This is a genomic window from Streptomyces sp. NPDC039423 (assembly GCF_055598725.1).
On record NZ_JBVKAH010000009.1, the window covers coordinates 114,208 to 169,869 of the forward strand.

General features: G+C 74.5%; 51 protein-coding genes (2 of these 51 cut by a window edge). 30 read left to right on the forward strand and 21 right to left on the reverse strand.

The window, feature by feature from the left end; translation table 11 throughout:
* A protein-coding gene (locus ACZ7LK_RS26420) for a pectinesterase family protein (RefSeq protein ID WP_471143766.1) crosses the window boundary here: on the reverse strand, positions 1–1,034 show its beginning. It extends 1,081 nt beyond the left edge of the window; only the first 1,034 of its 2,115 coding nucleotides appear in the window; it begins with the start codon at positions 1,032–1,034; the stop codon falls past the left edge of the window.
* Positions 1,035–1,135: 101 nt separating this feature from the next.
* Complete coding sequence (locus ACZ7LK_RS26425; RefSeq protein WP_471143767.1) at positions 1,136–2,872, reverse strand: NlpC/P60 family protein; 1,737 nt, start codon at positions 2,870–2,872, stop codon at positions 1,136–1,138.
* Positions 2,873–3,439: 567 nt separating this feature from the next.
* Here ACZ7LK_RS26425 and ACZ7LK_RS26430 point away from each other — a divergent pair.
* The 3 genes from ACZ7LK_RS26430 (at position 3,440) to ACZ7LK_RS26440 (ending at position 5,877) form a co-directional block, all read left to right on the forward strand.
* Positions 3,440–4,054 carry a dihydrofolate reductase family protein gene (locus ACZ7LK_RS26430; RefSeq protein ID WP_471143769.1) on the forward strand — a complete coding sequence of 205 codons (615 nt, stop codon included), beginning with the start codon at positions 3,440–3,442 and terminating at the stop codon, positions 4,052–4,054.
* A 298-nt stretch (positions 4,055–4,352) separates the two neighbouring features.
* Positions 4,353–4,979 carry an RNA 2',3'-cyclic phosphodiesterase gene (gene thpR / locus ACZ7LK_RS26435; protein WP_471143771.1) on the forward strand — a complete coding sequence of 209 codons (627 nt, stop codon included), beginning with the start codon at positions 4,353–4,355 and terminating at the stop codon, positions 4,977–4,979.
* 163 nt (positions 4,980–5,142) lie between these two features.
* A complete protein-coding gene (locus tag ACZ7LK_RS26440; protein WP_469464103.1) occupies positions 5,143–5,877 on the forward strand; it encodes a hypothetical protein in 735 nt (244 codons plus the stop codon).
* A gap of 51 nt (positions 5,878–5,928) precedes the next feature.
* Here ACZ7LK_RS26440 and ACZ7LK_RS26445 read toward each other — a convergent pair whose 3' ends face one another.
* Both ACZ7LK_RS26445 and ACZ7LK_RS26450 read right to left on the reverse strand, forming a co-directional pair.
* On the reverse strand, positions 5,929–7,212 hold the full coding sequence (locus ACZ7LK_RS26445; RefSeq protein ID WP_469464104.1) for a M48 family metallopeptidase: 1,284 nt from the start codon (positions 7,210–7,212) through the stop codon (positions 5,929–5,931).
* Between the two features lie 333 nt (positions 7,213–7,545).
* Positions 7,546–8,193 carry a hypothetical protein gene (locus ACZ7LK_RS26450; RefSeq protein ID WP_471143773.1) on the reverse strand — a complete coding sequence of 216 codons (648 nt, stop codon included), beginning with the start codon at positions 8,191–8,193 and terminating at the stop codon, positions 7,546–7,548.
* Between the two features lie 330 nt (positions 8,194–8,523).
* Here ACZ7LK_RS26450 and ACZ7LK_RS26455 point away from each other — a divergent pair, with 330 nt between their 5' ends.
* Together ACZ7LK_RS26455 and ACZ7LK_RS26460 are read left to right on the forward strand one after the other, a co-directional pair.
* The gene (locus ACZ7LK_RS26455) at positions 8,524–9,279 is read left to right on the forward strand and encodes a hypothetical protein (protein WP_392277124.1); all 756 of its coding nucleotides are present in this window, start codon (positions 8,524–8,526) and stop codon (positions 9,277–9,279) included.
* A gap of 135 nt (positions 9,280–9,414) precedes the next feature.
* Positions 9,415–10,251, forward strand: a complete 837-nt coding sequence (locus tag ACZ7LK_RS26460; protein WP_471143775.1) for a YhjD/YihY/BrkB family envelope integrity protein — start codon at positions 9,415–9,417, stop codon at positions 10,249–10,251.
* A gap of 81 nt (positions 10,252–10,332) precedes the next feature.
* Here the strand turns inward: ACZ7LK_RS26460 and ACZ7LK_RS26465 are convergent, their stop codons facing one another.
* The 3 genes from ACZ7LK_RS26465 to ACZ7LK_RS26475 all read right to left on the reverse strand — a co-directional run bounded on the left by ACZ7LK_RS26465 (position 10,333) and on the right by ACZ7LK_RS26475 (position 12,380).
* Complete coding sequence (locus ACZ7LK_RS26465) at positions 10,333–11,169, reverse strand: alpha/beta fold hydrolase (RefSeq protein ID WP_392277126.1); 837 nt, start codon at positions 11,167–11,169, stop codon at positions 10,333–10,335.
* Entirely contained in the window at positions 11,166–11,759 is a 594-nt protein-coding gene (locus tag ACZ7LK_RS26470) for a TetR/AcrR family transcriptional regulator (protein WP_471143777.1), read from the reverse strand. Before ACZ7LK_RS26470 ends, ACZ7LK_RS26465 begins: the two co-directional genes overlap by 4 nt.
* A gap of 72 nt (positions 11,760–11,831) precedes the next feature.
* Positions 11,832–12,380: a DUF1062 domain-containing protein gene (locus ACZ7LK_RS26475; RefSeq protein WP_471143779.1), complete on the reverse strand. Its 549-nt coding sequence runs from the start codon at positions 12,378–12,380 to the stop codon at positions 11,832–11,834.
* 365 nt (positions 12,381–12,745) lie between these two features.
* On the opposite strand from ACZ7LK_RS26475, the gene ACZ7LK_RS26480 reads away from it, so the two are divergent.
* Positions 12,746–12,919 carry a hypothetical protein gene (locus ACZ7LK_RS26480; protein WP_392277129.1) on the forward strand — a complete coding sequence of 58 codons (174 nt, stop codon included), beginning with the start codon at positions 12,746–12,748 and terminating at the stop codon, positions 12,917–12,919.
* A gap of 199 nt (positions 12,920–13,118) precedes the next feature.
* Here ACZ7LK_RS26480 and ACZ7LK_RS26485 read toward each other — a convergent pair whose 3' ends face one another.
* Entirely contained in the window at positions 13,119–14,090 is a 972-nt protein-coding gene (locus tag ACZ7LK_RS26485; protein WP_471143780.1) for an immunity 49 family protein, read from the reverse strand.
* Between the two features lie 197 nt (positions 14,091–14,287).
* Here ACZ7LK_RS26485 and ACZ7LK_RS26490 point away from each other — a divergent pair, with 197 nt between their 5' ends.
* The 4 genes from ACZ7LK_RS26490 (at position 14,288) to ACZ7LK_RS26505 (ending at position 19,846) form a co-directional block, all read left to right on the forward strand.
* The gene (locus tag ACZ7LK_RS26490) at positions 14,288–16,957 is read left to right on the forward strand and encodes a winged helix-turn-helix domain-containing protein (protein WP_471143782.1); all 2,670 of its coding nucleotides are present in this window, start codon (positions 14,288–14,290) and stop codon (positions 16,955–16,957) included.
* Between the two features lie 315 nt (positions 16,958–17,272).
* The gene (locus ACZ7LK_RS26495; RefSeq protein WP_469464109.1) at positions 17,273–18,958 is read left to right on the forward strand and encodes an MFS transporter; all 1,686 of its coding nucleotides are present in this window, start codon (positions 17,273–17,275) and stop codon (positions 18,956–18,958) included.
* A gap of 18 nt (positions 18,959–18,976) precedes the next feature.
* Positions 18,977–19,498, forward strand: coding sequence for a hypothetical protein (locus ACZ7LK_RS26500; RefSeq protein ID WP_469464110.1), 522 nt, complete (start codon positions 18,977–18,979; stop codon positions 19,496–19,498).
* A gap of 150 nt (positions 19,499–19,648) precedes the next feature.
* Positions 19,649–19,846, forward strand: coding sequence for a hypothetical protein (locus ACZ7LK_RS26505; protein ID WP_392277134.1), 198 nt, complete (start codon positions 19,649–19,651; stop codon positions 19,844–19,846).
* Positions 19,847–19,871: 25 nt separating this feature from the next.
* Here ACZ7LK_RS26505 and ACZ7LK_RS26510 read toward each other — a convergent pair whose 3' ends face one another.
* Both ACZ7LK_RS26510 and ACZ7LK_RS26515 read right to left on the reverse strand, forming a co-directional pair.
* Entirely contained in the window at positions 19,872–21,290 is a 1,419-nt protein-coding gene (locus ACZ7LK_RS26510) for a DUF2252 domain-containing protein (protein ID WP_471143785.1), read from the reverse strand.
* 44 nt (positions 21,291–21,334) lie between these two features.
* Positions 21,335–21,898 carry a potassium channel family protein gene (locus tag ACZ7LK_RS26515; RefSeq protein WP_392277136.1) on the reverse strand — a complete coding sequence of 188 codons (564 nt, stop codon included), beginning with the start codon at positions 21,896–21,898 and terminating at the stop codon, positions 21,335–21,337.
* Between the two features lie 192 nt (positions 21,899–22,090).
* Here ACZ7LK_RS26515 and ACZ7LK_RS26520 point away from each other — a divergent pair, with 192 nt between their 5' ends.
* From ACZ7LK_RS26520 to ACZ7LK_RS26545, 6 genes are all read left to right on the forward strand, one after another.
* Positions 22,091–22,756: an HdeD family acid-resistance protein gene (locus ACZ7LK_RS26520; protein WP_392277137.1), complete on the forward strand. Its 666-nt coding sequence runs from the start codon at positions 22,091–22,093 to the stop codon at positions 22,754–22,756.
* A 30-nt stretch (positions 22,757–22,786) separates the two neighbouring features.
* Positions 22,787–24,154: a hypothetical protein gene (locus tag ACZ7LK_RS26525; RefSeq protein WP_471143787.1), complete on the forward strand. Its 1,368-nt coding sequence runs from the start codon at positions 22,787–22,789 to the stop codon at positions 24,152–24,154.
* 16 nt (positions 24,155–24,170) lie between these two features.
* A complete protein-coding gene (locus ACZ7LK_RS26530; RefSeq protein WP_392277139.1) occupies positions 24,171–25,031 on the forward strand; it encodes a ribonuclease BN in 861 nt (286 codons plus the stop codon).
* Positions 25,032–25,160: 129 nt separating this feature from the next.
* Complete coding sequence (locus ACZ7LK_RS26535) at positions 25,161–25,631, forward strand: SHOCT domain-containing protein (protein ID WP_471143789.1); 471 nt, start codon at positions 25,161–25,163, stop codon at positions 25,629–25,631.
* Positions 25,632–25,695: 64 nt separating this feature from the next.
* On the forward strand, positions 25,696–26,109 hold the full coding sequence (locus ACZ7LK_RS26540) for a DUF7144 family membrane protein (protein WP_392277141.1): 414 nt from the start codon (positions 25,696–25,698) through the stop codon (positions 26,107–26,109).
* A complete protein-coding gene (locus ACZ7LK_RS26545) occupies positions 26,109–27,470 on the forward strand; it encodes a diacylglycerol/lipid kinase family protein (RefSeq protein WP_471143866.1) in 1,362 nt (453 codons plus the stop codon). Before ACZ7LK_RS26540 ends, ACZ7LK_RS26545 begins: the two co-directional genes overlap by 1 nt.
* A 241-nt stretch (positions 27,471–27,711) precedes the next feature.
* Here ACZ7LK_RS26545 and ACZ7LK_RS26550 read toward each other — a convergent pair whose 3' ends face one another.
* Together ACZ7LK_RS26550 and ACZ7LK_RS26555 are read right to left on the reverse strand one after the other, a co-directional pair.
* Positions 27,712–28,545 carry a class II glutamine amidotransferase gene (locus ACZ7LK_RS26550; RefSeq protein WP_392277142.1) on the reverse strand — a complete coding sequence of 278 codons (834 nt, stop codon included), beginning with the start codon at positions 28,543–28,545 and terminating at the stop codon, positions 27,712–27,714.
* A 20-nt stretch (positions 28,546–28,565) separates the two neighbouring features.
* The gene (locus tag ACZ7LK_RS26555) at positions 28,566–28,973 is read right to left on the reverse strand and encodes a DUF7144 family membrane protein (protein WP_392277143.1); all 408 of its coding nucleotides are present in this window, start codon (positions 28,971–28,973) and stop codon (positions 28,566–28,568) included.
* Between the two features lie 345 nt (positions 28,974–29,318).
* Between ACZ7LK_RS26555 and ACZ7LK_RS26560 the strand changes: the two genes are divergently transcribed.
* The 9 genes from ACZ7LK_RS26560 (at position 29,319) to ACZ7LK_RS26600 (ending at position 41,366) form a co-directional block, all read left to right on the forward strand.
* Positions 29,319–29,501, forward strand: coding sequence for a hypothetical protein (locus tag ACZ7LK_RS26560; protein ID WP_471143792.1), 183 nt, complete (start codon positions 29,319–29,321; stop codon positions 29,499–29,501).
* A gap of 168 nt (positions 29,502–29,669) precedes the next feature.
* Entirely contained in the window at positions 29,670–29,951 is a 282-nt protein-coding gene (locus ACZ7LK_RS26565; RefSeq protein WP_392277145.1) for a polyprenyl synthetase, read from the forward strand.
* The gene (locus ACZ7LK_RS26570) at positions 29,941–30,996 is read left to right on the forward strand and encodes a polyprenyl synthetase family protein (protein ID WP_392277146.1); all 1,056 of its coding nucleotides are present in this window, start codon (positions 29,941–29,943) and stop codon (positions 30,994–30,996) included. Before ACZ7LK_RS26565 ends, ACZ7LK_RS26570 begins: the two co-directional genes overlap by 11 nt.
* A gap of 91 nt (positions 30,997–31,087) precedes the next feature.
* The gene (locus ACZ7LK_RS26575; RefSeq protein WP_392277147.1) at positions 31,088–32,248 is read left to right on the forward strand and encodes an oxygenase MpaB family protein; all 1,161 of its coding nucleotides are present in this window, start codon (positions 31,088–31,090) and stop codon (positions 32,246–32,248) included.
* Between the two features lie 185 nt (positions 32,249–32,433).
* Positions 32,434–32,856 carry a CU044_2847 family protein gene (locus tag ACZ7LK_RS26580; RefSeq protein WP_471143794.1) on the forward strand — a complete coding sequence of 141 codons (423 nt, stop codon included), beginning with the start codon at positions 32,434–32,436 and terminating at the stop codon, positions 32,854–32,856.
* 19 nt (positions 32,857–32,875) lie between these two features.
* Complete coding sequence (locus ACZ7LK_RS26585) at positions 32,876–34,942, forward strand: VMAP-C domain-containing protein (protein WP_471143796.1); 2,067 nt, start codon at positions 32,876–32,878, stop codon at positions 34,940–34,942.
* Entirely contained in the window at positions 34,942–36,042 is a 1,101-nt protein-coding gene (locus ACZ7LK_RS26590) for an AAA family ATPase (protein ID WP_471143798.1), read from the forward strand. The genes ACZ7LK_RS26585 and ACZ7LK_RS26590 overlap by 1 nt, the downstream gene beginning before the upstream one ends.
* Before the next feature lie 6 nt (positions 36,043–36,048).
* The gene (locus tag ACZ7LK_RS26595) at positions 36,049–40,443 is read left to right on the forward strand and encodes an SAV_2336 N-terminal domain-related protein (protein WP_471143799.1); all 4,395 of its coding nucleotides are present in this window, start codon (positions 36,049–36,051) and stop codon (positions 40,441–40,443) included.
* A gap of 137 nt (positions 40,444–40,580) precedes the next feature.
* Positions 40,581–41,366, forward strand: coding sequence for an inositol monophosphatase family protein (locus tag ACZ7LK_RS26600; RefSeq protein WP_392277218.1), 786 nt, complete (start codon positions 40,581–40,583; stop codon positions 41,364–41,366).
* A 71-nt stretch (positions 41,367–41,437) separates the two neighbouring features.
* On the opposite strand, the gene ACZ7LK_RS26605 is transcribed toward ACZ7LK_RS26600, so the two are convergent.
* From ACZ7LK_RS26605 to ACZ7LK_RS26625, 5 genes are all read right to left on the reverse strand, one after another.
* Positions 41,438–42,022, reverse strand: coding sequence for a GNAT family N-acetyltransferase (locus tag ACZ7LK_RS26605; protein ID WP_469464121.1), 585 nt, complete (start codon positions 42,020–42,022; stop codon positions 41,438–41,440).
* Positions 42,023–42,116: 94 nt separating this feature from the next.
* Positions 42,117–42,677, reverse strand: a complete 561-nt coding sequence (locus tag ACZ7LK_RS26610) for a GNAT family N-acetyltransferase (RefSeq protein ID WP_469464122.1) — start codon at positions 42,675–42,677, stop codon at positions 42,117–42,119.
* Positions 42,678–42,833: 156 nt separating this feature from the next.
* Complete coding sequence (locus tag ACZ7LK_RS26615; protein ID WP_469464123.1) at positions 42,834–43,550, reverse strand: S1 family peptidase; 717 nt, start codon at positions 43,548–43,550, stop codon at positions 42,834–42,836.
* 463 nt (positions 43,551–44,013) lie between these two features.
* On the reverse strand, positions 44,014–47,592 hold the full coding sequence (locus ACZ7LK_RS26620) for a DUF4132 domain-containing protein (protein WP_471143801.1): 3,579 nt from the start codon (positions 47,590–47,592) through the stop codon (positions 44,014–44,016).
* A 207-nt stretch (positions 47,593–47,799) separates the two neighbouring features.
* Positions 47,800–48,579 (reverse strand): phosphatase PAP2 family protein, encoded by a 780-nt coding sequence (locus ACZ7LK_RS26625; protein WP_471143803.1) that lies wholly within the window; start codon positions 48,577–48,579, stop codon positions 47,800–47,802.
* Positions 48,580–48,829: 250 nt separating this feature from the next.
* Here ACZ7LK_RS26625 and ACZ7LK_RS26630 point away from each other — a divergent pair, with 250 nt between their 5' ends.
* The 4 genes from ACZ7LK_RS26630 (at position 48,830) to ACZ7LK_RS26645 (ending at position 51,650) form a co-directional block, all read left to right on the forward strand.
* Positions 48,830–49,282 carry a PRC-barrel domain-containing protein gene (locus ACZ7LK_RS26630; RefSeq protein ID WP_471143805.1) on the forward strand — a complete coding sequence of 151 codons (453 nt, stop codon included), beginning with the start codon at positions 48,830–48,832 and terminating at the stop codon, positions 49,280–49,282.
* 192 nt (positions 49,283–49,474) lie between these two features.
* Complete coding sequence (locus ACZ7LK_RS26635; protein ID WP_471143807.1) at positions 49,475–50,017, forward strand: hypothetical protein; 543 nt, start codon at positions 49,475–49,477, stop codon at positions 50,015–50,017.
* Positions 50,018–50,046: 29 nt separating this feature from the next.
* Positions 50,047–50,922: a PhzF family phenazine biosynthesis isomerase gene (locus ACZ7LK_RS26640; protein ID WP_471143809.1), complete on the forward strand. Its 876-nt coding sequence runs from the start codon at positions 50,047–50,049 to the stop codon at positions 50,920–50,922.
* A 188-nt stretch (positions 50,923–51,110) separates the two neighbouring features.
* Entirely contained in the window at positions 51,111–51,650 is a 540-nt protein-coding gene (locus ACZ7LK_RS26645) for a hypothetical protein (RefSeq protein WP_471143811.1), read from the forward strand.
* Positions 51,651–51,790: 140 nt separating this feature from the next.
* Here ACZ7LK_RS26645 and ACZ7LK_RS26650 read toward each other — a convergent pair whose 3' ends face one another.
* From ACZ7LK_RS26650 to ACZ7LK_RS26665, 4 genes are all read right to left on the reverse strand, one after another.
* On the reverse strand, positions 51,791–51,994 hold the full coding sequence (locus ACZ7LK_RS26650) for a cold-shock protein (protein WP_392277160.1): 204 nt from the start codon (positions 51,992–51,994) through the stop codon (positions 51,791–51,793).
* Between the two features lie 487 nt (positions 51,995–52,481).
* On the reverse strand, positions 52,482–53,732 hold the full coding sequence (locus ACZ7LK_RS26655) for an MFS transporter (RefSeq protein WP_469464129.1): 1,251 nt from the start codon (positions 53,730–53,732) through the stop codon (positions 52,482–52,484).
* Positions 53,733–53,737: 5 nt separating this feature from the next.
* On the reverse strand, positions 53,738–55,105 hold the full coding sequence (locus ACZ7LK_RS26660) for an NAD(P)-binding domain-containing protein (RefSeq protein ID WP_471143813.1): 1,368 nt from the start codon (positions 55,103–55,105) through the stop codon (positions 53,738–53,740).
* A gap of 183 nt (positions 55,106–55,288) precedes the next feature.
* The gene (locus ACZ7LK_RS26665) at positions 55,289–55,420 is read right to left on the reverse strand and encodes a hypothetical protein (RefSeq protein WP_471143814.1); all 132 of its coding nucleotides are present in this window, start codon (positions 55,418–55,420) and stop codon (positions 55,289–55,291) included.
* A 46-nt stretch (positions 55,421–55,466) separates the two neighbouring features.
* On the opposite strand from ACZ7LK_RS26665, the gene ACZ7LK_RS26670 reads away from it, so the two are divergent.
* On the forward strand, positions 55,467–55,662 hold the 5' portion of the coding sequence (locus ACZ7LK_RS26670) for an ArsR/SmtB family transcription factor (RefSeq protein ID WP_392277164.1). Its footprint extends 170 nt past the window's final position; only the first 196 of its 366 coding nucleotides appear in the window; the start codon lies at positions 55,467–55,469; its stop codon lies beyond the right edge, outside the window.

Sequence of the window (55,662 nt, forward strand, 5' to 3'; positions counted from 1 at the left end):
CGCCCCGGTACGTCGGCGGCGGCGTCCGGGCGGTAGTCGTAGAACCCCTTCGGGTCGAAGGCCGCACCGCCGCCGTTCTCGTTGCGTCCCCTCGTGCCGGTGAAGACGTTGCCGCGCTGCACGAGGACGGCGCCGCTGTCCCTGATGGCGGGGTTGTTCATGCCCTGGAAGACGGAGTTCTCCAGCAGCATGCGTGTCTTCCCGCGCGCGTAGTTGCCGTAGGAGGATGTGATGCGGGTGCCCGGCACGTCCTCCATGAGGTTGTTGTAGAGGTGGGCGTGGGCGGCGTTGTCCGTGGACGGGTTGCGTTGCTCCGTCTCGCGGATCCAGTTGTGGTGGATCGTGATGTCGGTGACGACGTTCGGGGTCCATCCGATGCCGAAGGCCTTGTTGGCGTTGCTCATCCGGTTCCAGGACACCGTCACGTACGTGCTGTCCTTGCGGACGTCGATCAGTCCGTCGGCGGTGTGCCGCAGGTCGTTGTGGTCGATCCAGACGTGATGGGCGCCGTCCATCTGGATGGCGTCGAAGTCGTGCTCCTTGTCGTTCCACACGCCCTGGTAGGAGTCCCTGATCGTCAGGTTCCGGATGATCACGTTGTGCACGCCCCGGCCGAGGAAGAACCCGCCGCCGACGATGTGCCCCAGGGTGCCGGAGCCGATGATCGTCTTGTGGGACGCGACGGCGATCTCCTTGCCGACGGGGGCCATGGTGATCGTGCCGGCGACGACGATGACGTACGGCTCCGGGGCGGTCGCGTACCGCTCGAGGTCGGCGAGGGTCCTGACGGTGACGGTCCTGCCGCCGCGTCCGCCGTACGTACCGTTCTGGCCGAGCGCGTCGACGGAGGCGAACCCGTCGGCGCCGGCGGTCGCCCAGGCCGGAGCGCCCGCTGCGGCGGCCTTCTCCTCGTCGCCCAGTCCGAACACGGACCCGTACGCCAGGACCCCTGAGGCGGCCAGCGCCAGCGGCACGCCGATGGCCAGGACCCTTCGGGGCCTGCGGTGACGGGCGGTGCGGCGGGTCGAACTCATGTGCTTCTTCCGTTCCGTGGAGAGGGGAGGATCGACGTATGGTCGCCACCGGGAACGAAAGGGTTGCCGCCGCACGCCTCGTCGGCGAATCCGTCCGGCCGTCAGAGGCGGTGGACCGCGCGGAGACCGGTGTCGTACGTGCCGCCCCCGCTGAGCAGCGAGGCTCCGGCGACGTCGGCCATGGTGGGGCCGTTGACGGTCTTGCGGCTGGAGACGAAACGTGGCCGGCCCAGCGCGTCGGTACCGACGTGGATGCCGACGTGGTCCACCTCGCCGTCCCCGTCGGCGTCCCAGAACAGCAGATCGCCCGGCTGGAGCAGCGCGACGACTTCCGGCGTGGCCCCGGTGGTGCGCGCCAGGCGGACGCCGGGGGCCCGGGCGGCCATCTGCGCCGAGGTGCGCGGCAGCCGGGCGGGCGAGGTGTCGTCCATCCCGGCCAGCGGCACGCCCATGTGGTAGCCGTACACCATGCGGGTGTAGCCGGAGCAGTCGAGCGACCCCTCGTAGCGGGCCTCCGCCGCCTTGAGCCCGGTGGGGAAGGCCCAGTCGATGCCCATGTACTCGTGGAAGTCGGCTCCCGTGTCGCGCTCTCCGCGGGCGTCGGCGCGGCTGTACGTGGCCTTGCCGAGGACCTTTCTGCCGGCGGCCGGCCCCGCACCGCTGAGCACCTCGGGCGCACCCGGCAGGAACATGGCCGCGTACGCCAGGACGTCCGGGGCGAGGGAGCCGGTCCAGCCGCGTACGGTCTGCTCCAGGGCCGGGGTCCACGTGCCGTCGAAGGGCTGCGGGAGGACGCGCACCCAGGCGTCGTGGGTGACGCTCGGCGGTTCGGCCCATGTGGCGGCGGTGACCTGGAAGCCCGTGACGGTGAGCGTGACGGGCAGACCGGTGCAGCCCTTGTTGGCCAGGGCGCGCAGGCCGATCCGCCCCTTGCCGAGAGGGCTCTCGGTGACGGTGACCGTCCAGTCGGCCGGTTGCGCGGCGGACGCGCGCCACGCCTTGACCCGGACGAGCGTCCCTTCCCGCCGGACCCGCAGGCCCCAGGCGGTGCCGGCGGGGGCACCGGTGGCGAGGGTGACGGCCGGCGCGAGCGGAGTGGCGGTGCCGCCGCTCACCTTCTCGATGCGCAGCTCGACGGCGCCCGTGGTGAGGAAGGAGAGCCGGGCCCGCTGGTGGTCGCCGGGTGCGGTATGGCCGAAGACGATGGCGTACGAGCAGGCATCCCCGGTCGGCACCTTGTCGAACCCCGCGACCGCCGTGACGTCGACGTCGGTGATCCCGCCGTCCTTGAGGGTCGCGTAGCGGCTCGCGTTGTCGGTGGTGAGCCTGATGAGCCCGCGTCCGGGCGTGACGGAGAAGTCGCCGTCGTCGGGGCCTTCAGTGTCCCAGGTGCCGCCGCCGGGCGAGTTGCCCCAGCAGGGGCGGGTGAGGGGGTTCGCGGCCGGGTCGGGCAGCGTCCGGTCGAAGTCCTCGGCGAACGGTTGCTTGTCCTCCCGGAACGTGCGCCGCGGACCGGGCACGATCACGGTGCGGGCGCCGTGGGTGAGGAGCGCGATCCGGCGGCCTCCGGAGGTGACCTCGGTGCGCGCCGGGGCGCCCGGCAGGACGGTGGGGGTGAGCGGGGACGCCAGTGTGACGTGGGTGAACCAGGAAGCGTCCAGGGGCGCCACGGTCACGGACGACGGCGGAGCCCCGAGGCCGGCCGGGGGCAGCGCGGGGGGAGGCGGAGCGGCGGTTGTTCCCCCGGCGGCCCGGGCCGCCGGTGCGGAGGCCAGGGCGGAGACCGGAACGGTGGCGGCGGCGAGGGCCGACAGCAGACTGCGGCGGGACGTCTTCACCTGGACATGATCCACCGGGCGGCCGGACCGGTGGCGGCCGCCCCCGGCGGTCGCGGTGCCACCGAAGTCCCGGGCGTGCGGTGCCGGTTGGCTCGCGGGGCGCCGGTCCGCGTGTCGTCGGCAGCGGCAGCGGGATCGGTACAGGGGTCGATATCGGGGTGCGCGCCGGCACGAGAAGGTGGCACTGTCACCGGCGTGACCCTGATGGACGTACTCGTCGACTTCTCGCGGCCGTGAGGAGCTGATCGCCGCCCTGGACGGCGCGGGCTGCCGCCACGCGGTCAACAGCGACCTCACCTTCGGCGACCAGTCGAGCATCGTGACCCGGCCGGCGGACGTGTGCGCGGTGTTCGGCCTGCCGCGACGGGACGCCGACGTACCGCACCCGGACCGGCACTACCTCGACGTGATGCACAAGCACACGGCCTGACGCCGCTGGTGCCACGCTGGTCAGTGGCACGGGGTGCCGCCGGCGCTACCGCCGGCACCGGCGTGGGGCGTCATCGGCGTACGGACGCGTGCCGACGGGCGCGATGAGTTCGGGCGGCCGGTACGGTCTGCCCTGTTATGACTCGTATCATCGCCGACATCTCGATCTCGCTGGACGGCTTCGTCACCGGTCCCGACCCCGGCCCGGAGAACGGCCTGGGCACCGGGGGTGACGCCCTGCACACCTGGGCCTTCTCCGACGACCCCGACGAGCGCCGGATCCTGCGCGAGGGGACCGCACGCTCGGGCGCCGTCGTCCTCGGCCGCCGGCTGTTCGACCAGGTGGACGGGGTGAACGGCTGGAACGACGAGATCGGCTACGGCGCCGGCGAGGCCGGCAGGCCCGCGTTCGTCGTCGTGACGAGCTCCCCGCCCGAGTCGGTGCGGCTGACCGGCCTCGACTGGACGTTCGTCACGACCGGCCCGGCCGACGCCGTCGCGGCGGCGCGGGATCGCGCCGAGGCCGCCTCGGCCGCCGGCGGCCGCGACCTCGACGTCGTCCTCATGGGCGGCGGCGCCACGATCGGTTCCGCGCTCGACGCCGGGCTGGTCGACACGCTGACGCTGCACCTCGCGCCCGTCGTACTGGGCGGCGGAACCCCCCTGTTCACCGGCGGGATGCCGCGCACACTGGTGCAGCGGGGCGTCGTCCGGACACCGAACGCGACGCACCTGACCTACGACGTCCCATGACGTCCGCGTCACCCTGGCACCGCCCGTGAGCCTTGCGGGGCCTCCTGCGGGCAACGATCGACGCCGGCACCTGGATCGACGCCGGCACCTGGTGCGGACGGCGGAACTCCGGGACTGGCCCCTCGTCCAGCTCCAACGTAGGCAGCGCCAACAACGACAAGTTCGGTCGACGCCGAGGTCGGCACGGCCATCCCGAGGGTGGCGACGACCGCGACGAGTGGCCCCGCCGGCGGCCCGGCGACCACGCCGGCCGGGGGCGCACAGCGGTCGCCGGGGCCGGTGGTGTACGAAGTCCTTCATGCAGGAACAGGAACAGGAACAACAACAGGAACGGCAGCGGGAACGGATCGAGGCCGCGACCACGACCGTCCGTGTCTTCATAGCCCTCGCCCCGCCCGACGACGCCAAGGAGGAGCTGGCGCGAGCGTTGCGGCCCGCCCAGGACGCCCACCCGCGCATGCGGTGGAACCGCATCGAGGACTGGCACATCACCCTGGCGTTCCTGGGCGAGGTGCCCGGACCGACCGTGTCGCTGCTGCGGCCGCCGCTCGCGGACCTGGCCGCGCGGCGCCGCCCCCTGGAGCTGTCCCTGCGGGGCAGCGGGCACTTCGACGAACGGGTGCTGTGGAGCGGCATCGGCGGCGACCTCGACGGACTGCGGCTGCTCGCCTCGGAGGTGCGCGCCCTGGTCCGGGACCAGGGCATCGCCTTCATGGACCGCCCGCTGAACCCGCACCTGACGCTCGCCCGCGCCCGCCGTGACGACATGTCCGGCATCCTCGGCGCCGCGGCGACGCTGTCCTCCTTCACCGGCCGTACGTGGCCGGCCGGACGCCTGCACCTCGTCGGCAGCAACTACGGCCGCGGCCCCGCGCCGATCCGCTACCGCGACATCGAGTCCTGGCCCTTCGCCGGCGTGGAGTGACCGGCGGACCCCGGCCTGCCTCCGGCCCACGGCGCCGGCCGTCCCCGCCGTGGCGTTCGGGCGGGCTCCGGCGACACGTCCTCACACGGACACGAGGACGGGTGGCGAGGTGTGACCCTGTGGCCCGGAGCCCTCGGAACCGGCCGGAACAGGAGTGTCGCCCATGGTGTCCAGACGCAGTTTCGTACGAGCGGGGGGACTGACGGCGGCCGCGTGGGCGCTGGGCGGCCGGCAGCAGCTCGCCCGGGCGGAGACGAGGGAGCCGCCGCCCGTCGGGGACCACGTCCCCGCCACCGAGCTGGCGAGCACGGCGGCCTGCGCTGTCCCTCCCGGCCACGACCCCGACGTCATCGCAATCGTCCACCGGGTCGGTGTCGAACTGGGCGTCAACGACAAGGTCATGCTCGCCGCGTTCGAGGCCGGGTGGGTCGAGTCGCACATGAACAACCTGCCCTGCGGCCACCTCGACTCGGTCGGGGTCTTCCAGCAGCGCCCCAGCCAGGGCTGGGGCACCCGTGAACAGTGCATGGACGTGACGCACGCCTCCCACTCCTTCTTCACCCGGGCGGTCAGGACCGACAACGACCACCCCGAGTGGACCGCCGGCCAGGTCGCCCAGGGCGTGCAGCGGTCGGCCTACCCGGAGCGGTACGACCAGGCCGAGGCCAAGGCCCGCGCCCTCCTGGACGAGGCGCGCGCGGGCAGCGGCAGCCCCAAGCCGGCCCCGCAACCGGAGCCGGAACCAGGACCTGAACCGGAGCCGGGGTCGGGCGCGGAGCCGGAGCCGGGGTCGGGCCCGGAACCGGAGCCGGGCCCGGAGCCGGGGTCGGGAACGTGGCCATGGCCCTGGGCCGGTGCGACGCGCGGGGCGGGCGGGGGCACCTGCCCGACGGCGTGACCTCCGCCGGCCCTCCCCCGCGTCGAGGGGGAGGGCCGGCTCCGGAGCGACTCAGCCCGGGAACCCGTGCCGGACGATGTGCCGCGCCACCGTGCGGCGGGTCGCGGCGAGCTCGGCGGCGATCGCGCGCGCCCGGCCGTCCGTCATGGCCACCGCCGCGGGGACGGGCGTCGCCGAAAGGAGACGGGCGCGCCGCAGGTGCGTCGGTGGGTGGGTCGAGTCGACGCTGTGTCCCCGCAGCGCGCCGACGCGGCGCTGCCGCTCGTACTCACCCTCCGGGATGGACTCCGTGTCCGCGACGAGGCGTTCCCACAACCCGTCGGCCCGGTCCCCGGCCTCGGTGCCGCGCCGGATGACCTGGGCCGCGTTGCCCTCGCGCCGCAGTGTCGTCATGGCCGAGTCGGCGACGAGGAGCCGGTCCATCAGCCCGACGGCGGCCTCGGTGGAACCGGCACGCGCGGCCGCGGAGTCGGCGAGGTATTCCGCGCGCCGGGTGGCCCGGAGGGTCAGTTGGTCCAGCAGTGCGAGCACACCGTGGACCACCGCGCGGGGCGGCAGGGAGAGCAGGTTGACGAGCAGGTCGAGGAGGGACGGATCCGGCGCGGGGGCGAAGTAGTAGCGCCAGGTGGTCAGGGAGCGGTACGCGGTCGCGAGCACCCGGCCGTGCCGCGCGTCCCCGTTGCTGTAGTGGCCGAGCTCGTGCCCCAGCAGGGCGATCCGCTGCTGGGGCGTGAGGATCTCCCAGAGCGGCAGCCCCAGGGTCAGCAGTCGCCGGCCGCGCACGCCGCAGGTCGTCACACTCGCGTTGACGCCGGCGTCCACCACGACCAGGTCCGCGCCCCGGGTCCCCACGACGCCGGCGACCTCGTCGATCAGCGCGTACAGCTCCGGGGCGTCCGCCCGCGCCAGGATCGGCGTGCCGTCCTCGGGCGGGCGGTGCGGCCTGGGCCGGAGCGTCCACGCCAGCGCCAGGAGGAACAGGCCCACCGCCATCAGGGGGCGACCCCACCCCGTCACGAGGAACCACGTCCCGCCCACCGCCAGCACGACCGTGACGCCGTGCACGAGCAGGGCGATCGCGTAGGCGGCGAGCGCGGCCGGGTCACGCCTCGGGCCCGGTGCTCCGCCGTCGGTCGTCTCGGCGAGCAGGTGCTCGCCATGGCGGCGGGCCAGGGCACGCCGTACCCTCGCCGGCCTCCCCCGGTCCTCGTCCGGCGGCGCCGGGTCGACGTTCCAGTCACACGCGGCGCACCAGACGACGAACCGTCCGTCGCCGTGGACCGCGGCTCCGCACCGGGGACACCGTCCCGCCGCTTCCCGTGTGGTCGTGCTCATCGGCACGCTCCCCCCCTCCTCGGCCCCTCCACAGAGGCCGTCCACGTCCTACGGGTGTGCAGCCGATCACGAACCGGCGGGCGCGTAAAGCGGATGCGGCCCACGGCCGCACCGACCTTTACCGGCTGGTAGGTTGACGCTTCGTCGGGGGACGTGCGACACGGGTGGCGCGGCCCGTGCGTGTACGGCCGGAAACGCGGCAGGTCCGTGTGCCGTTGTCCCCCGCTGTCCACGCCGGGGGCACCGGTCACCGCGCCGGCCGGGCCGCGGAGCAGCTCGCCCGGCCCAGTGTCTTCTCGTACCCGACAGCCGGCTGAGGAGCGCAGGGAATGCCTACCGCCGCCGGCTCCGGGGCATCAGGCCGGCGCGGCGGGCCAGTTCGTCCTCCGGTCCGGTGCCACGGCGCTTGCCCGGCGTGGAGCGGACGACGTAGCGGAAGGGCAGCCCGCCCGGTTCGGCGACCATGCCGCCGAACCGGGTGTCGCCGGCGAACCACACCCGGTCCGCCGGGCGGGGCCCGCTCGGCCGGGGGCCGTCCCAGCCGTCCGCGGGCACGGGGAACGAGCAGTGGCTCTGGCCGTCCGGCTGGAGCAGCACCACCCGGCCGTCCGTACCCCAGCGGCGGCCCTGGGCCCGCTCCCCCTCGGCGGCGACCACCCGGACGTCCTGGGTCCGCACGGGCCAGACCTGCCAGCCGTAGGTGGACATGACCAGCCGCTCCCGGCGCCGCGCCCGCTGCCACAGCAGCGTCAGGCCGGCCGTGACCGCGATGACGGGGACCATGCAGGCGGCGGTGACCAAGCCGGGGGCGGATCCGGGGCCCGCCAGGGCGAGGACCGCCACCGACAGCAGCACTTCGGCGGTCAGCGCGAAAAGGCCCCACCGGATGCCGCGTTCACGCCGCCGCAGGACCTCCTCGACGCCCGGGGTGTCCGCCGCCACTCCGGGCAGCACCTCATAGCCGTACTCCACAGCGATCATCGCGTTTCCCCTCCCGGAACGGCCCCTGGTGCGGCGGTTCGCCGGCCGCCGGCAAGACCTCGGGCGGCGGCTCGCGGGCCTCCGCCGCGACCAGAGCCTACTGGCCGCGCCCGCGCTCACGGCCACGGCCATACGGCCCCGCCCACGCCCACGCCCACGCCCACGCCCACGCCCACGGCCACGGCCACGGCCGGCGTACCGGAACCGCGAGGGACGCGGACGCCGGTGATCTTCTTGAACCGGCTCCGGATGGCGGAGGCCCGGTGGCGGGGCGTGGCTCAAGGGCGGACGGTGTTCGGGACCCGCCGTCGAGCCCGGAGGCGCACGCCCATGCCGTCCTACGAGGGAATCCTCAGCTGGATCTTCTGCCAGTCGCCCCGTTCGAACCACAACGTCCCCGGGGTACCGGAACTCGATGTCGTCACCCTGCGGTGGAACGGCCAGGTCGTCGCGCAGCGGGAGATGGAAACGGGACAGACCTGGACCCTGGACGTCACACGGCCCCTGCCGGCCCCGGCGACGGTCGAGGTGGTGGTCCGGCCCAACGAGGACGGGAGCGTCGAGGACGTCATCGGGTCGGTGCGGCTGAGCGAGGCCGACGTGGGCACGGGCCTCTCCGCCACCGACTTCCACGAGGTCCGTTTCGACGAGGCCGGGGCCCAGTACGAGCTGACCTACAAGGTCCGGCGGATCGACGACGTACCCGACCCCGGTCCGGCCCCCGCCCCGGCCGACGGGGTCCTCAGCTGGATCTTCTGCGAGTCACCGCGCTCGAACCACAACATCCCCGGCGTGCCGGAGCTCGACGTCGTGACGCTGCGGTGGAACGGCGAACAGGTCGCCCGGCGGGAGATGGAGCAGGGCGAGACCTGGTCCCTGGACGTCACACGGCCCCTGCCCGGCCCGGCGACGGTCGAGGTGGCCGTCCGGCCCAACGAGGACGGGAGCGTCGAGGACGTCATCGGATCGGTGCGGCTGGTCACGTCACTCGCGGGCGCCGGCTTCCAGGTGGCCCGTTTCGACGACGCCGGGGCGCGTTACGAACTGACCTACCGGGTGAACCCGCACGCCCCCGCCGACGGTTAGAGCGCCTGGCGCGGGAGCCGGGCCGGTGGCGGACCCGCTGCCGTGCTGGCCGTGCCCTTACGGGCGGGCTCACCCGGCGGTGACTCACGGCACGGCGGCGCGACAAGGAGGGAACGCGCCGGTATCAATGCCTCCATGGGAGGCGGAGCGCGCCGGAAGCGGGAAGGCCCGCCGCGGCCTTGGCAGTGGGCGTCGCGGCAGGCCCGGCGCCTCGGTGAGAGCGGGCCGGGCAGGCTGTGGGGCAGCCTGTGGGGCCGGCTCACGGAGGCCGACTTCTTCAACCACGCGCTCCAGCTCGCCGCGCTCGCCCTGTTGTGCTTCTTCCCGATGCTCATCGTGCTCACCGAGGCGACGGGGCGCGACACCACGACGGTCGTCGTTCGGTGGCTGGGGCTGAACCAGGAAGCGGCGGAGGCGGTGGCGTCGCTGTTCGTGCCCGGGCCCGGGTCGGACACCGTGACGGTGGTGAGCGGCTTCCTCATGGCCCTGGGGGCCATGGCCGTGGCAGGCACCCTTCAGAGCTGGTACCAGACGCTGTTCGACGTCTCCCGGCGGGGCTGGCACGACGTCACGATCCAGGTGGTCTGGCTCGTGTTCCTCCTGGCCTTCACCGCGGTCCAGAGCGCGCTGGGCCGGGTGGTGGGAGGGCTGCCGCTGAGGAGCCTGGCGGGGTGGGTGTGGGCGGTCGCCTTCTGGTGGGGCACCGTCTGGGTGCTTCTGTCCGGCGCGGTGCGGTGGCGTGCCCTCCTGCCCGCCGCGCTGGTCACCAGTGTGTGCTGGACGGGCCTGGGCGTGTTCTCGGCGCGGTACTTCTCGGCGTCCATCGTGGCGAACGAACAGCGGTACGGCCCCGTCGGCGTCGTCATGATCATCATCTCCTGGCTGGTGGCGGTGGGGGTGGTCATCCATCTGGGCGCGGTGGTCGGCCGCATGCTCACCGATCGCGCGCCCGCCCCGAAGTCCGGGCCATAGCCGGGACCATGGCCCGGGCCATGACCGGGGCCATGGCCGGGGACCCGTCGCGCCGGACGCCTGGAAGCGCGCGGACACTCCCTAGGCGCGCAGCGCCTTCCGCAGTGCCTCGCCGAACTCGGCGGGATGCGTGGTCGACCCGGTGTGCCCGCCGGGGAAGTGGCGGAGTTCCAGGCCCAGGCGCTCGGCCAGGAAGGCGGCCGGGCGGTAGGGCAGCTCGCCGCGTGAGTCCCGGCCGCAGGCCAGGACAAGCCGGTCCGACAGTGCCGCCAGGCGTTCGGTGTCCGGGGCGTAGGACATGAAGGCCGGCACGATGCGGCCGACGAAGTACGGCAGGTTCGCCATCGTCCGCTCGGCCCGTGCGGCCGCCTGCGGCGGGAGCCGGACCTCCGCCTCCGGCGCGGTGCGGTCACCGTCCTTCTTCAGGCCCGCGGCGAACACGGCCATCGCCGGCATGAGCCCCTGGGTCCGGAAGGTCTCCTGGACGCGGGCGACGAGTGCGCGGTGTGCGGCCGCGTCCGGCAGGACCTCCACCGCCGGCGGCTCGTGGGCCACCAGGCGTTCGACGCGTTCGGGGTGGGCGGTGAGCAGGTGCAGCGCGGCGATCGCGCCGGAGCTGGCGCCGAACACCCGGGCCGGCTCGCCGGGTGACAGCAGGTCGAGCAGCCGGAGCGCGTCGTCGGCGTGCTCGGCCACCCGCTGCTCGGCCTCGGGGTCGTCCAGCGTGCTGCGGGACATGCCGCGCGGGTCGTAGGTCGCGACGGTGTACTCGGCGGCCAGCTCGTCCGCGAGGGGATCGAAGGAGGCCGCGCCGCCGGACCCGCCGGGGACCAGCAGCAGGACGGGGCCCCGGCCGCGTACTTCGTAGTGGAGTGTCGCACCGTTCACGCGCAGGCTGCCGGTGGTCGGGGCGGTCATGAGGGGTCTCCTTCTCGGGACGGTGGGCAGTGCTCCAGGAGCGTGTGGAGGGCGTCGAGGGCGCGGACCCAGGAGTCCTCGGGCGAGCGCGCGTGGGCGAAACCGCCCGCCGCCTCCAGGGCGACGAAACCGTGGAACGTGCTGCGCAGCAGCCGGACCGCGTCGGTGAGGTCGGGCTCGGTCAGTCCGTAGCCGCGCAGCATGCCGTAGGTCAGTTCGACGGCGCGCCGTGGTCCGGGCGCCGTCGCGGCGAGGCCGGGATCGATCCGGACCGGGGCCTGGGTGGCCGTGTAGCGGCCCGGGTGCTCGTGGGCGTACCGCCGCCACGCGTCGGCGTACGCGACCAGTGCGTCCTTGCCCGCCCGGCCCGAGGTCGCCTCCGCGATACGGATGGTCTTCTCGTCCGCCGCCAGCAGCGCGATCCGTCCGCGCAGGTCTTCCAGGCCGCGTACGTGCGTGTAGAGGCTCGCGTCCTTCACGCCGAGCCGCCGCGCGACCTGTGACATGGTCACCTGGTCGAGCCCGATCTCATCCGCCAACTCGGCGGCGGCGAGGGTCACTCGATCCGCCGTCAGCCCTGCCCGTGCCATGCGCCCTCCCATGTTCCTAGGGGCCCTAGGTATATCCTAGGACCCCTAGGAACGGCAACGACAGCGGCGGGCTCAGCGCTTGAGCGTGAAGGTGAAGTCGCCGGAGAGCCTGCCGTCCAGCCGTACGACCGAGACGAGCTTCCCCTCCGTGACCAGCCTCCCGACCTCGGCCCGGGACAGACCGAGGCCTTCCGCGATCAGTCGCGCCGGCCGCACGGGGACCGGCGCCGCGAAGCGGACCGCGACGTCGATCACCTCACGGTCCGGTCGAGCCGGTCCGCCGGTGTCGAGGCGCCAGGCGCCGTGCCAGTCGAGGGCGATGCGGTTGCGGCGCCGTACGACCGGATCCTGGAGCAGTTCGGCCGCCAGGACGGGATCGTTGCTGTGCAGCCGGTCCAGCAGACCGGGGCGTAGGGAACGCACGTTCATCCGCTCCAGGACCGCGAGCTTGGCGGTCTCCCCGCAGGTGGTGCAGAGCACGAGGAGCCAGGCGTCGAGGAGCTTGTGGTGGGCGTTGACCCGGAACTTGCCGTTCGCCCGGAAGCGCTCGGAGGCGCAGGTGCGGCAACGGCGGAGGACGAGCGGCAGGCAGGTGGGCATGACCACCCAGGTGGTGAGCACAGGAGTACACCGGTTCCAGTGAGAAATCCGCAGCAAAAAGGGGCGCGGCGCAGAGGCGCGACGCGCGACGGTTCAGCGCTCGGGAGGTCTCACAGGGTGTACAACGGTGTGTCCTTGGCTCGGCGACCGGGTGGCGGCAGCACGGTAGCGGTGAACGGCGGCGCCGCTCCACGGGTTTTCGGCGTTCGGCGGCCGGGCGGGCGGGTTGCGTCTCCCCTGCCCCGAAGGCCGCCGCGGGGCACTCCGACGCCCTCGGCGTACGGATGACACCGGCCGGGTCCCGGCAGGTCTGCGGGCGGGAGGTGGGGGCACATGGACCGTTGCACGGGAAGCGTGCGCACACCTCAGGTCAAGGGAGTCGTCACATGCTGGGCATAGTCGCCGCCGTTCTGTTCTTCATCGCCTTCCTGATCAACACCACCGACATCACCACCAACGACGTGTTCTCCTCGGGCAATGTCATGCTGCTGGGGCTGATGCTGCTCGCCCTGCACGTCGCGGGCATCGGCAGCTCCTTGCGCACCGGCCGGCGCCGCTGAACCACCGTCGGGGGGTGGCTGGGAGCCGTCCTCCGATCCATGGGGGGTATCGGGGGCGTGGAGCGGTACGAGGACGTGTACCGGCTCTGTTACGTACGCGGCCCCGAGGGCGTCGTCGTGGGCCTGGCCGAACAGCTCCGCTGAGGACGCGCCCGCGCGGCACGGGCGGGGTCACGGGTGCGCGGGGCGGAGGAGCGGACTACCGCGCGGCCCAGCCGCCCAGGTCGTTCCCGCCGGCCGCCGCCGCGCGGGCGGGTGCGTCGGGGGAACCGAGCAGGGGCCGGGGGAGGTAGCCGGACCGGAGGGCCGGTTCCCAGCCGTGCGCCTGCACCGCGAGGGCGGCCACGGCGAGGGTGCCCAGCGGCAGCAGGGTCCTGGGGGCGGGATCGGCGCCCACGCCGTCCCGGTGCTCGACGAGCCGGGCGGCGAGGGCCTGTTCGAAGGCCGCCCGGTCGTCGTCGAGGAGTACCCGCAGCAGGCGCTGGTCCGGCGTCAGCGGGCCGGCCGCCTCCAGACCGGCGGCCGCGGCCGCGCGCTCGGCCGGGTCGGGCTTGCACAGGGTCACGGTGGGCCAGTCCCGGGGCAGGTGCCCGGCCGACGGGGTCAGATAGGCGCACAGCGCGTCCATCTCGGCGAGGTCGGACGGCCGCGAGGCGGAGGCGAAGGGCGAGTACGGCACGCCGTCACGGATCGCGGGCGCGTAGTCCTCCCGCAGCAGCCCGCCGATGACGCGCCGCCAGTCCCACACCAGCCCGCTGACCACGCACAGGGCGAACGCGTCCAGCCAGGTCCTCGCCGTGGGTGCCTCGTCGACGACGTCGGCGAACGCCTTGTCCTCGCTGCTGAGCCGCTCGCCGACCAGCGGGAGGAGGATCTCCTGATCGCCGTCGGGGAAACAGCCGATGCTCAGCAGCCCCAGGGAGCACTCCGCCGCGGTCCGCAGCACCGTGGCCGTCCGCCCGTCGTCGTCCGGGGCGGGGTCCCCCGGCGGGTCCTCCGCGAGCCGGGCGGCGGCGTGGTCCAGGAGGTCGTCCCGCATCGCCTCCAGCAGGTCCATGGAGAAGCCGCCGTACTGCATTCCGTGCCAGTGGCCGTAGGCCCGTCGGCCGATGTCCTCGAGCGCCCGGGCCATGCGCTCCCCGCCGACCGTGTGGGGCGTCACTTCCCGCACCTCAGCCGCTCCTCCCATGATCGTTGCTGCGAAGGCCGAACGGTACCAGCGGGGCGGGGACCGGAAGCTGTTGCCCCCGATCCCGGGGCTTCCGGCGGGGCCGGGGCCGAAGGGTGTGACGTGCACACGTACGCGATCACTGGGATGGTGGGAACAGGAGCGTTGCCGGAGCCAGACGAACGGTGGTGGTGACCGCCATGGCCGTGCCCGGGGAGAGCGGTGAGGGCCCGGCCTCGCCGTACGCCGATCCTCAGGGTGAGCCGTTCCTGCTCACCCGGTTCGCCGTCCCGACGCTCCCGACGACGTTCCTGCCGCGCGCGCGGCTGGTCCGGCACCTCGACCAGGCGGCCGGCACCCCCCTGACCATGGTCAACGGGGCCGCCGGTGCGGGAAAGACCCTGCTGGTCGCGCAATGGGCCGCGGGACGGGACGAACCCGTCGCCTGGTTCACCACCGACGGCGCGGAACAGGGCCCCGGGGTGCTGTGGGCGTACCTCCTCCACGCGCTGGACCTCGCCGGTGTGCCGCTGCCGGCGGACATCGGCTCGCCGACGGACGCGCACCGGGTGGAGCCCGGCCTGCTCGTGCGGCTCGCCGCCCGGCTGAGCACGCTCGACCCGCCCGTCGTCGTGGTGCTCGACGAGTTCGACCACGTCACCGACCCGGAGTTCGCCCGGCAACTGGAGTTCGTGCTGCACCACGCGGGGCGGGGCATGCGCCTGGTCCTGGTGACGCGCACCGAGCCGCTCCTGCCCCTGCACCGGTACCGGGCGGCCGGCGAGATCACCGAGATCAGGGGCGCCGAACTCGCCTTCACGCCCGAGGAGGCGGCCGCGCTGCTGGAGCTGCACGGTGTGCGGCTGCCACCGGACGCGGCGCGCGCCCTGGTGGAGCGCACCCGGGGGTGGGCGGCCAGTCTGCGCCTGTGCGCCCTGGCCGCGGCCGAGAGCCCGGATCCGGAGGCCTACCTGCGGGAGTTCGAGGCCGGCCACTCCACCGTGGCGGACTACCTGCTGGCGGAGGTGCTCAAGCGGCAGAGCCCCGAGAAGCAGGACCTCCTGCTGAGGGTCAGTGTCCTGGATCGCTTCCGCCCCGAGCTGGCGAACGCGCTGACGGGACGCGACGACGGCGAGGCCCTCCTGGTGGAGCTGCACCGTGAGAACGCCTTCGTCGAGCACCTGGGGCAGGGCTGGTATCGCCTGCACCCCCTGTTCGGCGAGATTCTGCGCGCCCACCTGCGGTTGCGCTCCCCCGGCCTCGAACCGGAGCTCCACCGGCGGGCCGCGCGATGGCTGCGGGAGGCCGGCGCCCTGGAGGAGACGCTGGGGCACGGTGCTGCCGCGGGCGACTGGGAATTCACCGCCGGGGCCCTGGTGGACGACCTCGCCATCGGCCGGCTCTTCACCGGTCTGCGCTCCGGGGACCTGGCCGCGCTCTTCTCCCGCATGGACGCCGGGGCCACGAGCCCCGCCACCGAGCTCGTACGGGCGGCCCGGGAGCTGTCGGGGCCGGACGTCGACCGGGGGCTGGACCACTTGCGCCACGCGGAGGAGGGCTTGGGCGCGGCGCCCTCCGACGAGTCGGCGGCCCGGCTGAGCTGTGCCCTGCTGGAGGCGCTGGCCGCGCGGGCCACCGGTTCGCCGGGGAGGGCGGAGGCGGCCGCGGAGGCGGCCCGGAAGCTCAGGCACGAGGTCCCGGCCCACCTGCTGGACAAGCATCCGGAGCTGACGGCCCTGCTGCTGACCCATGTGGGGCTGGCGTGGCTGTGGGCCGGGCGCTTCGGGGACGCGCGGGCCGCGCTGTCCCGGGCGGCCGGCGTGCCGGGCGGGGCCGCGACGGCACTGCCGCGGGAGGACTCGATGGGCAGCCTGGCGCTGATCGACTACCTCGACGGCTGGCTCGGCAAGGCGGAACGCAAGGCGCTGGCGGCCGTGACCGCCCCGGAGCGGCTCGCCCCGTCGGGGGCCGCCGGGTCCGACATCGGGCGGCTGGTGCTGGCGGCCGTGGCCGTCGACCGCAACGAGCTGGGCCGGGCGCGGCTCCTCCTCGACGCGATGAGCGGCTCCAGGGGCGGGCCGCGGGACCCGGTGACGGAGGCGGGCCGGGCGATCACCACGGGGCGGCTGCTCCTGGCCGACGGCGACCCGCGCGCCGCGCTCGAGGCGGCGGCACAGGAGGTACCGGCCGATGTCGCCTCGCCCTGGGCGGAGGGGGGCACCGCGCTCGTCGCCTCGGCCGCGCACCTGGCGGAGGGCCGGCCGGAGGAGGCCGCCCGGCTGCTGCGTGCGGCGCCGGGCGATCAGCCGGCCTGCGCGGTGGAGCTCGCGCGGACCCGGCTCGCCCTCGGTGAGTCCGTGGCGGTGGACGACCTGCTCGACGTCCTCCCGCCGGCCGGCCGCGCGGGCCCCGGGCTGGCCGTCCCGGCCATGCTGGTGCGGGCCCAGGCGGCGGACCGGGACGGCGACCGGGCGACGGCCCACCGGGTGCTGGCCCAGGCGCTGCGCGAGGCCCGCCGCGAGGGGCTGCGGCGTCCGTTCCTGGAGGCGGGTCCATGGATCCGGCCGCTGCTGGCGTCGGTGCCGTTGCGGGAGCTGACCGAAGGCTGGCTCAGGCCCGGGCCCGCACCGAACGGCGGCCGGTCCCGGGCGGGGGACCATGCCCCGCCGCCGGTCCTGGAGGAGCTGAGCGGACGTGAGCAGGACGTGCTGCGCCGGCTGGCCGAGATGATGTCGACGGAGGACATCGCCGCCGACCTGCACGTGTCGGTGAACACCGTCAAGACGCACCTCAAGAGCGTCTACCGGAAGCTCGCCGTCAACCGGCGCAATGACGCGGTACGCCGGGCCCGCGAGCACCGGCTGCTGTGAGGTGCGGGCGGGGACGGGCACGGGGTGCGCGGGGCGGGGACGGGCACGGGGCGCTCCGGCCGTCGCCGGTGCGGCCCGCCGCCCCGCGGCCGCCCGGGCGCGGGGCGGTCCCGGGCGGCGGTCACCGGTCCGGCCGGTGGCCGGTCCGGCCGGTGGCCGGGGGCGGGGCGTCTCGCCCTCGCCGGGGCTCGCCCGTGGGGGGTGAGGTGCCGGGCGCGTGGATCGGCTGGGATGGGGAGGGCGGCCGGCCGCACGCCTGCCGTCGTCCGGCTCCCTCCCCCGACGGGCCCCGGCCGCCCCCGAGAGGTGGACACCGTGAAACGCTGGCGGGCTTTGATCGTCCTCGGTACGGCCCAGTTCCTGATGGTGCTGGACACGGCCGTCATGAACGTCTCCATCAGTCAGCTCGTCGAGGACTTCGACACCGAGGTGACGGCCGTCCAGGCCGTCATCACGCTGTACGCCCTGGTCATGGCGGCCTTCATGATCATCGGGGGGAAGTTCGGGGACGTCTTCGGGCGGCGGCGCCTGTTCTTCACCGGCCTCGTCGTCTACGGCGTGGGGTCGGCGCTCACCTCCATCGCCCCGACCCTCGGCGTCCTCACCGTGGGCTGGTCGGTCATCGAGGGCCTCGGCGCCGCGATGGTGCTGCCCGCCATGGCGGCCCTCGTCGCCGAGACGTACGGCGGACGGGACCGGGCGGTCGCCTACGGGGTCATCGGGGGACTCGCCGGGGCGGGGATCGCGGTCGGTCCGCTGCTGGGCGGCTGGGTGACGACCTACCTCACCTGGCGGCTGATCTTCGCCGGTGAGGTCGTGGTGGTCGTGGCGGTGCTGTGCTGCCAGCGGCTGATCAAGGAAGCCCCGCGCCGTGAGCCGCCACCGAGGCTGGACTGGGCCGGAGCCGCGCTCTCGGCGGCCGGTCTCGCGCTGGGCGTCCTCGGGGTGCTCCAGAGCAGTAGCTGGGGCTGGCTGCGCCCGCGCAACCCGCCCTTCACCGTCCTGGGCTTCGCCCCGACCCTGTTCGTCATCGGGGCGGGAGCGGCCGTGCTGGCCGTCTTCGCGTGGTGGCAGCGGCGTCGTGACGCCCGGGGCGCCGATCCGCTGGTGCACCTGTCCCTGCTGCACGTACCGCCGCTGCGGTCCGGGCTCATGGCACTGCTGAGCCAGAACCTCATCCTCCTCGGGCTGTTCTTCACCATCCCGCTGTACTTGCAGGTGGTACAGGGCTTCGACGCGTTCGAGACGGGGCTGCGGCTGCTGCCGGTCTCGGCCACCATGCTGGCCGCGTCCCTGCTCGGCGCCCGGCTCGGACGGGCGGCGGGACCCCGCCGGATGGTACGGCTGGCACTGCTGACCCTGGCGGCGGCCATCGTGTGGCTGCTGGCCACGATCGACCCGGTCATCGACGACGCCCAGTTCGCCGGGGCGATGGCGCTGCTGGGCGTGGGGATGGGCCTGCTCGCCTCACAACTGGGCAACGTGGTGCAGTCGAGCGTCGGCGCGCAGCGGCGCAGCGAGGTGGGCGGGCTCCAGTTCACGGCGCAGAACCTGGGGTCCGCGCTGGGGACGGCCCTCATCGGATCGCTGCTGATCGGCGCGCTGGCCCATGCCTTCACCTCGCACGTGGAGGACGATCCGAGGCTGTCGGAGGAGGCCCGGCAGCAGACCGGTATCGCCCTCGAAGCGGGGATCAGCTTCGTCCCCACCGACGAGGTCCGCTCGGCGGCCGAGCGGGCCGGGCTGCCGCCGGCCGAGACGGAGGCGCTGGTGGACTCGTACGCGTCGGCGCAGCTCGACGGCCTCAAGGCGGCCGTTCTCGCGACCGGGGGGATCACCCTCGCCGGCTTCCTCGTCACGCGCCACCTGCCCGCGCGCGGGACGGGCGCCGCCCGGTCGCCCGGCGACACCGGGGGCGACACGGGTGGTGGTGCCGAGGGCGACCCGGAAGGGGACGCGGAGGGCGGTGCCGGGGACGACGCGTCCGGTGCGGCGCGCTGAGGCCGGAAGGAGACCGGGTTGTTCCGTACGGAGAGGACCTCGGACCGGGCGGCTCGGCGCGCCGTACGACGGGCGCACGCCGACTACACCGGCGGGGTCTACGGGTCGATGCTCGCCGCGTCCGTGGTCGTCGGGGCCGGGACCCTGGGCTCGTTCCCCCGCCTGGAAGTGGTGCTGCTGCTCCTGCTCACCGGCCTCGTCTTCTGGATCGCCCATGTCCACGCCCAGCTCTTCGGCGCGCGTCTGGCCCAGCACCGGCCGGACCGCCGGATCGTGTGGGAGGCGTGCCGTGACGAGTGGCCGATCGTCAAGGCCGCCGTCCCCCCGGCCGTCGCCGTGGCCGCGAGCCCCTTGCTGGGGCTCGACGTGCAGGGTTCCCTGTGGTTCGCGCTGGCGGTGGCCGTGGCCGGGCAGGTGGGGTGGTCGGTGGCCGCGGCTCGCCGCGCGGGTGCCCACCGGCGCCTGGTGGCCCTCACGGCCTCGGCGAACCTCGTGCTCGGCCTGCTGATCATCACGCTGAAGATCGTCCTGACGCACTGACGCACTGACGCACTGCCCCATCGACCCACCGGGCCGCCGCCCCGGACGCACAGTCACCTCTGCGGGGTGAAGCCGGGGCCGCCAACCGACGGGACGATCGGGGGGAACGCGAAATCCGTCTGTTCCGGTTCGCCCGCGGGAGAGCAGCTCATGCGCTACGAGATCCGCGTCGAAGGACACATGTCGGAGCCGCTGACGACAGCTTTTCCGGAGCTGGAGCACGTGGTGATGTCCGGCCAGACCGTGCTGTTCGGGCACGTCGTCGACGAGGCGCACCTGTACGGACTGCTGGCCCGCTGCCGGTCGCTGGGACTGCGTGTCATCGAGATGCGGCCGCTGCCGGAATGAGCGGCGGTGCGGTGCCGCCCGGGGGTCAGAGGGTCTCGACGGTGATCCTGCCCGCACGGGCCGCGGCGCCCAGCGCCTCGTGGTCCCGTTCGTTGAGGTCGGCGTACGCCTGGGCGAACCCGGTGAGGGCGCGGTCGAAGCGGTCGCTCCCGCCCAGGTAGGCGCCGATGGCGACGGGGTCGCCGGAGCGGGCGTGGGCCCGGGCGAGGCAGGCCCCACAGAGCTGGGCGAACCGGCCGAGCAGCTGGGGGTTCATGGTCTCCGGCCGGGCGATGCCCTTCCAGTCCCGAAGCTGGCGCACGTAGAAGTCCCGGCCGCGTCCGTCGAGGCCGACGACGTGCGTCCAGCCGAGGAAGATGTCGCTGGTCGTCTGGATCAGCCGCTGTCCCGCCACGACCCGGCGGCCCTGGTTGTCGAAGTCCTCGCCGCCCGTGTGATCGGCGAGGACGGACCGCTGGGCCTCCTTGGCCTGGAGGAGCAGGGGGTCGTCGTCGTCCCGGCCGAGCAGGAGCAGGATCCAGCAGCGGGTCCCGACGCTGCCGACGCCCACCACCTTGCGGGCCACGTCGACCAGCCGGTAGCGGTGCAGCAGGTGGCGGCGCTCGGACGACAGGGTCCGCCCGTAGCTGTCCAGGAGGGTGGCGAGCTGCCGCCGCTCGTCGTCGGAGGGCTCGCCGGCCAGGTCGCGCAGCGGGACGACCAGCGGGGGATCGGGAGCGATCCGCCGGCCCTCGGCCGTGACCCGGGTGAGTTGCGCGAAGGCCTGGAGGTCGGTGCGCTTGCGGGCCCGCGCCGCGGCGGTATCGGTGCGGCGTGTGGCCTCCTTGCCCATCGAGGCGGCGAGCCGGCGGATGCGGTCGGCGTCGTCCTGCGCGTACCAGACGTCCAGGGTGCGCATGTCGGCGAACTCGCGGATCCGCCTGCGGTACGCCTGTACGCACGCCGCCACCACGGCGTTCTGCTCCCCGACCGAGAAACCGTTGGCCCGGCCGGCGATGGCGAAGCTGGCCGCCAGCCGTTTGACGTCCCACTCGAACGGCCCGGGCAGGGTCTCGTCGAAGTCGTTGATGTCGAAGACCAGGTGGCGCTCGGGCGAGGCCAGCAACCGGAAGTTGAGGAGGTGGGCGTCGCCGCAGAGCTGCACGGTCAGACCGGTGCTGGGCAGGGGGCCGAGGTCGGCCGCCATGATCGCCGCCGCACCCCGGTAGAAGCGGAACGGGGACTCCAGCATCCGGCCGTAGCGGAGGGGCACCAGCTCGGGCAGGCGCGTGGCCGACTGCCGCTCGACCACCGCCACCGGGTCGAACCGGCCGGCGCCCGCCTCGAACCAGCCGTGGCACGAGCGGGAGGCGCGCCGGCGGGCGCCCCGGCCCTGGGCGGCCCTCTCGGCCACTGAGGACGTCGTCGGGAGAGCGGTCGGGGTTGTGGTGCTCGGTACGGCCATGGCTTCACACCTCCTGGACGGATGTCCGCGTGCCGTGGAGCCTCCTACTGCGGCGGTTCACGGCCCTGCCGTCGCAGCCCCGCCTGCACCGCGCCCGCCAGGATCCGCGCCACGACGCCCACCAGCAGCAGCCCGCCGGCCATCTGCACCATGGTCAGCACGCGGCCCGTCTGCGAGCGCGCCGTGATGTCGCCGAAGCCCACAGTGGAGAAGGTGGTCAGCGTGAAGTACAGGGAGTCCGTCCTGGTCAGCGGCTCGCTGAAGGAGCCCGGGGACGAGCGCTCCATCAGGTAGTAAGTACCCGCGAAGAGCACCAGGTACAGCGCCACCGTGCCGCCCAGCGCCTCGACGGCCCTCAGCCGGGGATGCGGCGAGCGCACGATGGCCCGCGCCTCCCACACCAGCACCACGACGACCGCCAGCAGCCCGAGGGTGAGCCAGGCGGTGGTGGCCCCCGTCCTGCGCCCTTCCAGGGGCAGCAGGTAGTACGCGGTCACCAGCCCCACCGTGACGCCCACGGCGCGGGCCCCCGCCACCAGCGCGGCCCGCCGCCGGCGGCGGGGTGACTCGCCGCCCGGCTGGGCCGGGGATGCCGCCGGCTCGTTCATGTGGCGTCCCTCCGTCGTCCGCGGGGCGTCGGCGCACCCCTCCCGGTCTCCACCTCACCGCCCCGGCGGCGCGGCCGGATCACCCGCCTCGGGTGACCCGCGTGCCCGGCGGCGGGCACGACACTGGCCCGGTGGGGCCTCCGCATCCCCTGGGCGGCCCGTACCACCGGCCCGACGCCGCGAGGAGGAGCCATGACCGTGCCGCGTGAACCGGCGCCGGGCAGCGGACCGGACCGGTCGTCCCCGCGCCCGGCCGGTGGGCCGCCGGGCGCTCCGGTGGAGTTGTCGGTGAAGCTCGAACGCTCCTGGACGTGGATCCTGGCGGCGGCGCTCGCCTCCCTCGTGCCGGGGGTGCTGATTCTGGTCTGGCCGGACGAGACGCTGCACGTCCTGGCGGTTCTCATCGGCCTGCACCTGATCGTGGCCGGTGCCCTCCGGTTCGTCGGGGTCTTCGCCCGCGAGGAGGCCGGCGAACGGCTCACCGGGCTGCTCCTGTCGGTCCTGTACGTCCTGGGCGGGGTGCTGTGCCTGCGGCATCCGCTGCAGACCATCGCCGCCCTGTCGCTGATCACCGGGATCGTCTGGCTCGCGTCCGGCATCCTCACCCTCTACACGGCCGTCGCCGCCCGGAACCTGCCGCACCGCGGGGCCGTCCTGGGCGCCGGACTGCTTGGCCTGGTCGCCGGCATCGTGGTGCTCGCCCTGCCGATGGAGTCGGCGCTGGCGCTGACGCGTCTGCTCGGTCTGTGGCTCGTGCTGCTCGGCCTCGTCGAGGCGGCCGTCGCCTTCGCCGCGCGAGCGGCGTCCGACGGGCCGCGCACCACCGGCCCGGGGTCCGGCGCCGCCGGCCCGGGCTGACCCCCGGCCCGTACGACCGAGGAGAAGATCATGGATTCCGGCTCGTCCTCCGCCTCGGCCTCCGCCTCCGGTGGGACCGGGGGGCCCGGTCATGGCCTGACCGCCGCCGAGCGCTCCGACTACGAGCGGCTGCGCCGGGCGGCGGGTGTCCGGCACCGCCGGGTCCGGCGAATCGGCGCCTGCGTCCTCCTGGTGCTGACCCTCCTGCTCGCCCCGCTGGCCGTCGTCGCCGCCTGGGTGCAGGACACGGTCTCGGACACGGACCGGTACGTGCAGACCGTGGCGCCCCTGTCGTCGGACCCGGCGGTGCAGAAGGTCGTGACCGACCGGCTGACGAACCGCGTGACCGGCAACGTGGACGTGAAGGCGGTGACCGACGCACTGGCGAAGGCCCTGGCGGACGCGGGGGCGCCGCCGCGCGTGGTGGACGGGGCCGAGGCCCTCACGGGCCCGCTGCGGGGCGCGGTCGAGGACGTCGTGCACCGCACCGTCAACGGTGTGGTCACCAGTGACACGTTCCAGCGGGTGTGGGAGTCCGCGAACCGCCAGGCGCACGCCGCGGTGATGAACGTGCTCACCGGTGAGCGGACGGGGGTCGTGCGGGCCACGGGCGACACGGTGGTGCTGGACGTCGGGGAGGTCGTCGACCGGGTGCAGCAGCGTCTCGTCGACGCGGGCTTCGAGAAGGCCGCCGCCATACCGGACACCGACCGCACGGTCACCCTGTTCGAGACCGAGCACCTGAGCCAGGCGCAGGACACGATGCGGCTGCTGGACGTGCTCGGTGTCTGGCTGCCCGTCCTGACCTTCGTCCTCGCCGTTCTCGCCGTCTGGGTCGCCCCGGGTCACCGGCTGATGCTGCTGGTCACGGCGGTCGGCGTCGGCGTGATGATGGCGCTGCTGCTGGTCGCGCTGGCCGTCCTGCGGCGGGTGTACCTCGACGCGGTGCCGCCTGCCGAGTTGCCGGCCGATGCCGCCGCCGCCATCTTCGACACCTTCGTCCGCTTCCTGCGCGAGAGCACCCGCACCCTCCTCGTCATCTCCGTGATCACGGCGCTGGCCGCCTTCCTGTACGGACCCGGGCGGGTGGCCCGGGCCGTACGGACGGCGGCCCGGCGGGGCGCCGGGGGCACGGGGCGGGGCCTGAACCGTGCCGGATTGCGCACGGGCGGGACGGGACGGTGGCTGGCGACGCACCAGTCCTGGACCACCGGGGTCACGATCGGGGCGGGCGCCTTGGCACTCCTGCTCTGGAACGGTCCCACGGTCGGCTCGGTGGCTCTGGTGGTGGCCCTCGTCCTGGTCGTCCTCGCCGTCCTCGCCGTCCTCGCCGCCGCGGGCCCCGCTCCGGCGTCACCCGCCGCGGATGCGGAGGCGCACGGCCCTGTGAGCCCGTGACAGAGGAGGCCCGCCCGTGGCCAGGAGGCCCGCCGGAGCTTCGTCCTCCGCCCGGGGCCGGGCGAAGCGGCTGTGGGCGGGGCTGCGGTCGGGTCCCGCCGCCCGGCTCCTCACCCGGCTGCCGGTCCTCAACATCGTGGAAGGCGCGGTGCGGCTCGCCGCGCAGGCCTTCTGCACGGTGCTGCCGCTGCTGATGACGGTGGCGGCCTTCGCGCCGGAGGGGGTGCGGGACCTGATGGGCGATTCGTTGCGCGCGGTGCTCGGTGTCCGCGGCGACACCCTCCAGGAGATGCGCCGCGCCCTCGCCGCGGACGGGCCGACGCGGAACTCCGTGGGTGCGGTCGGCCTGGTGGTGACGCTGGTGTCGGCGACGGCGTTCAGCCGTGCGCTGCAAGCGGTGTGCGAGCGGTGCTGGCACCTGCCCAGGGCGCCGCTGCGGGACGTGGTCTGGCGCTGGCTGCTGTGGCTGGTCGTCTGGCTGGGCGCGTTGCTGGTCCAGGCGCCTCTGCGCGACGGTTTCGGCCGGGGCGGCGTGACCGGAGCGGTGCTCTCGGTGCTGTCCGCGGCACTGCTGTGGTGGTGGACCCAGCACCTGTTCCTGGGCGGCAGGGTCGGCTGGTGGGCACTCGCACCGGGGGCGGTGCTGGCCGGGGCGGGCACGGTGGTGCTGAGCTGGGCCGCCCGGCTGCTGGTGCCGGCGGCCATGGAGCGCAGTCTCGACGACTTCGGTCTTCTCGGGCCCGTCTTCACCTTCCTGTCCTGGCTGATCGCCGTGTTCCTGGTGGCCGTCTCGGGTCTGGCCCTCGGCGAGGCGGTGGCGGCGTCCGGCTGGTACCGGACGGCGTTCGCCGCACGCCGGGCCAAGGCCGGCGAGTGAGCGGAAGGGCGGGCCGCCGCGGCGGCCGATTCACCCGCACCGGGTGAAGCCATCGGCCTCCCCCGCGGCCAGCCTGGTAACGGCACAGATCGGCTGCCGGGCGCTTGCCCGGGACGACGGAGGTGGGCGATGAGTGGGCCTGTGTACCTCGCGTACGACTTTCCGCTGCTGAGCATCTTCTGGACCATGCTCGTGTTCTTCCTGTGGATCGCATGGTTCGTGCTGCTCTTCCGGATCGTCACCGACATCTTCCGGGACGACGACATGAGCGGCTGGGCCAAGACCGGCTGGCTGGTCACGGTGCTCGTCCTGCCGTTCCTGGGCGTCTTCGTCTATCTGATCGCCCGGGGCAAGAACATGGGCCGCCGGGAGATCGCCCAGGCGCGTGCGCAGCAGGAGGCGTTCGACAGCTACGTCCGCGAGACCGCCGCCAAGGCGGGCCCCGCCCAAGCCACCAGCGTCGACCAGCTCGCCAGGCTGTCCGACATCCGCTCGCGCGGTGACATCACGGACGAGGAGTTCCGCAGGGCCAAGGAGCTGGTCCTGAGCGGCGCGGGCTCCTCGCGAGCGGGTGGTGGCCCGTCCGCGCCCGCGCCCTGACCCGTACCGAGTCCTACCGAGCCGCTACCGATACGAAGCGCGTGAGACGAATGGAGCCAGCAGGATGACGCACACGATGTTTTCGCAGACGAGGGCGGAGCGGCACCCGTGGGCCGGTGGCCTGACGCTCTTCGCGGCGGTCATGCTCATGATTTCGGGTGTCCTGGGGGTGTGCCGCGGGATCATGGCGATCGCCGAGGACGACGTCTTCGTCACGACGAGCAACTACGTCTTCGAGTTCGACCTCACGAGCTGGGGCTGGATCCACCTCACGCTCGGCGCCGTCGCCATCATCGTCAGCCTCGGACTCTTCGCGGCGTCGATGTGGGCCCGCGTCGCGGGCGTCGCCATCGGCGGACTGGTCATCATCGCCAACTTCCTCTCCCTGCCGTACTACCCGGTCTGGTCCATCGTGATGATCGCCGCCTCGGCCTTCATCATCTGGGCCCTGTGCGTGGTGCGACCGGACGACATGTGATCGGCCGGCACACCGCTGGGGCGAACGGACCCGGTGGCCGCCTCACGGCGGCCGCCGGTGACGGCCGTGCGGGGTGGGCCCGCGCGGCACTGCTCGCGCTGCTGGCGAGCGCGGCCGTGGCGCTCGTGGCGGCCGGGCTGCGCAGTGTGCTGTGGCTGGTGGCCGGTCTCGCCGGGCTGGCCCTCGCCGCCGTGGGCGTCTGGTGGGCCCTCGCCCACACCGGCCCCGTCCGGTGGGCGGGGGTCTTCCTGAGCGTGGCCGCGCCGGTCGCCGTCCTGGCCGTCTTCGCCGCGGCCGGCATGCTCGGGCCGGCCCTCGGCTCGCTCGTCCTGTGGGTACTGGCCGTGCGGGCGGCCCAGCACGTCACCGCGCCGGGGCACACCCCCTCCGCGCGGGATCCGGTGGACGCCGAGGCCCCGCGGCACCCCTGGATCGTCATGAACCCGCGCTCCGGGGGCGGGAAGGTGGAGCGCTTCCACCTGGCGGCGCGGGCGCGGGAGGCCGGCGCCCGTGTCGTGCTGCTCGGCCCGGAGCACGAGGACGTCGCCGAACTGGCCGGCCGGGCCGTGGCCGAGGGGGCGGATCTGCTGGCCGTGGCGGGCGGCGACGGCACCCAGGCGCTGGTGGCCGAGGTCGCGGCGCGGCACGACCTGCCCTTCCTGGTGGTCCCCGCCGGCACCCGCAACCACTTCGCCCTCGACCTCGGTCTCAACCGCGACGACCCGGCGGCGGCCCTCGACGCCCTCACCGACGGCGTCGAACTCCGGGTCGACCTCGGGTTCGCCGCCGGCCGGGTGTTCGTCAACAACGCCTCCTTCGGTACGTACGCGGCCGTCGTCGGCGACCCCGCCTACCGCGGCGAGAAGGTGCACACGACCTTGCGCAGCCTCCCCTGGCTCCTCACCGGTCCCGACGCGCCCCGCCTGCGGATGCGGGCCGGGGACGTCCGCGCGGAGGATCTCCAGGCGCTGCTCATCAGCAACAACCCGTATCTGCGAGCGGTGGATTCCGCCCACCCCGGGCGCCGGGCGCGGCTGGACTCCGGGCTGCTCGGCGTCCTGGGCGTGCGGGTCGGCAACACGGCCCAGGCCGCGCGCATGGTCCGCGGCAGCCGTTCGGCGGGCCTGCTGCGGCTGACCGCCGAGAGCGTGGTCGTCGAGGCGGACACGGGCACCATCCCGGCCGGTATCGACGGGGAGCATGTGCTGCTGCCGACCCCGGTGGTGTGCCGGACGGCCCCGGGGGCCCTGCGGGTACGCGTTCCCCGCGGCCGTCCGCGGCGCCCGCTGGAACGGGTGGCCGCCGACTGGCCGCGCGTCGCACGGGTGGCGCTGGGCCGCCCGGCACGGGCCGGATCCTGACGACGCGGCACGGGCGCGGGCGGGGACTCGGGGACGGGCGCAGGCGTGGACTCAGGCACGGGCGCGGGCACGGGCGCGGGCACGGGCGCGGGCGCGGGCACGGCGCGGGCACGGGCGCGGGCGCGGGCACGGGCGCGGGCACGGGCGCGGGCGCGGACTTCGGCCCGGGACCACGGCCCGGCACGGGGGGCCGTGACCCCCGCGTGCCGGGCCGGTCAGGGGCCCGGGAGCGGCGCTCCGGCTACACCGGCGCGAACGGGCGCAGCTCGTCGGCGCCCGCCCGGACGACGCCGTAACTGCGTTCGGGAACCTCGTGCCAGGCTCCGGGGAGGTCGCCCAGCGGCTCGGACACGACCAGGCGCGTCTCGGGGGACAGGCCCCGGAGGAACGCCATGTCGGGGTGGAGGGCCTGGAGCGACGCGACGCTGCTGCTGTAGTACAGCGACCGGGCGTCGCCCTCGCTGGCGTAGCGGAACGCCCAGACGCTGGTGCCGTCGGTCGTGGCGATGGTCATCTGGAGCGGTGCGGCGACCCCGAGTTCCCGACCGGTGCGCTCGACGAACCCGGCCATGCGGGCCACCGCGAGCGGCGGGTCGTCCCGCAGGCCGAACGTGAGCGCCAGGTAGAACATCACTTCCGAGTCGGTGGACCCCTCCATGCCGGTGAACAGCGCGGGTTCCACGGCCATGCACAGCTCCCGGCGCATCGCGGGGAAGCCGGTGATGGCACCGTTGTGCATCCACATCCAGTGGCCGTGCCGGAAGGGGTGGCAGTTGGTCTGCTGGACCGCCGTCCCCGTCGAGGCCCGGATGTGGGCGAAGAAGAGCGGCGAGCGGACGTGGCTGGAGATCTCCCGCAGATTGCGGTTGTTCCACGCCGGCCCCACGTCGCGGACGACGGCGGGGGTGCGGTCGTCGGCGTCGGGTGCGTACCAGCCGATGCCGAAGCCGTCCCCGTTGGTCGTCTCGACGCCCAGGCGGGAGTGCAGGCTCTGGTCGATCAGCGAGTGCGCGGGCTCGTACAGGATGGTGTCGAGCAGGAGGGGACTTCCGGAGTACGCCAGCCACCGGCACATCGGTCGTCATCCCTCTCGTGTCAGCGCTTCTCGGTACGGACGACGCACAGGGCCCAGATGATGAAGGCGTACATGGCGATGGCGACGATCGACCACAGCGGGTAGTAGGGGATGGACAGGAAGTTGGCGATGAGCAGCAGGGACGCCAGCACCACACCGATCATCCGTGCCCAGAGAGTGGGCTTGAAGAGTCCGAAGGCCACCAGTACGGCCAGCCCTCCGAAGAGCAGGTGGATCCAGCCCCAGCTCGTGGTGTCGAACTGGAAGATGTAGTCGGGCGTGGCCACGAAGACGTCGTCCTCGGCGATGCCCATGATGCCGCGGAAGATGTCGAGGAGGCCCGCGACGATCAGCAGTACGGCGGCGAACGTCACCAGGCCGCCGGCCACGGCCCGGCTGTGCTTGCTCTTGACGTGGGTGGTCGTCATGTCCTGTCTCCTGTCGCTTGTCGCTCAGGGGCGGTCGCCCGTGCGCTCTCCCGTGTCGGTACGGGACGCCCAGGCCATTCCGAGACTGCCGCCTGCGGGTGGCGGGCCGCCTCACCCGGCCCGGGTGAGGTGCGCGACCGGGGGAGGAGCGCTCCCCCGCCCCCGGCCGGCGCGCACGTGGGTATGCCCGGGGAATGGGCGAGGTCGCGATTGGGTGTCGAGGGGGCGCCGCCGCATTGCCCGGGGCCCGGTCGCGCTGTTGGAGTCGGTATGTGGACCTCTCATGACGCGGTGGGGGACGGCGCCTCCTGATCGGGGACCGACGGATCGCCCTGCTCGCACTGCATGGATCTGGCCTCTTCCGGCGGCCCGCGCGGCGACGCGGGGGCGCGCCCGTTCGCCGGCCGCCCCGGGGCGGAGGGGCTGCTCGGCAGCGACCCGGCCTCCGGGGGGCGGGCGGTCGTGATCGCCTGGCTGACGTCCACGGTGACCGTCGGGTCGGCGGTCGTCCTGGCCCTCCTCCGCTGACGGCGGCGCCGTGCCGCTCGGACCGTACGGCCGCGCGAAGTGATCACTCGATCGTGGGTTCTCCCGCTGCGACGCCAGGAGTGACGCCATGCTCGGGGGGCCGGGCGGTGCCGGCGGGCACCCGGCCGGTGCGGCGGGGGCGCGGGAAGTGGGACACGGGGAGGAATCGTGACGCAGCACGCGGGACGGAGTGGCCCGGAGCGCCGGGCCGTACTGCTGGCGGCGGGGCTCGCCGATCTGGCGGTGAGCACCCTGGCCGAGGGCCTGGGAACGGTACGGGGGCTGCTGCGCCGCTCGGACGCGGCGGAGCTGGCCGGGGAGGCCGAGCGCGACCTGGTGGCGCGGGGCCGTCTGGTCCTGGACCGGTACGCCGCCGTGCCACCGCCGCACCTGGAGGTCCTCGCCCGGTACGCCGTCGCGCGGAGGGACGCGGCCGCCCGTGACGTCTGACCGGTGGGACCCGGACGCGTTCAAGGCCCGCGTCGACGAGGTGCTGCACCGGTTCGTCGCCGAGGAGGCCGGCCGTTTCGCGGACGTCGACCCGGCCCTGGACGTGGTGGCCGGGCAACTGGAGGCGGCGGTGGCCGACGGCAAGAGGCTGCGGGCCGCCTTCTGCTACTGGGGGTGGCTCGCGGCCGGCCAGCCGGACGCCGACGCCCTCGTGCGGGCGGCCGCGTCCATGGAACTCGTGCACGCCGCCGCGGTCGTGCACGACGACCTCATCGACGACAGTCCGCTGCGGCGCGGGCGGCCCACCGCCCACGTCGCGCTGCGCGACGCGCTACGCGGCCGCCGGGGCGCCGGCGCCGCCGGGAGGTCGTTGGCGATGCTGGTGGGAGACCTGCTGATGGCCCTGGCGGGACATCTGTTCACCACCAGTGGTCTGCCCGCCGCCTACCTGGCCCGGGCGCGCCCGTGGTGGACGGTCATGGCGCGCGAGCTGATCGCGGGTGAGTGCCTGGAGATCCTCCGCACCGGGGACGGCCCGGACCTCGGGACGTCGCTGAAGGTGATCCGTTACAAGACCGCCAAGTACACCGTCGAACAGCCCCTGCTGATCGGCGGCGCCCTGGCCGGGGCGGGCGGTCGGCTGCGCGACGGCTACCGCGCGTACGGGCTGCCGCTGGGCGAGGCGTTCCAGCTCCGGGACGACCTGCTCGGCCTGTTCGGGGACCCGCGACGCACCGGCAAGGCCGACACCGACGACGTACGCGGGCACAGGCCCACCGCGCTGCTGGCGGAAGCGTGGCGCCTCGCCGGTCCGGACGACCGGGAACTGCTCACCGCCCGGCTGGGCCGGGGGGATCCGGGGCGGGAAGGGCTGGACGCGGTGCGCGAGGTGATGCGCAGGCTGCGGGCGCCCGACCGCATCGAGGCCATGATCGGCGAACGTGTCCAGGAGGCGCTCGACGCCCTGCACCGGCTCGCCCTGCCGGCGCGCGCCGAGGCCGCGCTGACCGCGCTGGCGCACTCGGCGGCGGTCCGGCCCTTCTGACCCCCGCCGCCCGCCGCCCGCCGTTCCCCCGCCCCGCTCACCGCCGGCCGCCGCCGCCCGGACGGCCCTTCGAAGACGAGGACCCCCTGCTATGACGTACACCGAGGCATCGATGGACGCCCTGCGGTCGGCCGGTGACGAACTCGCCGACGCGACCGTCGCCACCCTCTTCGCCCGCGGGGAGGTGGGCACGTTCAACACCCTGATGCGCTACGTCTCGACGGCCGGCGCTCCCCTCCCGGACGGGCTGCCCGACGTCGCGCGCGCGTACCTGGAGGCCACCCGCGTCCCGCCGGACTGGGTGGACTGGTCCGAGATGGAGAAGGCCCGGCTGTTCTTCATCGACAACAACGTGCACATCTCCACCGCCCTGTCCTTCGCGTCCATGCCGGCCTGTTACGTCGTGCCCCACGTGGCGAAGCTCCTGGCGACCACCCACGGACTGAAGTACCCCTCCAAACGCATGGCGGAGACCGGCCAGTTCACCGTGTATCTGATGCAGCCCGACGCGTTCGAGTCGGGCGGCCGCTTCGTTCCGGCGGCCCAGAAGGTCCGCCTCCTGCACGCCTCCATCCGCCACCACCTGAAGCGCGACGGCCTCTGGGACACCGCGGCCCTCGGAACGCCGATCTGCCAGGAGGACATGATCGGCGGGCAGATGTTCTTCTCCCTGCTCGTCCTGGACAGCCTGGACCGCCTGGGCATCCACATGTCGGCCGAAGGCGCGGACGCGTACTACTACGCGTGGCGCGTCGTCGGTGCCATGCTCGGCGTCGACCAGGCCGCCGTACCCAAGGACCTCGACGAGGCCCGGAGGTTCCTCGACCTGTACATGGTCCGGCACATGGGGCCGTCCGACGAGGGCGCGCTGCTGACGCGGCAACTGATCGACCTGTACGAGGAAGTGGTGCCCGGCACCTTCTTCGACCCGATCGTCTCCGCTCTCGTCCGCCACCTCATCGGTGACACCTGCGCCGACTGGCTCCAGGTGCCGCGCACACGGTGGGACACCGCCGTCAGGGCCGTGCCCCACCTCCTGGGCGTCCTGGAGACCATCGAGGACCGGTCACCGCTCGGCGCCTGGGCGCTGGACCGCCTGGGCCACCTGACCACGGTCCTCGAACTGTCCTCCCTCACCCGCGGGCGGGTCATGCACTACGCCATCCCCGACTCCCTGAAGAAGGACTACGGCGTCGACGACGGCGTCCCGCGCAGCCGCCGGTGGACTCCCCCGCCCCCTACGCTTCCCTGACGCCCGTCGGTGAACTCCCCGCCCCCACGCTCCCCTGACGCCCGTCGGTGGACTCCCCCGCCCCCACGCCTCCCTGACGCCCCGCCGACGCGCTCGATTCCCCCCAGTCCTCCTGATCACTCCACGGCGGGCGGGATCGGCTCCTAGCATGGAGCGCGTAGCGGGTGGCGGACCGAGGGGGGCTCATGTCACGGCTGGTGCGGTTGGAGATGCCGGACGGTCAGATCGTCTGGGCGGCCGTCGAGGAGACCGGGCCGAGCGACTCGGGCATCGGCGAACGGCTGGTGGAGCGCCTGGAGGGGTTCCACCAGTCGCTGCGGGCGGTCGCGGACAACGCCCGCGCCGCCCTGGCGCCGGCCCGGCCGGACGAGGTGAGCATCGAGTTCGGGCTGGAGCTCGCGGCGGGCGGGGACGGCGTCGTGGCGGCGCTCGTCGGCGGAAGCGGCAAGGCGGCGTTCAAGGTGACGCTGAAGTGGGGCGGGGCGGCCGCGGTCCCCGCCGTACCCGCCCCGCCCGCCCCGCCGGTTCCGGCGGTTCCGGCGGCACCCCCCGCCGTCCCGCCCCAGCCGCCGGCGCCGCCCTCGCCGTCGCCGGAGCGGCAGGGCTGAGGGACCGGACCGAGCCCGCATGCACCGGCCCACTCCCCTGTCGCTGCTCCTGGAGCTCCTGGAGGGCTGCCGCGTCCGTGTCGACGGCACCACCAGGGGCGCGGGCTTCTTCGTCGCGCCCGGGTACGTGGTCTCCTGCGCGCACGTCGCGGGCGCGCTGCCCGGCACGCGGGTGCCCGTGGAGTGGCGGGGCGCCCGGTACGAGGGCATCGTGCGCGCCGCGTCCGCGCCGCCGCCCCGGCCCGGGCGGGGCCTGTGGCCGTACCCGGACCTGGCGGTGGTGGAGGTGCCCGGTGTGCCGGCGGGCCACCCGTGCGTCTGGCTGGACGGGCTGCTTCCCCCGGCGGGTACGGCACTGAGCGCGGCGGGCTTCTCGGACACCTACGAACCCGGTGTGCCCGCGGCGCGCACGGCCGAACTGCGCCGGGGCGGGAGCACGTTCCTGCACGGCGGCCGGATGATCGAGCTGGCCGGGGCCGAGGTGAACGAGGGCCTGTCCGGCGGGGCGGTGCTCAGTCACGCGTCGGGCGGGGTGTGCGGGGTCGTCAAGGCCACCCGGCTCAGGGGCACCGACATGGGCGGGCTCGCCACACCGGTGGGCGCGCTGCGGCTGCTGGACCCGGAGGTGTACCGCGCGGTGGTGCGGGGACACGACCGGTTCCACGGCGTGGACGGCCGCTGGCCGATGGCCGCGGACGGCGTCCGCGCGTACGACCCCCGCACCGCGCACCCGGCGCACGCCCCGTATCCGCCGCCGCCGTACCCCGCGTATCCGGTTCCCTCCTACCCGGGGTACCCGGCTCACCCGGCGTACGGTTCCGCGCACGGCGGTGGGCCGGCCGGTGGCGGCGGCCTGACCGGTGACGAGCACCGTCACCTGCTGGCCCTGATGGCCTCCTTGCCCGCCCTCCCGGCGGCGGGCGGACACCGCGCCGCGTTCCTGGCGGCCGCGGCGGACGGGGCGGCTCCGCCGGAGGACTACCCGCTGCTGGACCACCGGGACGTCTTCACGGACCTGGCCGCCCAGATGCCCCCGGTCGACGGGGGGCTGCCCTACGAGCTGGCCTTCGCCGCGGATCTGGCGGGGCGGGGCTGCGGGGCCCTGGACGCCGTGCAGCGGCTGCGGGACCGGGTGCTGATCGTCGCCGGCCGGCTCGGCCTCGGCGACGAGGCGCAGCGGCGGCTGGCCGGCGGCCCCGGCGGCGGGGAGCGCCACTCGCTCATCGGGCGGGTGCGGCACGCGCTGCGGGACCGGCGGCTGTACCACGTGGGGGTGTGGCGCTACCGCTCCCCCGGGGACGTCGTGCCGATGACGGCGGAGTCGGAGGCGCTGCCGCTGCGGGCGGCGCTGGAGCGCCTGGCGGAGCTGCTGCCCGAGCAGATCGACGCCATGGGCGGTGTCACGAACCCGGGCCTGATCGAGCTGATTCTGCCCGAGGAGGCGCTGGACGAGGGCTTCCCGGACTGGTTGCTGTGGCCGCGGTACCCGTGGTTCGCGCTGGGCCGCAAGCAGCACGTGGTGGTCCGTCCGCTGGAGCGGCACGAGGCGCCGGCGCTGCACGCCGCCTGGGAGCGCCGGTGGGAACACCTGGCGGGCAAGCCCATCGGCGAGGCGCTGGTGTGCGTGTGCGGCCGGGACGGCCAGGACCAGGCGGCCCTGGGCGCGTCCTTCGACACCGACCCGTCGCTGGCCGCGCTCGCGCTGGCCGGCTCGCCGCGATCGGCGCCGGTGTCCGACGCCTACCGGGTCGCCGTCGCCTCCGGCGTCCCGATGATGACGTGGCGTCGCGGGGCGGCGGCCTGTACGCGCCGGGACGGCGGCCGGTGCGGGGTGCCGGGACGGCACGAGTGCCCCGGCGACCGGTTCCTCGCCCAGGTGCGGACGGCGCTGGCCGGGACGGCACGGGACGAGCTGCCGGAGAAGGTGTGCTCGCTGCGCAACGAGGCGGTCGCGTCGGCGAGTGCGGAGGAGGACCACATCGGCGGACGGATCGTGCTGTTGTGGGACGACCCGCGGCGACGGATCCCCCGACCACCCCCCTTGGCGACGGCCGAGGCCGAGGAAGGACCGACAGGACCTGCATGATGAGCGAGTGGCGGATCTACCAAGGCGTGAGCCGGCCGCACGACGGCATCGAGCGGTTGCCCGCTCCGCCGCCGTGGCGGGACTTCGGCCGGGACGTCGCACCCACGCCGTTCGACCGTGACGCGGAGGCGGACGGCGGGCGCCGGCTGCCGCACGCGGACGCCTACCGGGCGGACGGGCGCACGATCGACGCGGTCAACACCGCCCTGTACCTGCGCCGGCCGCTGCTGGTGACGGGCGATCCGGGCACCGGCAAGTCGACGCTCGCGCACGCGGTGGCGCGCGAGCTGCGGCTGGGCCCGGTGCTGCGGTGGCCCGTGAACAGCAAGACCGGGCTGCGGGACGGGCTGTACCGGTACGACTCGCTCGGCCGGCTGGAGGAGGCGGGCGTGGCCCGCGAGTCGGGCGACCCGGCGCCGCCGACGGATCTCGGCAGGTTCGTCCGGCTGGGACCGCTGGGCACGGCGCTGGCGCCGTACGCCCTGCCGCGCGTCCTGCTGATCGACGAGATCGACAAGAGCGACATCGACCTGCCCAACGACCTCCTCGACGTGTTCGAGGAGGGCATGTTCGAGATCCCCGAACTGTCGCGGGTGGCCGACAAGCAGCCGACCGTACGGGTGCGGCCGGCCGACGACGGCGAGCCGGTGACCGTGCGCGGTGGCACGGTGCGCTGCCTGACGTTCCCGTTCGTCATCCTCACCAGCAACGGGGAGCGGGAGTTCCCGCCCGCGTTCCTGCGGCGGTGCGTACGGCTGCATCTGCCGGCCGTGGACGACGAGCAGCGGCTGCGCGCCATCGTGCGCGCCCATCTGGCCACGGCGGTGGAGGACGCGGACGAGGTCGTGGAGCGGTTCCTGGCGCATGCGGCGACCGGGGAGCTGGCCACCGACCAGCTCCTCAACGCGGTCTACCTGATGAGCCGTACGCGCGGCGAGGACGCCCCGGACCTCGACCGGCTGGCCGGGCTGGTGTTCCAGCACCTCAACGTGACGGTGCCGGCCGAGGCGACCGGTGGGCGGGCCCCGGGCGGTGACCGGCAGACCGGGCCCGGTGAGGGGACCGCGCCGGCCCCGCCCGTGCCGCCGGCCGCGGCGTGACGCGCGGTGATCGAGCGCCTCTCCGCCCTGCTCGGCGCCCTCGGCGAGGCCGGCGATCCGCCGCTCCCCCGCGAGGTCGCCGAACTGGTCTGGCTGGCGCGCGCCCTGCCCGCTCCGGCGGAGCCGGGGAGCGGCGGTGACGGGACCGGTCCCGCCGGGCCCCCGGGCGGATCCCCGGAACCGGTGGCGGACCCGGACCGGGACCCCGCGCGGCCGCGCCCGGAACCGCCCGCCGGGGGCACCGCCCCCGGGACGGAGGGCCCCGGAGCGGCGGGCCCGGGGACGCGGCTGTACCTGCCGCGGGCGCGGGCGCGGGAGGAGGCGCCGGACGCCACGGTGTCCGCCGTACCGGTACGGCTCGCCGGCCCGGCCACGCTTCCGGGCGCCCGGGAACTGGCCCGCGCCCTGCGCCCGTTGAAGCGGCGTTCCCCCTCGCGGGTCCGCACCGTCCTCGACGAGGACGCCACGGCGGAGCGGGCGGCCGAGCGGCGGCACTGGCTGCCGGTCATGGCCCCGGCCGCGGACCGCTGGTTCGACGTGACACTGGTCGTGGACACGTACGGGGACGGCGCCGCGTTCTGGATTCCGCTGGGCCGCGCGCTGAACGGCCTGCTGCGGCGGACGGGCGCGTTCCGTGACGTACGGACGTACTGCCTCCGGCCGGGCGCCGACGGGCGGCCCGGTCTGGCACCGACCCTGTCGTCCGCCGCCTCCTCGCCGCGCGCCCCGGGCACGGCCGTGGACCCGACCGGACGGACCGTCACGCTGGTGCTGACGGACGGTGTGGCGCCCCAGTGGCGGTCCGGGGCGCTCCGCGCGGCGCTGCGGGAGTGGGCCTCGGCGGGCCCGACGGCGGTCGTCCAGCCGCTGCCCGACCACCTCTGGGCGCGTACGGCGCTGCCCCCGGTGCCGGTCCGCTTCCACGGCACGGGCAGGGGCGTGCCCGGCGCCCGGCTGAGGTACGTCCCGTACGGCCTGGGGGCCCGGGCGCCGGAGCCCGGGGACGTCGCCGTGCCGGTGCTCGCCGCGACGCCCGAGTGGCTGGGGCCGTGGGCCGCGGCCGTGGCGGGGGGCGGCTGCTTCGACGGCGCGGCGGTGCTGCTGCCCGCCGACGGGGCGGTGGAGCCGACGGACCCGGGGACGCCGCGCGCGGTGGGTTTCGAGGAATTCCGGGCGTCGGCGCAGCCGCGGGTCTTCCGGCTGGCGGCCTGTCTGGCGGCGGCGCCGCTGAACCTGCCGGTGATGCGGATGGTGCAGTCGACGATGCTGCCGGACAGTCCGGTGTCCGACCTCGCCGAGATCGTGTTCAGCGGTCTGCTGCGCCGGGTGCCCGGCGGCGGGGACGGCCTGGACGCCGCGTACGAGTTCGTCCCGGGCGTCCGGGAGCGGCTGTTGGGTACCCTCCGGCGCGACGAGGCCGACGAGGTGGTGGCGGCGGTCTCGGCGTACGCCGACGGGCGGGCCCCCGGGACGGGCCCCCGTTTCACCGCCGCGGTCCCCGCCCCGGCGGGCCCGCTCGCCCTGCCGTCGGGCGCCCGCCACTGGGCGGAGGTGCGCGACCTGGTGCGGCGCCGGCAGGGACGGCCTCGGGCGGCCGGGCTGCCCGGGACGCCCGAGGGGCGGTTGTTCCTGATCACGCTGGGCGCGGAGCATCCGCACGGAGCGGTCGACGGGCACCATGTGCACAGCGTGCGCAACGTCGGCCGGATGGCCGCGGTGTTCACGGACGCCGGCTACCAGCACGTCCTGCCCGAACTGGCCGGGGCCACCCGGGCCGAGGAGGTGCTGCGGGCCGTCGGCGACTGGGCGGGCGGGGCCCGGCTCGGCCGGGCGGACGCGGTGGTCGTGTACGCGGGCCACACGGACGTGACGCCGGACGGCTACCGGCTGCTGGCCCACGGGGACGGTCCGGCGGTGGGGCCCCTGGCGCTCCACGAACTGCTGGCGGCCACGGAGGTGGGACACGTGCTGCTCCTGCTGGACGTGAGCCCGAGCCCGCTGGGCGGGATCACGTCCCCGGAGGACCTCGCCTCCCGGAGCCTCTCGCGCCGGCTGTCGGTCCTGGAGGCGGCTTCGCGCCCGGACGGCGCCAGGGGGAGCGCCCTCGTGGAGGCCGTGGCGCGGATGCTCGCGGTGGCGACGGCCGACGAGGGGCAGGCGTTCCTGGACACGGCACGGACGCTGAACCAGGTCGTGGACACCTACCGGGACTTGGTCGAGGAGGGCGGCGAGGGGCCGGGAACGAGCAGGCTCCACACGCCCGCCGGTCCCGGCGCGCCCCGGCTGTTCCCCAACCCGCTGCACGTCCCCGCGCTCGCCACGCTGGTGTCCTGGCTGCGGGGCGGCCCGCACGACGGACGGATGCGGGTGGTGACAGGGTCCGCCGGCTCGGGGAAGAGCCGGATCCTCCGCCGGCTGGCGCGGCTGGTCCCCTCCGCGTACCCCCTGACGGCGGCGAGTGTCTTCCCGCGGTCGCTGCACGGCCTGGCCACCCGGGCCGAGCCGGTCGCCCTGCTCATCGACGACCTCGACGCCATCGGGGACCCGCGGTCGGTGCACGACCTGGTCCAGCCGCTGGCCGCGCTCCCCCATGTCCGGCTCGTCGTGGCGACGCGCCCGGAAGCGCTGCCGCTGCTCGGCCCGCACGTGGAGGTCCTCGACCTGGACGAGGAGGCGTACCGGGCGGCGCCCGCGGACTTCGTGCGGGCCCTGCTGGACGGCGTCCCGTCCGCCGGCGCGCTCGGCGCGCACGTCGCCGGCTGGGCGGGCGGCTCGGTGGCCGTCGCCCGCGCGCTGGCGGGCGCGGTCAGGGAGGGCCGGCTCTCCGCCGGCTCGGCCGAGGCTGCCTGGCTCCCGGAGGCGGAGGCCGCGGTGGACGCCCGGCTGCGGCGCTTCGGCGACGACCGGCCGGAGGTGGAGCGATGGCTGCTGCCGCTCGCGTACGCCGGGGACGGGGGCTCCCCGCCTCCGCCGGACCTGTGGGCGGTTCTGGCGGACGCCCTCGCGGACGGTGCGGGGCGCCGCCGGGACAGCGGCTGGGTGCTGCGGGCGGCCGCCGACCTGTTCGTGCCGGGTACGTACCGCCTGTGCCGTGCCGTGGACCACTACCTGCGTGCCGGGGACGACCCGGCCTCCGTGCACGGTCTGATCACCGAGGCGCTGCTGGACCTCGTGCCCCGCTCGCGCGCGGACGGCCGACGGGACTGGCGGGCGGCGCCCGCCTTCGTACGGACGCACCTGGCCACTCATGCCGCGGCGGCCGGGAGCATCGACACCCTGCTGGAGGACAGCGAGTTCGTGGTGCAGGCGGACCCGGGCCGCCTGTTGCGCGCCCTGGACCCGGTCGCGACGCAGCACGGCCGGCAGGTGGCCGAGGTCTACCGGGCGGTGGCGCCCGTCCTCGGCCCGCTGGGGCCCGTGGAGCGCCGGGGGGTCCTCGCCGTCGAGGCCGCGAGCCGGCGCCACTTCCGCCGCCTGACCGGTTCCTTCGCGCGGCCGTTGCCGTGGCGTCCGCTGTCGGCGGGTGTGGTGGGCGTGTCGGTGGTGGACGTCTTCTCGTCGTCGCTCACTCCGGTGCCGACCCTGTTCGTCGGTGGTGACGACGGGGCGGTGCTGGTGCGGCAGTTGCCGGGCGGGACGCGCGACCATGTGCTGACGGGGCACGTGGGGCCGGTGCGCGCCCTGGACTGCGTGGCGATCGACGGCCGCCCGCACACGGTGACCGGCGGGGACGACGGTACGGTCCGCGTCTGCGACCTGGCCACGGGCGCGCTGCGGTCGATGTACAAGGCGTACGAGTCGCCCCGGGCCGCGGTGCGTGCGGTGGCCTGCACGGTGGTCGACGGCCGCCCCTGCGCGGTGATCGCCACCGAAGGGGCGGTCACCGTGATCGACCTCGCCCACAGTGCCGGGCGCCCCCTGGTGCCGCCCCTGCCGTGGCGCGCCTCCTCGCTGGTGTGCACCGTCGCGTCCGGCCGTCCCGTGGCCGTGCTGGCTTCCGCCGGGTCCCTCGACGTGTGGGATTTCGCCGGTACCGTCCGGCGCGTCTGCGCGGGGCCGGTGCCGGCCATGGCGGGTGTGGTCCTGCACGGGCAGCCGCACGTCCTGCACGGGCACGGCACGCAGGTCGTGTACGGGTGGAACGCGGCGACCGGCGCGCACCGCGAGGTGTTCCGCGGTGACGGCGCCGTCACGGCCGTCGCGACGACCGTGATCGACGGCCGTCCGTACGCGGTGACCGCGGAGGAACCCGGCTCGGTGGTCGTCCGGGACCTGTCGGGCGGTCACCGTACGACCGTCGTCCTGCCGCGGCCCGCCCGTTCGCTGACCGCCGCCGGGCGGTTCGTGGCGGTCACCATGGACGACACCGCCGTGTTCATCGAACTCCGGCCCGTGGGCTGACGCCGCCCCGCGCGCCGACGACCGCCGATACGCTGCACGGCATGATCACTACGAAGGGGACGGCTCCCGACGACGCCGACGGCACCGTCACCACCACCACCGTCACCGGCGCCGGCGACACCGACGCCGCCGCCGCGATGGCCGCGGCACGGGCCGGCGCGGACGTCGTCCGCGGCCTGTACGGCCGGCGGCTCGCCCGTATCGACAAGGGCGCCGGGGACTTCGCGACGGCGGCCGACGTCGCCGCCGAGGAGGCGATCGTCGGTGTCCTCCGCGCCGCCCGCCCGGACGACACCGTCCTGGGAGAGGAGGGCGGGCGGCGGGGCGCCGCGGCGGCGACCCGCCAGTGGCTGGTGGACCCTCTGTGCGGCACGCTGAACTACGCCGTCGGGAACATGCTGGTGGCCGTCAACGTGGCCCTGCGCGGCGGCGCCGCGGCGGTGGCCGACCCGTTCAGCGGTGAGGTCTTCCACACCGACGGCAGTGCCGCGTGGGTCCGGTGCGAGGGCGCCGACGCCGACGCCCGGCTGGTGCCGACGCCGGCCACCCGGCTCGTGGACGTCAATCTGGACCCGCCGTTCCCCGGGGCGCCGGAGTTCCGGGCCGTGCACCTGCTGGCGCACCCCGAGTTCGTCGAACGGTTCCGGCCCCGGGTCGTGTCCACCACGCTGGCGCTGGCCTGGGTGGCCGCCGGCAAACGGGCGGCGTACGTCACCGACGGCGGTGACCTGTCCGGGAGCGTGCACTTCGCCGCGGGTATCGCGCTGTGCCGGGCCGCCGGCTGCGTGGTCACCGGGATCGATGGTGCTCCGGTCGGCGAGGGGGGCCGGGGACTGGTCGTCGCCGCCGACGGGGACACGCACGAGTCGCTGATGTCGACGATCCGGAAGACGCTCCGGCCCGCCCGCTCCACGCGGGGGTGAGGCCTCGTCGCACCGGCCATGGCGCGGGCCGTTCCCTCACGCGGTCATGCGCTCGGTTCCGTGCTCGTGAGTCACGCGGCACCGTCGCCGGCCGTGGCCGTGGCCGTGGCCGTGGCGGCGGTGGCGGCGACGGTGGCCGTGGCGGCGGTGGTCGGGGGCCGGTCGGAACGGATCTCGTCGAGAGCGAGTTCGCCGACGCGTTGGTTCCCGCTCGTCTCGCCCGTCGGCCGGAAGCCGAGCCCGAGGTAGAACGCCTCGGGACCGTCGTCGCCGGGATGCCACGTGACGGTGAGGCGGGTGCCGCCGCGGCGGCGTATCTCGGCGGCCACCGCCCGGACCGCGAAGCGGCCGTAGCCGCGGCCTTGTTCTCCGGCCGCGATGTTCAGCCGCCACAGGCCCGAGCGCAAGTCGGTGCCGGTACCGGTACCCGTACTGTCGTCGGCGAAGTCGATGTCGAAGAAGGCCATGAGGAATCCGACGGGCCGGTCCCCGTCGAGGATGAGCCGGGGCCAGGCGACGTCCGGATGCACGTACGCCTCGGCGAGGGACCTGACCACCGGGGCCACGAGGTGCTCCTGGTCCGGGCGTACTTTCAGGGCGATCGCCGTCTCGAAATTGGCGGCGGTGATCTTCTCGAGGCGGAGTGGGCCGGTCATACGCGCAGCCTAGGCCCACCCGCCCGGCGGACCAACGGCTTTTCGGCGGTCGGGCCGCGGGCGGGGTCGCCGGCAGGGGGGCGGATGGTCGTGGTCAGGCCGGGGCCTCGCCGACCGCGCCGGGCCCTTCCCGGGTGCTGGTGATGTCGTCGCGGAGGACGCTGTAGCGCACCACGTCCCGCCACTCGCCGTCCCGGAACAACACGCTCCGGAGCACGCCCTCGCGGGTGAAGCCGGACTTCTCCAGCGCGCGCTGTTCGGCGAGGTTCCCCGTCTCGGTGTCCGCCTCTATCCTGACGACCGGCGTGTGGGCGAAGAGGTACCGCGTCAGCAGGCGCTGGGCCCGGGTGCCGATGCCGCGGCCCCGGGATTCCGGCAGCAGTTGGGCTCCCATGTTCCAGCAGGAGGAGTTCCGCGTGGTGACGGCCCTGCGCCAGGCCACGAAGCCGCACCGGTCGGTGCCGCTCACCACCATCAGGTGGCCGCCGTTCTCGCCGAGCAGTCCGTCCTCCGCCCAGCGCCGGCGCCAGTGCCCCGGGTCGGACCAGCCCAGCCACTGGTACGGCCCGGTGGCCTCGGGGTCCGTCAGGAAGCGTTGCAGCAGCGGCAGATCGTCTTCGGCCACGGGGCGCAGCAGCACGGGCTCGTCGCTCATCGCGTCACTCTACGGGCGGCCCGGCGCCGGCGGTACGGGGCCCGGGGCTGCGGGGTCGGTGAGCCGTGCGCGGCGGGGGCGAGGAGGGGCGAGGCCCCCACCGCGGGCGCGGTGGGGGCCGTGGTCAGGGCCCGGGGTGGGGCCGGCGGTGGGGTGTCACACCCCGGCGATGCTCTGGATCCAGGAGCGGTACGCCGTCACGTTGGTGTAGGCGGTGGTGGTCTGGCGGTCGCTCGTGGAGGCGACGCCCACCTGTGCGCCGTTGGCCACCATGGGGCCGCCCGAGTCGCCGCCGGCCGTGATGCCGTTGCCGCGGCGGGCACAGATGGCCGAGCCGTTGTAGGCGTCCCGGCAGCCGCCGGTGACGATGACGTCGGCGACCTTCAGGTACCTGGACTGGCAGTTGGCCTCCGAGCCGCACTGGGAGGTCGCGCCCCAGCCGTACACCTGCACGGTCTGGTTCACCGATACGGAGCCGGGCTGGCCGAGGCGTGCGTAGGTGCCGCCGACGGAACGGTCGAGCCTGACCAGCGACAGGTCCGAGGAGGGGTGGCTCTGGACGCTGATCCCGTTGGCCACGGTGCCGCCGGTGGTCTGGTCGAGGCTGCCGATGCGGAACGACAGTCCGCCGCCGCTGACGCAGTGCTTCGCGGTGAGGATCCAGGTGGGGGCGATGATCGACGCGCTACAGGTCTGCCGCCCGTTGGAGAAGAGCCGGGCCGCCCAGGGGGCGTTGGTGGCGTACCCTCCGCCGATGATCGGCTGGACGTCGGTGCCGGGGACGGGCGTGGCCTGTGCCGACGCGGTGGGCGCGATCCCTAAGACCGACAGGGCGGCGGTCGCGAGGGCGGGGGCCAGTCTGGCTATTCGCACGTTCGTCTCCATCGTGTGGGGGTGAACGTCCTCGGTGAGGACCATGAGACCGCATAGGTATGCGGCGCGGGCACTCGTCCAAGCCGGGGTAAGCCTGACGAGTGCATGCCATTTTCGGCAGTGGTGAATCTGACAGACACGCAGCAGCCACCGCAAGGGGTGGAGTTGCGAAAGTTTGCCAACTGGGCTTTCCCAGGCTCGATTCACAGGCGTTTGCGCAGCTCCGCGCCGAACGATGAGGGGAGAAGAGAGCCAATCACTCCCCTTCGGCGCATCGGCCCCCGCTACCGGACCAGGAGCGGGGGCGTCGCCAACAGGCTGTTGAGTGCGGCTTGTTGAAACCTCTGACTGTCCGTGTAGATATGCGTTTCCCAGCATGCGCGAGCGAAATTCTCCGGTGTCCGTCATCGGACACCGGAAATCCTCGCCGGTGGTCCTCCGTCGGATCCGCTGCTCTCCCCCGTCAGGCGTTGCGGACGCGGTTGCGCAGTTCCTGGCATTCGACGGCCGACCAGAGCACTCCGGCGAGGCCGTCCAGCAGGCGCTCGTCGGTCACCTCGGGCAGCACGCGGCGCACCACTCCACCGAGCTCGGACCAGACGCGTTCGGTGGTGTCATGCACACCCCTGGCCCAGGAACGCGCACCGATCAGTTCCGCCATCGAGGCGCGCGTCCGCTCCCCCACCGCGCCGAGCAGGCCCTCCGCCGTCGCGGTGTCGGCGGTACGCAGCCGGGCCGAGCCCGCCTCGTCGCGCGGGCGCAGCAGCCGCCACCAACCGGGCGGCGGCACGAACGCCGAGCCGGCGGTCCACCGGCCCTTGCGGGGACCGGACACGCCGTCGCCCGTCAGCGCCCATGCCGCGAGGACATCGCCGTCGGGGCCGCGCAGCTCGCCGTACTCCGGTCCCTTGCCGGCCGTGGCCGTGCGGTGCACGGTGCGGGGCCGGTCGTCGCCGGGGAACAGCACCGTCTCCTCGTGGGCCGGCGACACCTGGGCGTGGACCCGCCGGACGCCGTCGAACGGGGCGGTCACGAAGGTGCCGTCCTCCCAGCGCAGGCCGGTGTGCCATGGCTTGCGGTAGTCGTACGCCTCGTCCTCCCAGCGGGCCCGCACCCCGGCGTGGTCCACCGCGACCGCCCGGCCGGGTCCCACCAGGAGCAGGGCGTCCCCGCCGTCCCGTACTTCCGTCCAGTCGCCCTTCCGCCACTGCGCGCCGTCACCGTCACCGTCGGGGAAGCCGAACTCGTCGGGGAGTCCGGCACGCAGGGTGCGGGCCAGCGCGACGGCCGGGTCGACGGCGAGCAACCGTTCCACCTCGTCGGCGACGTACCGGCGGACCGCCGGGGCGGCGAACGGCTCCATGTCGCACAGGGCGGCGTGCAGGGGCAGCACACCGCCCTCGGCGGAGAGGCGGCCGTGCTCGCGGAGGAAACCGGCGGTGAAGGCCCGCAGTGCCGGTCGCGCGGTGAGCGTCCTGGCACGTCCCGGGTCCCGCGTCAGAGGGTGCGGCGGGCGGGCGCCGACGGACAGGGTGGCCGCCGGGTCGGAGAGGGCGGCCAGGAGCCGGGGCGCGAAGCGGCCGTCCCGCGTGACGTGCGGCAGGTCGTCACCCTTCGCCCTGCCGAGCCAGCCGAGGAAGCCGAGAGGCTCCGTGGCGTCGTCCGCCACCGGGATCCCGGCCGCCAGCAGCGCGTCGAGCAGGCCGAGGTCGACGCACCGGTCGCGCGCCGAGGCCTGGGTGTCCGGCATCCGCAGCGCGGGCAGCGCCCGGTAGGGTGCGGCGTCCTCGGCGCGCAGGCGCGCGGCGATGTCCGCGAGCAGTTCGGCGAGCCCTTCGACCGGCGGCTTCAGGCCCCGGTAGCGCGTGGCGAAGCGGCTCAGCCAGGCGTGTACGCCGGTCACGTCCACGGTGGCGCCCGCGCCCGGCCGCGTACCGCCCGGCGTGTCCGCGTCGCCCGCTCCAGTGAGCAGTGCGGCCGCACCGGTTCGGCGCAGCAGGCGCACCCAGCCGGCCGCTGCCGCGGCGAGCGCCGTCCGACCGCCGCCGGTGGGCGCGGCGGTCAGGGTGAGGAGGGCGTCCGGAGCGACCCGGCCCGCGGAGAGCAGCGCCGACAGCACCGGGGCCCAGCCGTCCCAGACGTCCGTCGTGGCGTCGTCCATGCCGCCGTGGGCCAGCAGGCCGCACAGCAGCACCCGGTGCTCCTCGTCCACGGGGGCCGTGCCCCCGCCGAGGTCCAGGGGGTCGCGCGCGAACTCCGGCCGGGACGGCAGCCCTGCCCGGTGCCAGGCCCGTACGAGCGCGCGGTGGTGGTGGGCCGCCCGCTCGGCGGGCAACCGCGCGACGAGGGCGTCGCGGTGGTCGGCCAGGGCGCGCCGGGAGACGGCGCCCACGGCCGCGCACTCCACCAGCGACTCGATCAGGGCGTCCTCGTCGACGGCCGCCCCGCTGGTGTTCTCCACCTCGCGGGCGCGTGCGAAGAGCGGCTGGGCCATGGCGGGGCTGCCCGCGTCGGCGATGATCCGGGCGCCCTCCTCCAGCGCGGCGGTCACCAGCCGCGGCGACTGCTTCTCCAGCGGCGCGAGGGCGGCCTCCAGTGCCTTGGCCGCGCGGCCGGGCTTGGCGGCGGCCGTGGCGGCGCACGCGCGGAGCTGCTTCAGCAGTCCGATCGCCTTCCGGGCGTCGGCCGGTTCGGCCCGGCACACCCGGGCGAGGAAGCCCGTCGGTACCGAACGGACCCGGCCGACGGTCTCGCGCGCCGCGTCCCCCTCCCCTGCGTTCCCTTCCGGTACCGGTACGAGGCCCAGCGCCCGGGCGACCGCGTCCTCGGCGTCGGCCGCGCGCCGGGGCACCAGGCGTACGACGAACGCCCCCTCGTCCAGCGCCGCCCACGCGTAGCGGCACACGGCGAGCGCGTCCTCCCCGACGGCGGCGTCCGGCGGGGCGCCGGGGGCCACGCCTCCCGCGTCGAGCAGCTCCTGGTCCTCCCAGCCGCCCGTGGCCGTGCTCGTGGTGACGTCAGCGGCTCCGCCGGCCGGACCGGCGTTCTCCGCGCACCGGGCCAGGAACGACCGGTACGCGGTGGAGGCGTCGGGCCGCTCCTCCTGGCGGTAGCCGCCGTCCCGGGCGTCGTACAGGTGGGCGACCGTCCGCATGCCCTCCGACCAGGCGACGAGGGGGATGTGGTCGTAGGCGCCGGCGCCCTGCCGGCTGGCGCCGCGCTCCCCCCAGTACACGTCGTTCATGCTCGTGCCGCTCATGGGCCCCTGCCAGCGCAGGTCGATGTGCATCGCATGGCGGGTCCGGCCCGCGTACACGTCGACGTACGCGGTCTCTCCCCGGATGCGCCCGCCGAACCGGGCCAGGGCGCGCTCGAAGCGCGCCCCGCTGTCGAACTCGGCCCCGTCGAAGGCGTCGACGCCCCGCCACGCGTGCGGTGTGGTGGGCGCGGCACGGGGCCGCCACCACACCGTGCGGTGAAGTTGCTCGACGCCCTGCTCGCCCCCGTACGCGTCGAGCAGGGAGCGCCAGCGGTCCAGCAGTCCCCGCCCCCGCGGGTCCAGCAGCACCGGATGAGGAACCGTCACCAGGGGCTCGTCGAGGCGCAGCTCCCCGTCGGGGGAGACCACGCGCAACCCGTCCCCGGCCCCGGGCCCGGCCTCGACGAGCAGCCCGGCCCGGGCGACGTCCGCCGAGCCGTCCGGCAGGTACGGCGCGACCACCAGGTGGCGCAGCACGCGCTGCCAGTACGGGTCGGGCCACACGGCGTGCAGCAACCGCGCGGGGAGCGGCAGCGCACGCGTCATCCACCGCTCCACCTCGGTCTCCGCCCGCGCCGCGTGGTCGGCGAGCCAGTCGGCCAGCGCCAGCAGCAGTTCCGCCTCCGCGCTCCGGCGTACCTGCGCCGGGACGTTCTTCAGCACCCGCCCCGCGGCGTTCCGGCAGACCAGCGCGGGGCGGGGCTCCGCGTACGCGTCCAGTGCCACCTCGTACGCCGCCCGCCCGGAGTCGCCCTCCGTGCCGTCGACCGCCAGCCATTCCATCGCCGCGTCCCCCGTTCGTCGAGCCGCCCGGCGGCAACGCCCACCGCCGCGCACCGGCGCCCGCAGCGGAGCGGCACCGATGTGATCACTCTAGGACGGCCCACTGACAACGCCCCCGGGGGCCGGGCGGCAGCCCGCGGCACGGGCGGGCCGGCAGGGCCTGCCGGCCCGCCCGGTACGCCCGCCGCGCGTCAGGACGATCCGCGATCAACCGCCTCCGGACGGAGCGCGGCGATCGTCCTCCTTCCCGATGTCCGCCCGGCGCTCCCCCACGGGCGCACGGGACCCACCGGATCCTCCTGCCTCGCACCGGCCATCGTCGGCCATGGCCCGGGCCGTACGGGGCCGGTGGGCGAGGGCACCGCTGCCGCGGGGCACGGCCCCGTCGACGTGGCGGGAGGGCGGGCGGTCCGGAAGGACGGTGCGCGCCATGACGAGGAGGGCGCCGGCCCCGTTGAGCAGGCCCGCGAGGACATCCGTGGGGTAGTGCATGCCGGCGTACAGCCGCGATGCCGCCACCGCGACCGGTACGGCGGCGAGGACGAGGGCAGGCGCGTGACGCCAGGGGCCACGGAGGCGGGTGAGAGCCAGTACGGCCAGCGCCCCGAACAGTGCCGTGGCGGCGCCGACATGTCCCGAGGGGAAACTGGAGGTGGGCGGCGAGGGTTCCAGGTGGGGCACATCGGGGCGGGGGCGTTCCACCCACAGGGTGATCAGGAGGAAGATCCCGGACTGGACCACCACCGCCCCGCCCACGAACAGCGCCTCGGGCCACCGTGCGGTACGCGGAAGCACGACCAGGGCGGTCATGGAGACGACCGTGAGCGCGACCACGCCTTCGGTGCCGGCCACCGCGGACAGCCACTCGGAGACCGTCGTCAGGGCGGCGGTGCGGTGCGCGGCCAGCGCGCGGTTGACGCCCCCTTCCCCGTTCAGCGGCCCCTCGGTCGCCGACGGGCCGGTCAGCAGGAACCCCAGGAGCGTCATCAGTCCTGCCTGTACGGGCAGGAGCAGGAGCCATCGGGGCCGGGGGCCGGCCGCGGCTGCGCTGGGTGGTCTCGTCATTCGGCTCTTGTTACCCGCACCCCCTGTGAGGATGCCCGCGTCCCGATCGGCGCGAACGGGCGTACGCGCGCCCGTGCGGACGGGTGAGGGGGCGCGCCTCGTGGTGTTTGTGGGTGCGGGGGTGGGCAAGAAGGGCGGGGACAGGTCGCGACAGGGCGGTTATGGAGCAACGGTGATTCCCCAGGAGCAGCTCACGAGTCTCACGCGGCGGCCGGTCCACTCGGCGGACGGCGACAAGATCGGGGATGTGGTCCGCGTCCTGCTGGACGACACCACGGGCCGGGCCGAATGGGCGCTCGTACGCGGCGCTTCGTCGGGCCCCGGCGAGGTCTTCGTCCCCTTGCGAGACGCCGTCCTCGCGGGTGACCACGTCGAGGTCCCGTTCCCGGCGGCCGTCGTGGCGGCCGCCGCGCGGGTGGACGTGCCGGGGCGGGAGGTGCTGTCGGTGGCGGACGAGAGCAGGCTCTTCGACTGTTACGGCGTCCGGGACGTCCGTGAGCGGGTGAACGCGGAACGGGGCAGCGGGTGGTCGGAGATGGACCGGGCCGCCGGCATCCGGGCCGGCACGGAGGGCCAGGAGGAGGCGCGGACACGACTGCGCGTCCTGGGGGACGACGGGGCCTGAGACGGGCCGTCACCACCGACGTGCGTTCTTCGAGGAGCCGGGGCCGGCCGGGCCCCGGCTCCCGCGCGTGGGCGGCGCTCCGCACCCGTGTTCGCGCCCTCCTGCGGGACGATGCCCGCTCCGCCACGGGACGGAGACGGTCCGTCGCGGCGGACGACGCACGTCGGCCGGAGCCGCGGCCAGCATGGCCTCATGACGACGAAGACGACCTCCCTCCCCGCCACCGTGGCACCCGCGCCGTTGTGGGCGCGGCGCGCCGCGCACGCGATCGCGTGGTGCGCGGTCCCCTCCGGTCTGTGGCGCGTCGCCATGGCGGCCGGTGTCCCCGTGGGTTACAGCGAGCAGGTGCTGCGCGACGTCTACGGCATCCCCGGGTGGGGGGTCCTGTACGTCGTCGGTCTGTCGGTCCTCGCCGAGTCGGCCGCCCTGTTCCCGCTGCTGCTGGTCAGCGACCGGTGGCGGCCGCTGCGGCCCCGGACCCTCGCCGCGCTCGCCCGGACCGCCTCGGCCGTCCTGGTCCTGGGGGCGCTGTGGCAACTGGTGGTCGCGTTCACCGTGGAGAGCCGGTCGTACCTGTCGGGCGGTACGGCCCAGGCGGTCTGGGGCGCGACCTTCGCCCCGCTGTTGGCCGTCCCGGTGCTGATGGTGGTGGTGACCTGGTCGTACACGAAGCGGCACCGGGTCGCGGGCGTGCTCGGCCGTACCCCCGGCCGGACGGTCCACACCCCGGAATAGCCGCCGTCGCGCCGCGCGTTGCCACGGGCATGACGATCGATACGCCGCGGCCCGCGGTCCTGCGCTACACGGCCTTCTCCAGCTCCCCCGACGGCGGCAACCCGGCAGGTGTCGTCCTGGACGCCGGCGCCCTGGACGACGGCGAGATGCTGGCCATCGCCGCCGATCTCGGGTATTCGGAGTCCGCGTTCCTGACCGCGCCCCCCGAGGGCCTGGGCGGGCAGGAGGGGCGGGCGTACACCATCCGGTACTTCAGCCCCAAGGCCGAGGTGGCGTTCTGTGGGCACGCCACGGTCGCGACCGCCGTCGCGCTGGCCGAACGGATCGGCCCGGGGGAGCTGGTGTTCGCGACGCGCGCCGGCACGGTGCCGGTGGAGGTGACCGACGAGGGCGGCACGGTCAGGGCCACGCTCACCAGCGTCGAGCCGTCCGTCGAGGAGATCTCCGGCGCCGACCTCGCGGAGGCGCTGGCCGCGCTCGACTGGCCGGCCACCGACCTCGACCCGGCCTTCCCGCCCCGCATCGCGTTCGCGGGCGCCCGCCATCTGGTCCTGGCGGCGGCGACCCGTGCCCGCCTCGCGGACCTCGCGTACGACTTCGCCCGCCTGGAGGCCCTGATGCACCGTCTGGACCTCACGACCGTGCAACTGGTGTGGCGGGAATCGGCCACCGTCTTCCATGTACGTGACCCCTTCCCCGTCGGCGGTGTAGTCGAGGACCCGGCGACCGGAGCGGCGGCAGCCGCGTTCGGCGCGTACGCCCGCGAGCTCGGCCTCGTCCCCGAGGACGCCGTGCTCACCCTGCACCAGGGCGAAGACCTGGGCCGCCCCGGCGAACTCACGGTGACCCTGCGCCCGGGCGACCCCCGCGTCCGCGTCGCCGGCGCGGGCGCCCGCATCGGCTGACCACCCGCCCTGTCAGGGCGGGGTAGATGCGTACGAGCGGCTTGGCGTTGCCGCGGTCGGTCAGGGTGCCGGGCAGGCCGACCCTGTGGGCGCTCACCGGTTGCCGCGTTCCTCTCCCTGTGAAGGCGCGGCGTTGCCACACTCGCCTGCAGACAGGGAAACTACGCAGCATCGTGCCAGGGGGCGTCATGGGGTACCTCGACAAACGGACCGCGGCCGCCGAGAAGGCGGCCGAGAAGGCACGCCGTCGTGCCGACCGTGACGCACGCAGGCGCGCTCGCTCCGCTCCACGCGTCGCGCCTCGCCCGTCTCAGGCGGAGATCACGCGTGGCTTGGCGATCGACGCGACAAGGCGAAAGATCCAAGACCTGATCAGCCTCATGGCTGAGAAGGATTATCCCGACCTGCAGACGCGCACAGTTCCCGACGAGCGCTGGTGGTCCCTGTCCAGTACCCAGTCCAAAGCCGTCTGGGTGCTGAGCGACACCATCGGCATGGTCGAAACCGAGTACTGGTACATCGACTCCCTGGCCAAGGGTTCACGACGCGAGAGCCAGGCCATGTACCTCGTTCCGGACGGAAGGTTGTACTACCGCGAGGTCGAGGGAAGTCAGGACCACACACGACCCTGGAGCGGCCAGCAGATGGACAGGCTCAACCTAGTCCTCGACGCCTGGCTGGCGGATGCGCGTGACGGAGGGGACAGCAACCGACGCGCCCTTCGCTGATGCCGACACGTGTGCCATGCCTGCGCCGATGGACCCATCACGGTCGGGCCGCGAGCCGGACCGACGGACCGATCCGGGAGGGTTCCCGGCCTTCGGAGCGCAAAAGCTCCGAGGGCCGGGAGTCCACCTTGCGTCGAGGGTCAGGCGGGGGTGATGTTCTCCGCCTGCGGCCCCTTCTGACCTTGGGTCACGTCGAAGGTGACGGCCTGGCCTTCGGTGAGCTCACGGTAGCCATTGGCGTTGATGTTGGAGTAATGCGCGAAGACGTCCGGTCCGCCGCCGTCCTGCTGAATGAAACCGAAGCCCTTTTCGGAGTTGAACCACTTCACGGTTCCGCTGGCCATGTCGGTGCCTTCCCAGTCGAGGTCGGGCCCGTACCGCACGGACCCGGAGGTGATCGCCCTGGTCCTCAGGCACTGCACAGCAAAAAGCCCACGCCGTCGCGTGGGCAGGTACTGCGAACCACGACATCTGCCAGCGACGTTACACCGCGAGAAGGCGCATCACCAGAGAGCAACTCCCCACGGCCCAGGTCGTATGCCCGCAGTTCAAACGAGTTGGCCGAATACGCGGCGGGTCCGGCTGGAGGGGGCACCCGTGGCCCCGCCATGGCAGCCGCGCCGAGGGCCGGGCGGATACGAGACCCGTCTCGGCCGCCGCCTCGAGCCGGACCGGGTACGCCGAAAAAGCGCCGACGTCGCCATGACCTGCGGGCCACCGGCATCTTCCTCGGCAACCTTCCCCAGGGCCTCACCCACCTCGCCCTGATCAGCACCGCCTGCGCGATCGGGGAGGCGGCACACCCACCGACACGCTCGCAGCACATCTCGCCTACGGCACCATCGTCGGAGGGTTCCTCGCATGGCCCGACTGAGGGAGCGTGCGTGCTCCGAGGGCGGTGACGGCGGCTGCGGCCGAGAGGACGGCGAGCAGTGCGAACACGGAGGAGTGGCCGCCGAGGGGTCCGGCCAGGAGGGCGCCGGCGAAGGGGGCGAGGGCTGCCGCGGCGTGTGCGGGTGCGCCGAGGAGTGCGGAGAGCCGGCCGTAGTGGGTGGTTCCCCAGCGGTCGGTGACGGAGGTGGCCTGCAAGAGGGTGAGGTTGCCTCGGACCACCCCGGCGATGACGGACACGGTGGCGAGAAGGGGGTAGGGGCCGGCCGCGGTGGCGAGGGCGGCGGTGGTCAGTCCGCCGAGTCCGATGAGGGTGACGGTGCGGGTGGTCACGCCGAAGCGTCGGGAGAGGGCCGCGTAGAGGGTGCGGCCGAGGGTTTGGCCCGCGCCGCCGAGACCGAGGGCCCATGCGGCCTGGGTGGTGGTGTACCCGCGTTCGAGCAGGAGGGGTACGAGGCCGATGACGACCGCGTACATCGCGAACGAGGACTGGGTGAACGCAGCGGCCAGCATCCAGAACGCCCTGCTGCGCGCGACTGCTCCACTGCCCCCTGTGACGTGCGGCGGGCTCGGAGGGGCTGGAGGCCAGGGTGCCTTCAGGGCCAGGGCGTGAGTCGGAACGGTCAGGACGGCGAGGATGCCCGCGAGCACGACATAGGTGGCGCGCCAGGACAGGTGGGCGGCGAGGGCCGCGGTCAGGGGTGCGAAGACGGTGGAGGCGAGACCGCCCGCGAGGGTGACGATGGTCAGGGCGCGGATGTGGTCGGGTGCCCACCAGCGGGTGAGGGCTGCGAAGGCGGGCTGGTAGAAGGTGGCGGCCATCGCTGTGCCGGCGAGCAGCCATCCGGCGAGGAAGACCGCCGGGTTGGGGGCGGCGGCCACGAGCAGCAGGCTCAGGGTGCCGAGGACGGATCCGATCGTCATGGCGATGCGGGGTCCACGGCGGTCCAGGATGCGGCCGACGTGGATTCCGGCGAGGGCGGAGACGACGAGGGCGGCGGAGAATGCGGCGGTGGTCGTGCCGGTGCCCCAGCCGGTGTCGGCGGTGATGGACGGGTTCAGGACGGGGAAGGCGTAGTAGAGGATGCCCCAGCCGGTGATCTGGGTGAGGCAGAGGGCGGGCAGGACGGCGCGGGGCCGCGACCGGTCCCCTGCGCCGGTCGCAGCCCCGCTGCCGTGAGGTTCGGTCACTTCGGTCAGCAGCCGCCGGAAGCGGGCGCGCCACCGATGGTCAGGGTGGCGGGGGCCGCGCAGCAGCCGCCGCCGCTTTCCTCGGCGGCCTGGGGCTGGTCGAAGAGTCCGGCGCCGCCGCACACTCCGGTCTCGGGCAGGATGAGCTCGACGCGCTCGGCGGCTTCCTGGTCGCCGGCGAGGTGGGCGGCGATCGAGCGGACCTGCTCGTAGCCGGTCATGGCGAGAAAGGTCGGGGCGCGGCCGTAGGACTTCATTCCGACGAGGTAGACGTCCTTCTCCGGGTGGGAGAGCTCGTTCACTCCGTGGGGGTAGACGGTGCCGCAGGAGTGCTGGTTGGGGTCGATCAGCGGAGCGAGCTCGACGGGGGCCTGGAGGCGCTCGTCCAGACCCAGTCGCAGCTCGTTGACGAACGAGAGGTCGGGGCGCAGGCCGGTGAGGACGATGACCTCGTCGAGCGGGTCCAGGCGTCGGCCGTCCTCGGCGACCAGGACGAGACGGCCGTCCGTGTCGCGTTCGACGGCGTCGGTGCGGAAGCCGGTGACGGCGTCGGCGTACCCCTCGTCGACCGCGGCCTTGGCGGCGAGGCCGAGGGCGCCGCGGGCGGGGAGCTGGTCGGCGCTGCCGCCGCCGAAGGTGGAGCCGGAGATGCCGCGGCGCAGGATCCAGGTGGCGTGCGTGCCGATGCCGTCTTCGGCCTTGGCGAGGTCGGCGAGGTAGGCGAGGGCGGTGAAGGCGGAGGCGCCGGAGCCGATGACGGCGGTGCGCTTTCCGGCGTACCGGGCGCGGACGGCCGGGTCCTCGAGGTCGGGGATGCGGTAGGAGATCCGGTCGGAGGCAGCCTGCTCACCGAGGGCCGGGAGGCCGTCGCCGCCGATCGGGCCGGGGGTGGACCAGGTGCCGGAGGCATCGATGACGGCGCGGGCCAGGATCCGCTCTTCGCTGCCGTCGGCATTGACGACGCGGACGGTGAAGGGCTGGGTCTCGCGGTCGGCGTCGACGACGCGGTCGCGGCCGGCGCGGGAAACGCCGGTGACGGTGGCGCCGTAGCGGACGTTGTCGCCGAGGACATCGGCGAGGGGCTGGAGGTAGAGCTCGGCCCAGTCGCCGCCGGAGGGGTAGGTCGCGCCGTCCGGCGCGGTCCAGCCGGTGGGGGCGAGGAGCTTTTCGGCCGCCGGGTCGACCACTTCGGACCAGGTGGAGAAGAGGCGGACGTGGGCCCAGTCCCGGGTGGCGGTGCCCGCGCGGGGGCCGGCTTCGAGGACCAGCGGGGTCAGGCCGCGGGCGGTGAGGTGGGCGGCGGCGGCCAGGCCGACGGGTCCGGCGCCGATGACCACGGTGGGCAGGTCGGCGGTGGTGGCAGACGCGTTCACGGCGGGCTCCTCTTTTGTTTCGACATCCGTCGATGACTTGTGGTGCCAGCATGGCACCTGCTTCGATGAGCGTCAACATAGACATTTATCAAATAGAGGGGTTGTTGTGGAGCACGTCGACGTCGCGGTCATCGGAGCGGGCCGGTCGGGCCCGGGATCCCGCACCGTTCGCCGGGCAACGCGTCATGGTGGTGAGCGCCCGGCCGACCCGTCCTCGACGACGGTCGCTAGCGTCGGCCGCTCCACCGCGGCGGGCGAGCCCAGCACCACCCCGGCCTGCACTTCGTCGGGCTGGACCTGCGGTATCGCTGACATCGCCGCACCCTCGACCCCCTGCTTCGACATGTGTCAACATAGACCTATGTCGAACGTGAAGGTTCTGCCTCTGCTGGAGTCCGAGACCGTCGCACCGTGCTGCCCACCCCTGACGGAGCGCCCGTTGACGGCCGAGGAGGCCGAGCGGACCGCCCTCATGTTCAAGGCCCTCGGCGACCCGGTGCGCCTGCGGCTCTTCTCCGCCGTCGCCTCCCACGAGGGCGGAGAGGCGTGCGTGTGCG

Bases quoted from the DNA above. Each gene is read 5' to 3' on its own strand.
- ACZ7LK_RS26445 (WP_469464104.1), bottom strand. From the start codon at position 7,212: ATGAGCACGACCACACGGGAAGCGGCGGGACGGTGTCCCCGGTGCGGA.
- ACZ7LK_RS26625 (WP_471143803.1), bottom strand. From the start codon at position 48,579: ATGACGCTCCTGGGGTTCCTGCTGACCGGCCCGTCGGCGACCGAGGGG.
- ACZ7LK_RS26640 (WP_471143809.1), top strand. From the start codon at position 50,047: ATGACGATCGATACGCCGCGGCCCGCGGTCCTGCGCTACACGGCCTTC.
- ACZ7LK_RS26610 (WP_469464122.1), bottom strand. From the start codon at position 42,677: ATGAGCGACGAGCCCGTGCTGCTGCGCCCCGTGGCCGAAGACGATCTG.
- ACZ7LK_RS26580 (WP_471143794.1), top strand. From the start codon at position 32,434: ATGTCACGGCTGGTGCGGTTGGAGATGCCGGACGGTCAGATCGTCTGG.
- ACZ7LK_RS26515 (WP_392277136.1), bottom strand. From the start codon at position 21,898: ATGAACGAGCCGGCGGCATCCCCGGCCCAGCCGGGCGGCGAGTCACCC.
- ACZ7LK_RS26645 (WP_471143811.1), top strand. From the start codon at position 51,111: ATGGGGTACCTCGACAAACGGACCGCGGCCGCCGAGAAGGCGGCCGAG.
- ACZ7LK_RS26440 (WP_469464103.1), top strand. From the start codon at position 5,143: ATGGTGTCCAGACGCAGTTTCGTACGAGCGGGGGGACTGACGGCGGCC.
- ACZ7LK_RS26455 (WP_392277124.1), top strand. From the start codon at position 8,524: ATGCCGTCCTACGAGGGAATCCTCAGCTGGATCTTCTGCCAGTCGCCC.
- ACZ7LK_RS26535 (WP_471143789.1), top strand. From the start codon at position 25,161: ATGAGTGGGCCTGTGTACCTCGCGTACGACTTTCCGCTGCTGAGCATC.
- ACZ7LK_RS26505 (WP_392277134.1), top strand. From the start codon at position 19,649: ATGCGCTACGAGATCCGCGTCGAAGGACACATGTCGGAGCCGCTGACG.
- thpR (WP_471143771.1), top strand. From the start codon at position 4,353: ATGCAGGAACAGGAACAGGAACAACAACAGGAACGGCAGCGGGAACGG.
- ACZ7LK_RS26555 (WP_392277143.1), bottom strand. From the start codon at position 28,973: ATGACGACCACCCACGTCAAGAGCAAGCACAGCCGGGCCGTGGCCGGC.
- ACZ7LK_RS26450 (WP_471143773.1), bottom strand. From the start codon at position 8,193: ATGATCGCTGTGGAGTACGGCTATGAGGTGCTGCCCGGAGTGGCGGCG.
- ACZ7LK_RS26600 (WP_392277218.1), top strand. From the start codon at position 40,581: ATGGCCGCGGCACGGGCCGGCGCGGACGTCGTCCGCGGCCTGTACGGC.
- ACZ7LK_RS26605 (WP_469464121.1), bottom strand. From the start codon at position 42,022: ATGACCGGCCCACTCCGCCTCGAGAAGATCACCGCCGCCAATTTCGAG.
- ACZ7LK_RS26490 (WP_471143782.1), top strand. From the start codon at position 14,288: ATGGCCGTGCCCGGGGAGAGCGGTGAGGGCCCGGCCTCGCCGTACGCC.
- ACZ7LK_RS26550 (WP_392277142.1), bottom strand. From the start codon at position 28,545: ATGTGCCGGTGGCTGGCGTACTCCGGAAGTCCCCTCCTGCTCGACACC.
- ACZ7LK_RS26510 (WP_471143785.1), bottom strand. From the start codon at position 21,290: ATGGCCGTACCGAGCACCACAACCCCGACCGCTCTCCCGACGACGTCC.
- ACZ7LK_RS26650 (WP_392277160.1), bottom strand. From the start codon at position 51,994: ATGGCCAGCGGAACCGTGAAGTGGTTCAACTCCGAAAAGGGCTTCGGT.
- ACZ7LK_RS26665 (WP_471143814.1), bottom strand. From the start codon at position 55,420: ATGTCAGCGATACCGCAGGTCCAGCCCGACGAAGTGCAGGCCGGGGTG.
- ACZ7LK_RS26525 (WP_471143787.1), top strand. From the start codon at position 22,787: ATGGATTCCGGCTCGTCCTCCGCCTCGGCCTCCGCCTCCGGTGGGACC.
- ACZ7LK_RS26540 (WP_392277141.1), top strand. From the start codon at position 25,696: ATGACGCACACGATGTTTTCGCAGACGAGGGCGGAGCGGCACCCGTGG.
- ACZ7LK_RS26520 (WP_392277137.1), top strand. From the start codon at position 22,091: ATGACCGTGCCGCGTGAACCGGCGCCGGGCAGCGGACCGGACCGGTCG.
- ACZ7LK_RS26430 (WP_471143769.1), top strand. From the start codon at position 3,440: ATGACTCGTATCATCGCCGACATCTCGATCTCGCTGGACGGCTTCGTC.
- ACZ7LK_RS26470 (WP_471143777.1), bottom strand. From the start codon at position 11,759: ATGGCACGGGCAGGGCTGACGGCGGATCGAGTGACCCTCGCCGCCGCC.
- ACZ7LK_RS26635 (WP_471143807.1), top strand. From the start codon at position 49,475: ATGACGACGAAGACGACCTCCCTCCCCGCCACCGTGGCACCCGCGCCG.
- ACZ7LK_RS26460 (WP_471143775.1), top strand. From the start codon at position 9,415: ATGGGAGGCGGAGCGCGCCGGAAGCGGGAAGGCCCGCCGCGGCCTTGG.
- ACZ7LK_RS26620 (WP_471143801.1), bottom strand. From the start codon at position 47,592: ATGGAATGGCTGGCGGTCGACGGCACGGAGGGCGACTCCGGGCGGGCG.
- ACZ7LK_RS26465 (WP_392277126.1), bottom strand. From the start codon at position 11,169: ATGACCGCCCCGACCACCGGCAGCCTGCGCGTGAACGGTGCGACACTC.
- ACZ7LK_RS26480 (WP_392277129.1), top strand. From the start codon at position 12,746: ATGCTGGGCATAGTCGCCGCCGTTCTGTTCTTCATCGCCTTCCTGATC.
- ACZ7LK_RS26575 (WP_392277147.1), top strand. From the start codon at position 31,088: ATGACGTACACCGAGGCATCGATGGACGCCCTGCGGTCGGCCGGTGAC.
- ACZ7LK_RS26590 (WP_471143798.1), top strand. From the start codon at position 34,942: ATGAGCGAGTGGCGGATCTACCAAGGCGTGAGCCGGCCGCACGACGGC.
- ACZ7LK_RS26585 (WP_471143796.1), top strand. From the start codon at position 32,876: ATGCACCGGCCCACTCCCCTGTCGCTGCTCCTGGAGCTCCTGGAGGGC.
- ACZ7LK_RS26560 (WP_471143792.1), top strand. From the start codon at position 29,319: ATGGATCTGGCCTCTTCCGGCGGCCCGCGCGGCGACGCGGGGGCGCGC.